This window comes from Paenibacillus oenotherae (assembly GCF_019443105.1).
GTDB lineage: Bacteria > Bacillota > Bacilli > Paenibacillales > Paenibacillaceae > Paenibacillus_Z > Paenibacillus_Z oenotherae.
This window is the reverse complement of record NZ_JAHZIJ010000003.1, coordinates 288,358-346,028: the sequence shown is the minus strand read 5'-3', so window position 1 is coordinate 346,028 and position 57,671 is coordinate 288,358. Positions and strand designations below refer to the sequence as shown.

Annotated in this window: 53 protein-coding genes, 1 pseudogene and 2 riboswitches (2 of these 56 only partly in view); of the genes and pseudogenes, 19 read left to right on the top strand and 35 right to left on the bottom strand. The window is 50.1% G+C overall.

Annotation, left to right across the window (positions count from 1 at the left end; translation table 11 throughout):
- The 7 genes from K0T92_RS07705 to liaF all read right to left on the bottom strand — a co-directional run.
- Positions 1 to 552: the 5' end (the start) of a sensor histidine kinase gene (locus K0T92_RS07705; RefSeq protein ID WP_219871846.1), read on the bottom strand. Its footprint begins 960 nt before the window's first position; 552 of the gene's 1,512 nt are visible here — the first part of the coding sequence; it begins with the start codon at positions 550 to 552; its stop codon lies off the left edge, out of view.
- A gap of 5 nt (positions 553 to 557) precedes the next feature.
- Positions 558 to 1,250 carry a response regulator transcription factor gene (locus tag K0T92_RS07700; RefSeq protein WP_219871845.1) on the bottom strand — a complete coding sequence of 231 codons (693 nt, stop codon included), beginning with the start codon at positions 1,248 to 1,250 and terminating at the stop codon, positions 558 to 560.
- A 132-nt stretch (positions 1,251 to 1,382) separates the two neighbouring features.
- A complete protein-coding gene (locus K0T92_RS07695) occupies positions 1,383 to 2,948 on the bottom strand; it encodes a S1C family serine protease (RefSeq protein WP_219871844.1) in 1,566 nt (521 codons plus the stop codon).
- 151 nt (positions 2,949 to 3,099) lie between these two features.
- Entirely contained in the window at positions 3,100 to 3,519 is a 420-nt protein-coding gene (locus K0T92_RS07690; protein ID WP_219871843.1) for a YugN family protein, read from the bottom strand.
- Between the two features lie 64 nt (positions 3,520 to 3,583).
- Positions 3,584 to 4,249, bottom strand: a complete 666-nt coding sequence (locus K0T92_RS07685; RefSeq protein ID WP_219871842.1) for a response regulator transcription factor — start codon at positions 4,247 to 4,249, stop codon at positions 3,584 to 3,586.
- Entirely contained in the window at positions 4,233 to 5,285 is a 1,053-nt protein-coding gene (locus tag K0T92_RS07680; protein WP_219871841.1) for a sensor histidine kinase, read from the bottom strand. Before K0T92_RS07680 ends, K0T92_RS07685 begins: the two co-directional genes overlap by 17 nt.
- 8 nt (positions 5,286 to 5,293) lie before the next feature.
- Entirely contained in the window at positions 5,294 to 6,382 is a 1,089-nt protein-coding gene (gene liaF, locus K0T92_RS07675) for a cell wall-active antibiotics response protein LiaF (protein ID WP_246627955.1), read from the bottom strand.
- A 256-nt stretch (positions 6,383 to 6,638) separates the two neighbouring features.
- Between liaF and K0T92_RS07670 the strand changes: the two genes are divergently transcribed.
- Positions 6,639 to 7,937: an ammonium transporter gene (locus tag K0T92_RS07670; RefSeq protein ID WP_219871840.1), complete on the top strand. Its 1,299-nt coding sequence runs from the start codon at positions 6,639 to 6,641 to the stop codon at positions 7,935 to 7,937.
- Between the two features lie 72 nt (positions 7,938 to 8,009).
- On the opposite strand, the gene K0T92_RS07665 is transcribed toward K0T92_RS07670, so the two are convergent.
- From K0T92_RS07665 to K0T92_RS07640, 7 genes are all read right to left on the bottom strand, one after another.
- Positions 8,010 to 8,414: a hypothetical protein gene (locus K0T92_RS07665; protein ID WP_246627954.1), complete on the bottom strand. Its 405-nt coding sequence runs from the start codon at positions 8,412 to 8,414 to the stop codon at positions 8,010 to 8,012.
- A 72-nt stretch (positions 8,415 to 8,486) separates the two neighbouring features.
- Positions 8,487 to 9,887, bottom strand: coding sequence for a methyl-accepting chemotaxis protein (locus tag K0T92_RS07660; RefSeq protein WP_246627953.1), 1,401 nt, complete (start codon positions 9,885 to 9,887; stop codon positions 8,487 to 8,489).
- Positions 9,888 to 10,027: 140 nt separating this feature from the next.
- Positions 10,028 to 10,162: a hypothetical protein gene (locus K0T92_RS25280; RefSeq protein ID WP_281423120.1), complete on the bottom strand. Its 135-nt coding sequence runs from the start codon at positions 10,160 to 10,162 to the stop codon at positions 10,028 to 10,030.
- 62 nt (positions 10,163 to 10,224) lie between these two features.
- On the bottom strand, positions 10,225 to 10,677 hold the full coding sequence (locus K0T92_RS07655; protein ID WP_246627952.1) for an RNA polymerase sigma factor: 453 nt from the start codon (positions 10,675 to 10,677) through the stop codon (positions 10,225 to 10,227).
- 212 nt (positions 10,678 to 10,889) lie between these two features.
- Positions 10,890 to 11,411, bottom strand: coding sequence for a 3D domain-containing protein (locus tag K0T92_RS07650; protein ID WP_219871838.1), 522 nt, complete (start codon positions 11,409 to 11,411; stop codon positions 10,890 to 10,892).
- 76 nt (positions 11,412 to 11,487) lie between these two features.
- Positions 11,488 to 13,425, bottom strand: coding sequence for a threonine--tRNA ligase (gene thrS / locus K0T92_RS07645; protein ID WP_219871837.1), 1,938 nt, complete (start codon positions 13,423 to 13,425; stop codon positions 11,488 to 11,490).
- Positions 13,426 to 13,834: 409 nt separating this feature from the next.
- On the bottom strand, positions 13,835 to 14,830 hold the full coding sequence (locus K0T92_RS07640; RefSeq protein ID WP_219871836.1) for a putative sporulation protein YtxC: 996 nt from the start codon (positions 14,828 to 14,830) through the stop codon (positions 13,835 to 13,837).
- Positions 14,831 to 15,019: 189 nt separating this feature from the next.
- On the opposite strand from K0T92_RS07640, the gene K0T92_RS07635 reads away from it, so the two are divergent.
- The gene (locus K0T92_RS07635; protein WP_219871835.1) at positions 15,020 to 16,132 is read left to right on the top strand and encodes a GGDEF domain-containing protein; all 1,113 of its coding nucleotides are present in this window, start codon (positions 15,020 to 15,022) and stop codon (positions 16,130 to 16,132) included.
- Positions 16,133 to 16,510: 378 nt separating this feature from the next.
- Here K0T92_RS07635 and K0T92_RS24925 read toward each other — a convergent pair whose 3' ends face one another.
- The 4 genes from K0T92_RS24925 to metA form a co-directional block, all read right to left on the bottom strand.
- Positions 16,511 to 18,214, bottom strand: a complete 1,704-nt coding sequence (locus tag K0T92_RS24925) for a flagellin N-terminal helical domain-containing protein (protein ID WP_246627951.1) — start codon at positions 18,212 to 18,214, stop codon at positions 16,511 to 16,513.
- A 154-nt stretch (positions 18,215 to 18,368) separates the two neighbouring features.
- Positions 18,369 to 19,505: a cyclic dehypoxanthinyl futalosine synthase gene (gene mqnC / locus K0T92_RS07620; protein ID WP_219871834.1), complete on the bottom strand. Its 1,137-nt coding sequence runs from the start codon at positions 19,503 to 19,505 to the stop codon at positions 18,369 to 18,371.
- A 195-nt stretch (positions 19,506 to 19,700) separates the two neighbouring features.
- Positions 19,701 to 20,861, bottom strand: a complete 1,161-nt coding sequence (locus K0T92_RS07615; RefSeq protein WP_219871833.1) for a PLP-dependent transferase — start codon at positions 20,859 to 20,861, stop codon at positions 19,701 to 19,703.
- A gap of 38 nt (positions 20,862 to 20,899) precedes the next feature.
- Positions 20,900 to 21,817 (bottom strand): homoserine O-acetyltransferase MetA, encoded by a 918-nt coding sequence (gene metA, locus K0T92_RS07610; protein ID WP_219871832.1) that lies wholly within the window; start codon positions 21,815 to 21,817, stop codon positions 20,900 to 20,902.
- 118 nt (positions 21,818 to 21,935) lie between these two features.
- A riboswitch (SAM riboswitch) is annotated at positions 21,936 to 22,042 on the bottom strand.
- A 244-nt stretch (positions 22,043 to 22,286) separates the two neighbouring features.
- Here metA and K0T92_RS25275 point away from each other — a divergent pair.
- The 3 genes from K0T92_RS25275 (at position 22,287) to K0T92_RS07600 (ending at position 25,053) form a co-directional block, all read left to right on the top strand.
- Positions 22,287 to 22,409: a hypothetical protein gene (locus K0T92_RS25275; protein WP_281423119.1), complete on the top strand. Its 123-nt coding sequence runs from the start codon at positions 22,287 to 22,289 to the stop codon at positions 22,407 to 22,409.
- A gap of 96 nt (positions 22,410 to 22,505) precedes the next feature.
- Positions 22,506 to 23,441: a magnesium/cobalt transporter CorA gene (gene corA / locus K0T92_RS07605; RefSeq protein ID WP_219871831.1), complete on the top strand. Its 936-nt coding sequence runs from the start codon at positions 22,506 to 22,508 to the stop codon at positions 23,439 to 23,441.
- A gap of 544 nt (positions 23,442 to 23,985) precedes the next feature.
- Positions 23,986 to 25,053: a glycogen-binding domain-containing protein gene (locus K0T92_RS07600; protein ID WP_219871830.1), complete on the top strand. Its 1,068-nt coding sequence runs from the start codon at positions 23,986 to 23,988 to the stop codon at positions 25,051 to 25,053.
- A 121-nt stretch (positions 25,054 to 25,174) separates the two neighbouring features.
- On the opposite strand, the gene K0T92_RS07595 is transcribed toward K0T92_RS07600, so the two are convergent.
- Positions 25,175 to 25,954 carry a class I SAM-dependent methyltransferase gene (locus K0T92_RS07595; protein WP_219871829.1) on the bottom strand — a complete coding sequence of 260 codons (780 nt, stop codon included), beginning with the start codon at positions 25,952 to 25,954 and terminating at the stop codon, positions 25,175 to 25,177.
- 144 nt (positions 25,955 to 26,098) lie between these two features.
- On the opposite strand from K0T92_RS07595, the gene K0T92_RS07590 reads away from it, so the two are divergent.
- Positions 26,099 to 26,587 carry a GNAT family N-acetyltransferase gene (locus K0T92_RS07590; protein ID WP_219871828.1) on the top strand — a complete coding sequence of 163 codons (489 nt, stop codon included), beginning with the start codon at positions 26,099 to 26,101 and terminating at the stop codon, positions 26,585 to 26,587.
- A gap of 84 nt (positions 26,588 to 26,671) precedes the next feature.
- Here the strand turns inward: K0T92_RS07590 and K0T92_RS07585 are convergent, their stop codons facing one another.
- Complete coding sequence (locus K0T92_RS07585; protein WP_219871827.1) at positions 26,672 to 27,949, bottom strand: MFS transporter; 1,278 nt, start codon at positions 27,947 to 27,949, stop codon at positions 26,672 to 26,674.
- A gap of 224 nt (positions 27,950 to 28,173) precedes the next feature.
- On the opposite strand from K0T92_RS07585, the gene K0T92_RS07580 reads away from it, so the two are divergent.
- Positions 28,174 to 29,076, top strand: coding sequence for a LysR family transcriptional regulator (locus K0T92_RS07580; protein ID WP_219871826.1), 903 nt, complete (start codon positions 28,174 to 28,176; stop codon positions 29,074 to 29,076).
- 14 nt (positions 29,077 to 29,090) lie between these two features.
- Positions 29,091 to 29,900, top strand: a complete 810-nt coding sequence (locus K0T92_RS07575; RefSeq protein WP_219871825.1) for a histidinol-phosphatase — start codon at positions 29,091 to 29,093, stop codon at positions 29,898 to 29,900.
- 172 nt (positions 29,901 to 30,072) lie between these two features.
- Here K0T92_RS07575 and K0T92_RS07570 read toward each other — a convergent pair whose 3' ends face one another.
- Positions 30,073 to 30,906 carry a DUF695 domain-containing protein gene (locus K0T92_RS07570; RefSeq protein WP_219871824.1) on the bottom strand — a complete coding sequence of 278 codons (834 nt, stop codon included), beginning with the start codon at positions 30,904 to 30,906 and terminating at the stop codon, positions 30,073 to 30,075.
- 246 nt (positions 30,907 to 31,152) lie between these two features.
- On the opposite strand from K0T92_RS07570, the gene K0T92_RS07565 reads away from it, so the two are divergent.
- On the top strand, positions 31,153 to 31,461 hold the full coding sequence (locus K0T92_RS07565) for a winged helix-turn-helix transcriptional regulator (protein WP_219871823.1): 309 nt from the start codon (positions 31,153 to 31,155) through the stop codon (positions 31,459 to 31,461).
- Between the two features lie 764 nt (positions 31,462 to 32,225).
- On the opposite strand, the gene sdhB is transcribed toward K0T92_RS07565, so the two are convergent.
- The 3 genes from sdhB to K0T92_RS07550 are packed head-to-tail and all read right to left on the bottom strand — an operon-like array spanning position 32,226 to position 35,456.
- On the bottom strand, positions 32,226 to 32,990 hold the full coding sequence (sdhB, locus tag K0T92_RS07560; RefSeq protein WP_219871822.1) for a succinate dehydrogenase iron-sulfur subunit: 765 nt from the start codon (positions 32,988 to 32,990) through the stop codon (positions 32,226 to 32,228).
- A 21-nt stretch (positions 32,991 to 33,011) separates the two neighbouring features.
- Positions 33,012 to 34,760, bottom strand: a complete 1,749-nt coding sequence (sdhA, locus tag K0T92_RS07555) for a succinate dehydrogenase flavoprotein subunit (protein ID WP_219871821.1) — start codon at positions 34,758 to 34,760, stop codon at positions 33,012 to 33,014.
- A 24-nt stretch (positions 34,761 to 34,784) separates the two neighbouring features.
- A complete protein-coding gene (locus K0T92_RS07550; RefSeq protein WP_219871820.1) occupies positions 34,785 to 35,456 on the bottom strand; it encodes a succinate dehydrogenase cytochrome b558 subunit in 672 nt (223 codons plus the stop codon).
- A gap of 215 nt (positions 35,457 to 35,671) precedes the next feature.
- Between K0T92_RS07550 and K0T92_RS07545 the strand changes: the two genes are divergently transcribed.
- On the top strand, positions 35,672 to 36,565 hold the full coding sequence (locus tag K0T92_RS07545) for a LysR family transcriptional regulator (RefSeq protein ID WP_219871819.1): 894 nt from the start codon (positions 35,672 to 35,674) through the stop codon (positions 36,563 to 36,565).
- 209 nt (positions 36,566 to 36,774) lie between these two features.
- Here the strand turns inward: K0T92_RS07545 and K0T92_RS07540 are convergent, their stop codons facing one another.
- On the bottom strand, positions 36,775 to 37,437 hold the full coding sequence (locus K0T92_RS07540; RefSeq protein ID WP_219871818.1) for a potassium channel family protein: 663 nt from the start codon (positions 37,435 to 37,437) through the stop codon (positions 36,775 to 36,777).
- 16 nt (positions 37,438 to 37,453) lie between these two features.
- Positions 37,454 to 38,758: a TrkH family potassium uptake protein gene (locus K0T92_RS07535; protein ID WP_246627982.1), complete on the bottom strand. Its 1,305-nt coding sequence runs from the start codon at positions 38,756 to 38,758 to the stop codon at positions 37,454 to 37,456.
- Between the two features lie 138 nt (positions 38,759 to 38,896).
- Positions 38,897 to 39,073: riboswitch (cyclic di-AMP (ydaO/yuaA leader) on the bottom strand.
- A gap of 243 nt (positions 39,074 to 39,316) precedes the next feature.
- Here K0T92_RS07535 and K0T92_RS07530 point away from each other — a divergent pair.
- Positions 39,317 to 40,969 carry a CPBP family intramembrane glutamic endopeptidase gene (locus K0T92_RS07530; RefSeq protein ID WP_219871817.1) on the top strand — a complete coding sequence of 551 codons (1,653 nt, stop codon included), beginning with the start codon at positions 39,317 to 39,319 and terminating at the stop codon, positions 40,967 to 40,969.
- 21 nt (positions 40,970 to 40,990) lie between these two features.
- On the opposite strand, the gene uvrC is transcribed toward K0T92_RS07530, so the two are convergent.
- The gene (uvrC, locus tag K0T92_RS07525) at positions 40,991 to 42,970 is read right to left on the bottom strand and encodes an excinuclease ABC subunit UvrC (RefSeq protein WP_219871816.1); all 1,980 of its coding nucleotides are present in this window, start codon (positions 42,968 to 42,970) and stop codon (positions 40,991 to 40,993) included.
- A gap of 194 nt (positions 42,971 to 43,164) precedes the next feature.
- On the opposite strand from uvrC, the gene K0T92_RS07520 reads away from it, so the two are divergent.
- The gene (locus K0T92_RS07520) at positions 43,165 to 43,311 is read left to right on the top strand and encodes a YqzM family protein (protein WP_219871815.1); all 147 of its coding nucleotides are present in this window, start codon (positions 43,165 to 43,167) and stop codon (positions 43,309 to 43,311) included.
- Positions 43,312 to 43,935: 624 nt separating this feature from the next.
- Positions 43,936 to 44,619: an endonuclease domain-containing protein gene (locus K0T92_RS07515; protein ID WP_219871814.1), complete on the top strand. Its 684-nt coding sequence runs from the start codon at positions 43,936 to 43,938 to the stop codon at positions 44,617 to 44,619.
- 63 nt (positions 44,620 to 44,682) lie between these two features.
- On the opposite strand, the gene K0T92_RS25470 is transcribed toward K0T92_RS07515, so the two are convergent.
- The 4 genes and pseudogenes from K0T92_RS25470 to K0T92_RS07500 all read right to left on the bottom strand — a co-directional run bounded on the left by K0T92_RS25470 (position 44,683) and on the right by K0T92_RS07500 (position 48,390).
- Entirely contained in the window at positions 44,683 to 44,967 is a 285-nt protein-coding gene (locus K0T92_RS25470; protein WP_343223664.1) for an STAS domain-containing protein, read from the bottom strand.
- A gap of 57 nt (positions 44,968 to 45,024) precedes the next feature.
- Positions 45,025 to 46,110, bottom strand: a pseudogene (locus tag K0T92_RS07510) (SulP family inorganic anion transporter); the annotation flags it as partial.
- 175 nt (positions 46,111 to 46,285) lie between these two features.
- Complete coding sequence (locus K0T92_RS07505) at positions 46,286 to 47,281, bottom strand: aldose 1-epimerase (RefSeq protein ID WP_246627950.1); 996 nt, start codon at positions 47,279 to 47,281, stop codon at positions 46,286 to 46,288.
- A gap of 119 nt (positions 47,282 to 47,400) precedes the next feature.
- Positions 47,401 to 48,390 carry a Gfo/Idh/MocA family protein gene (locus K0T92_RS07500; protein ID WP_246627981.1) on the bottom strand — a complete coding sequence of 330 codons (990 nt, stop codon included), beginning with the start codon at positions 48,388 to 48,390 and terminating at the stop codon, positions 47,401 to 47,403.
- Positions 48,391 to 48,644: 254 nt separating this feature from the next.
- Here K0T92_RS07500 and K0T92_RS07495 point away from each other — a divergent pair, with 254 nt between their 5' ends.
- Positions 48,645 to 49,553, top strand: coding sequence for a J domain-containing protein (locus tag K0T92_RS07495; protein ID WP_219871813.1), 909 nt, complete (start codon positions 48,645 to 48,647; stop codon positions 49,551 to 49,553).
- Positions 49,554 to 50,072: 519 nt separating this feature from the next.
- On the opposite strand, the gene rbsK is transcribed toward K0T92_RS07495, so the two are convergent.
- Both rbsK and K0T92_RS07485 read right to left on the bottom strand, forming a co-directional pair.
- Complete coding sequence (rbsK, locus tag K0T92_RS07490) at positions 50,073 to 50,987, bottom strand: ribokinase (protein ID WP_219871812.1); 915 nt, start codon at positions 50,985 to 50,987, stop codon at positions 50,073 to 50,075.
- A gap of 44 nt (positions 50,988 to 51,031) precedes the next feature.
- Positions 51,032 to 51,637, bottom strand: coding sequence for a pentapeptide repeat-containing protein (locus K0T92_RS07485; protein ID WP_219871811.1), 606 nt, complete (start codon positions 51,635 to 51,637; stop codon positions 51,032 to 51,034).
- A gap of 223 nt (positions 51,638 to 51,860) precedes the next feature.
- Here K0T92_RS07485 and K0T92_RS25270 point away from each other — a divergent pair, with 223 nt between their 5' ends.
- The 5 genes from K0T92_RS25270 to K0T92_RS07470 all read left to right on the top strand — a co-directional run bounded on the left by K0T92_RS25270 (position 51,861) and on the right by K0T92_RS07470 (position 54,834).
- Entirely contained in the window at positions 51,861 to 51,983 is a 123-nt protein-coding gene (locus tag K0T92_RS25270) for a hypothetical protein (protein ID WP_281423118.1), read from the top strand.
- 52 nt (positions 51,984 to 52,035) lie between these two features.
- On the top strand, positions 52,036 to 53,391 hold the full coding sequence (locus tag K0T92_RS07480) for a cytochrome ubiquinol oxidase subunit I (RefSeq protein ID WP_219871810.1): 1,356 nt from the start codon (positions 52,036 to 52,038) through the stop codon (positions 53,389 to 53,391).
- Positions 53,388 to 54,410 carry a cytochrome d ubiquinol oxidase subunit II gene (locus tag K0T92_RS07475; protein WP_219871809.1) on the top strand — a complete coding sequence of 341 codons (1,023 nt, stop codon included), beginning with the start codon at positions 53,388 to 53,390 and terminating at the stop codon, positions 54,408 to 54,410. Before K0T92_RS07480 ends, K0T92_RS07475 begins: the two co-directional genes overlap by 4 nt.
- A gap of 29 nt (positions 54,411 to 54,439) precedes the next feature.
- Complete coding sequence (gene cydS, locus K0T92_RS25605; protein ID WP_425517630.1) at positions 54,440 to 54,544, top strand: cytochrome bd oxidase small subunit CydS family protein; 105 nt, start codon at positions 54,440 to 54,442, stop codon at positions 54,542 to 54,544.
- A 140-nt stretch (positions 54,545 to 54,684) separates the two neighbouring features.
- Positions 54,685 to 54,834, top strand: coding sequence for a DUF6254 family protein (locus K0T92_RS07470; RefSeq protein ID WP_219871808.1), 150 nt, complete (start codon positions 54,685 to 54,687; stop codon positions 54,832 to 54,834).
- A 756-nt stretch (positions 54,835 to 55,590) separates the two neighbouring features.
- Here the strand turns inward: K0T92_RS07470 and K0T92_RS07465 are convergent.
- Entirely contained in the window at positions 55,591 to 57,189 is a 1,599-nt protein-coding gene (locus tag K0T92_RS07465; RefSeq protein ID WP_219871807.1) for a family 10 glycosylhydrolase, read from the bottom strand.
- 213 nt (positions 57,190 to 57,402) lie between these two features.
- On the bottom strand, positions 57,403 to 57,671 hold the 3' portion of the coding sequence (locus K0T92_RS07460) for a Gfo/Idh/MocA family protein (RefSeq protein ID WP_219871806.1). Its footprint extends 811 nt past the window's final position; only the last 269 of its 1,080 coding nucleotides appear in the window; its start codon lies beyond the right edge, outside the window — the gene reads right to left on this strand; its stop codon occupies positions 57,403 to 57,405.

The window sequence follows — 57,671 nt, the reverse complement described above, 5'->3', positions numbered from 1 at the left end:
CCGAGCAAGGAACAGCCCGATCGTGAAGGCAATGAGAACAACAGCAATCGATGCAAAAATCAATGTCGTTCGCAGCTCATCCAGAAACTTGACCTGACTTCCGGCATAAGCAGCAACCTGCAGCATACCTACTGTTTCATGCGTATTCGGATTCGCTATTGGGATCATGTAGACGACAAAAGGATATTTGCTGACGGTAATATGCTCGTAACCCGCCTCTCTGCTTGCCCGTTCTTTAAGCTGCGGATAAGGCAGCACCAGCTTCAGAGCAAGCAGATTGTCCGTTCGTCTGATGACACCCTCCTTGTAATTGACCAGTTGGATAAACATCTCCTGATCCTGGATCGAATACGGATTGATCTTCAGATCAAGGCGATCCCAGAAATCAAGCGTTGGCGTAATTTGAATTTGCATCGCCTGTTCTTTGACACGCGCCTTGATCTCGCTGAACGTGTTGTAATTGACGAACAAATAGATAGCCACACCGAATGCGACCAGCGTAACAGCAAGAACAGCCGAGTACCACAAAGTCAGCCTAAGCCGAATCGACATAGCAATCAGCTCCCTTCCGATCTCAGGACGTATCCTGTTCCCCGAACGGTCTGAATCAGCCTTTTCCCTGCGCCATCCTCCGTCTTCTGTCTCAGCATAGCAATATAAACTTCCAGCACATTGGATTCACCGCTATAATCATAGCCCCATATTTTGTCCATAATAGCATCTCTGGTCAGCACTCTCCGGGGATTCTGCATGAACAGGAGCAGCAGATCAAATTCCTTGGCGGTCAAATCGACCCTCCGTCCTGCACGGATCGCTTCCCGCGAATCCAGATCCAGCGTCAAATCCTCGAACTGCAGCCTGCTGCTCGTCTCCTCCAGCTTGTCTGACTTGCGCCTAAGCAGGGCGCGGACGCGGGCCAGCAGCTCTTCAAGCGCGAAGGGCTTGACCAAATAATCGTCAGCACCCAGATCAAGACCCTTGACCCGATCCTGGATATCATCCTTGGCCGTCAGCATCAGAATCGGAACCACGCTTCCTCCCTCACGCACCCGCCTGCATACTTCCCAGCCGTCAACCTGCGGCATCATCACATCCAATATTAGCAGGTCAGGATCGCTCATCAGCATCAGCTTAAGCCCTTCCAGGCCGTTGTTCGCAATGGCTACTTCATAGCCTTCAAATGCCAAGCTGCGCCTAAGCAGCGAAGTAATTTTCTCATCGTCGTCTACGACTATAATATGTTGTCTCATCGTCCCCGGCTTCCCCCGTCTATTCTATAAAATATGAAATCATCATATAGAGATGTTTTTATTATAGCTCAAAATAGATAAAACAGGCGCAATGCAGTTCAACAACTGCCTGCGCCTGTTACTACTCCTGCATTACTCAAAATCGTTCCGGTTGCCGATTTCGACGGGCAGATCCATCGCCTTTCCATTGCGATAGATGTTCAATACGACCTTGTCGCCGACCTTCTTCGTCTGAATCTGTGCCGTCAGCTTCGCGCTATCGGCATACTTGGTGCCGTCTATGCCGACAATGACATCGAATTGACGGAGATCAGCCAGATACGCCGGCGATTTGAGAACAACCCCTTGCACAATTGCTCCGCCCTTGGCTGGCAATCCGAGCTGCTTCACCATCTCGTCCGTTACGTCCTGCAGCTGCGCCCCGATGAATGGAGCCGGCTCTTTCGGAATTTCTTTGTTCGCTTTCAGGTTGTCGAGGTTTTTCAGAATCGTACTTGTTGGAATAGCAAAGCCGATGCCCTGTGCCTGGGAGCTTACAGCCGTGTTTATTCCAATGACTTCGCCTTTCAAGTTAAGCAGCGGACCGCCGGAATTGCCGGGATTGATGGATGCATCGGTCTGCAGCAAATGCTCGTACTTGCGCTCGCCCTGCTCATCCGGAATGCTGATTGGACGCTCCTTGGAACTGAGTACTCCGACAGTTACCGTATGATCAAACCCATATGGATTGCCAATCGCTACAACCCAGTCGCCGATATCAATCTGGTCGGAGCTTCCAAGTGACAAGGTAGGGAAATTATCTCCTTCCACCTTCAGGACTGCAAGATCGAGATTATAATTCGCACCAAGCTTCTTCGCCTTCAGCGGCTTGTCATAGCCTTGCACCGTTACTTGAATGTCCGTCGCATCGCCAAGCACGTGCTGATTCGTCAAGATATAACCGCTTGAGTCGAAGAAGAAGCCGGTTCCCATGCCGCTCGGCACGAGCTCGTTGCTTCCAGAGCTGCCGCTGCTCCGATCATCTGGAAGATCATCGCCGAAGAACTGGCGGAAGAAAGGATCATCCAGCAAGCCTCTGTTATTGTTAACGCTTCGCTGCTGCACCAACGTCTCGATTTTGACTACTGCCGGGCTAGCTTGCTCGAATATTTGAGCAATATTGTTAGGACGCACGACATCTGCCGCAGTCGAGACTTTACCATCGTCGCCAACCTTGGCTCCCGTGTTGGTTCCCTGATTCATGACTGATTGAACGAGCGACTGCTCACCCGTGAACCAATTCTGATAATCGGCAGCGAACATGAGCGATCCGACCGTCAGCACACCAACCAGAAACGAGGCAAAGACTGTCTTGAAGGAGGTTCTCCGCCGCGGCTCCTTCACCTGCCATCCGCCCTTCGCTGATTGTGTCGGCGCGAAAGGACGAATCTGCGCTGGCGGCGTCACCACAACAGATTCATTGGCCGGAGCTCCTGAAGCTCCATCAATTACCCTGCTCGATTCCCCCTGTTGTTGCGTCGGCTTAAACGGACCATAGGAATAATAGTATGATGTCTTCGACCCTTCCCCTTCCTGATCCTCCTCCATCTTGTGCCCGTTCTGAGCATCCCGTTTCTCTGCACCGTCTTCATTCTCTTGCCCATTCTTGTTATTGTGAAAGAAATCGTCATAAGGATTATTATTGTTCCGGTCATCCATGCTGCTTCCTCCCTCATCCACATTTCATTATTATTTATAGTTCTATCTTGCACAATCTACATTAAAACAAACTTAAATTCTCTTTAAACAGAAATAAAAAAACCGGACATCTATTTGATGCTCATAGACGCTCCGGAGAGATCAGCATGATTCATCCATGCTGCGGGAATAATGATTCGACCTGGTGAAGCACTTCCTTCGCTTTGTTGACCCACCTGGGCTCAACCTCCCCATCCGGGTCAAGCGGAGGCTGGAACTGATTCATTAGACCGCCTACTGTGCTTGGATCAGCTGTCGGATCTAACCCATCATTGTAGACATGCTTGAGCACGAACGGCTGCCCGAACCGGATCTTGGCATCGTTGTCCGTCGTCTCACTGTCCACATTGCCGTTAATGACATCAAACGGCAGTCGCAGCCATACCTTATGTGCTTCATCCAGGCTCCGGTCGAAGGAGCCATGATCATAATCCCAGCTTCCGCCCAGCGCAAACTGATGCTCTTCCAGCATATTTTTGACCTCGACATACTCTTGCTCTCGTGACTCCAGATTGGATGACAGTGGGATCATAACTTCGCATTCTCCTTGTTCGCGGATTAGATTATGCCTTTAGAATGCGCCAATAACGTCCCAATTATCCCGTCTTCACCCAGCCCTTGCGATGAGCGAATACAGCAAGCTGTGTGCGATCCTCAAGCTCGCACTTCATAAGCAGATTACTGACATGGGTTTTCACCGTCTTAATGCTTATATGAAGCTCTTCGGCAATTTCCTTGTTGGATTGGCCTTCCGCAATCAGAAGCAGCACTTCCCGCTCCCGTTCCGTCAAGCCTTCATCAGCTCCTTGAGCCGTTCGTTGACGCAGCCCCCGTGTCAACGCCTGCGACACATCTGCCGTCATAACCGGCATGCCTTTGACCGCACCGTTCAGCGCATAGATAAGCTCTTCAGCGGATACGGTCTTCAATACATAGCTGACCGCTCCCGCTTCCACAGCAGCTACAACCTTCTCATCCTCCAGAAAGCTGGTCAGCATGACGATCTTAAGCTCGGGAAACAGCTTCATAATCGCACTTGTCGCTTCTACGCCATCCATCTCGGGCATCATCAAATCCATCAGTATGACATCCGGCTGTCCCGCCGGCAGCCCCTCTTGCAGCAAGGCGACAGCTTCACGCCCGTTGCTTGCTTCTGCTATAACATCGAATTTAGGCTCCAGCATTAAATAAGTTCGTAGTCCCGCACGCACCATATCATGATCATCAACAATCATAATTTTATATTTATCCATTCCGCTCATCGTCAGCTTCGGCTCCTTTATTGATATAATTCGGCAGCGTCACCCGCACCCGCGTGCCACTTCCAGGCTTGCTAATAATAGAAGCATCCCCGCCAAGCTTGTTGGCCCTCTCCCGCATCGTGGACAGGCCGTATGAACCACGTTTTACTTGATCAGCCCTGAATCCGGCTCCATCATCCTGCAATGTCATTACAATTTGCCGCTCTGTCTCCGCGACGGTAAGCAATGCGGTCTCTGCTCCTGCATGCTTGACCACGTTCGCCATCGCCTCTTGTATAATGAGGAAAAGCTGATGCTCCTTCGCCTCCGACAGCTTCTCCTTAATACGCCATTCAAGCACGCCCTGCAAGCCGTTCTGCCTGCAATAGTCCGGAAACCACTTGTCCAGCGCTTCCTGCAGAGACCTTCCTTCAAGCTCAAGCGGCCGCAGTTGGGCGATAAATCCGCGCATCTGCTTCTGAGCGAGCGAAGACATCGATATAAGCTGATTCATGACAGCCGTTGAACGCTCCTGATCCATTTCCAGCAGCTTGGGCAGCGAAGAGGCCGACATATGGATGGCGAACAGCTGCTGGCTTACCGTATCATGCAGATCGCGTGCGAGCCGCTTCCGTTCCTCCAATACCGCCGCTTCGTTGGATGCCGCTTCGCGCATGACCTGCTCTTCGCCTGTCCGCTGAATCCACTGCATCCGCTGATCCAGCGATTGCACCATTTCATTGAATTCAAGAAAGACCGCTGTGAATGAACGCGCGCCATTCTGCGGCAGTCTTACCTCGTAGTTGCCATGCGCCGCTTGCTTGATCCCCAGATACAGCATATCGATACGCCGTTGAATCCGCTGTGCGCTCCAATATCCGAAGCCGCCGCTTACAAGCACAATAACGGCAGCAACGCCGATCCACAGATCGGTTTCCCAGATCTGCGGATCAACGTATATGCTGCCTACATGCCAGATAACAACGGATAGGAGCGAGGATGCGACAACCATCAGAATCATGTCCCACTTGCTGTTACGAAGCAATCTGACCATCATTTGCCGGATCACCCTACCTTCGTAACGCGCACGTCGCCGATAAATGTACTGACATGCAGCTTGATTCTTTTTTCCGTCTCCGGGAAGTAAGGCGTTTCGATATTCATATGCTTGAAGATGCCGCCTTCCTTCTGTTCCAGCACGGAGACATCCCCGATGAATGCACTGGATACTACCCGTACACCCGTTTCCATATCATTAGGAAGAAACACCTTCACATCTCCGATAAAGGAGGAGATATTAATCGTCGTCTCACCCGGCGGAATTTGAGCCTTGGTCAAATCAAGCACCGTATCTCCAATAAAGTGCGAGATATTCAGCGGTTTAAGCTCCCAATAATCACTGCCCATATAGATATCGCCGATAAAACCGGAGCGCGTCTGAGCGTTGGGATTATAGTTCCACCATTCCTCGCGGCTCTTATGGCCGCAGCGATGCGCCTTATGCTCTATGCGTGCCCGAATCTTCTCTGCCCGCTGCGCAAGACGCTCCGCTTTGGAGTACTCCTTATAATCATAGGAGCCGTAAGATTGCCCGCTCTTGCCCAGATTAATGCCCGCCGAACGGGAATTGGACTGGGCGGAACGATCATCACGCTGAGGATCAGGATTCTGCGGTTGATCAGCCGATTCTGCCTCCTGAGGCTTGGTCGGATCCGGGTGAAGCGGTGGAGCTGGCGGTACATATTCATCCGACCGAGGATCCGAATAATTGTATTCCTTCCATTCATCAGCCGGCGAAGATTGCTCCTTCTTCTTGGGCTTCATAATCATCTTCAATCCGAAGAATATGATGATAACCGGCCATATGAATTGCATCAAATCGCCGATCGACCAGTCGAACCAACCCAAATTCCGGCCAAGGAATACAAATCCGACAAGCAATAAAATGCCTGCTCCCCAGAAGGAGCCTTTGCCGCTCACAATCTCCTTCAATAATTCCTGAAATCCGAGAAACAGAAGCAGCACTGGCCAAAATAACGAAATGACAGAGCCAAGATCAAAATCGAATACGCCGCCTTGCCGAAGCATCAACCCAACGCCGATTACGATTATGAATAGTCCCCACATTAACCGGCTCACAAAATGTCCATTCATACGCTCTCACCAACTCCCAATCAGTCTTGCAACGTTTGTATCCACAGTATAACTGAAGGCTTGCCCAGCATAAAGGGTCTGACGATTGAAACGGCTCTACGTCTAGAGACCGAGGCCCATTCTGGATTGCACAATTAGTATGTTATAGGAGTTGACTTCACTCGTTGACATATTTAACATCCCGCTTATATAATGATGGACGGACTAGGAATATAGAAGAAACCTTACATGAACGATTAAGATAGGGGATGAAAAGATGGATTTGGCCACACTTTCCCAGGGCCTTGACACAATCTGGGTCGTTCTTACAGCGGCCATGATTCTGCTCATGGAAGGCGGATTTGCCTTATTGGAAGCAGGTTTTGTCAGACAAAAAAATGCGGTCAGCATCATCATGAAAGTATTCGTTGATATCGCATTCGGCGCTTTAGTATTCTACTTCATCGGTTTTGGACTCATGTACGGCAAGGATGCCTTCGGAATTATTGGCACCAATGGATTTTTGATGACTGGCGATCTTTCACACATTAGCCTCAATATCTCGCATGACACCTATTGGCTGTTCCAATGCGCATTTGTTATCGCAGTAATCTCTATTGTCTCGGGAGCAGTAGCCGAGCGTATTCATTTCCGCGCTTATATTCTATATGCGATAGCGATGACTGCATTGATCTATCCGATGGCCGGGCATTGGGTATGGGCTGTCGGCGGCTGGCTCGGCAAGCTTGGCATGATTGATTTTGCCGGTTCGGCGGTTATCCATGCACTTGGCGGTTTCTCCGCATTGGCGGCCGCTATCTTCATCGGGCCCCGCATCGGCAAGTTCTCAGCGGACGGCAAAAGCAATATCGTACCTCCTTCCAACCTGCCTCTCGCATCTGTAGGAGCGTTCATACTGTGGTTCGGCTGGTTCGGCTTCAACTCCGGCAGCACATTAAGCGCAACGAACGGATCCATCGGACATATTGCCGTAACAACAATGCTTGCTGCTTCGGCAGGCGGCGCGACCTGCATTCTGTTCACGATGTTCCGCTACAAAAAAGCAGATCCTCCTATGGTTATTAATGGCTCGCTCGCCGGATTGGTCGGAATTACAGCAGGCTGCTCCTTCGTCTCCGATGGTGTAGCGATCATTATCGGCGCTGTATGCGGCATCGCAATGGTTCTGGCCACAGAATTTCTCGAGAGCAAACGAATCGACGACCCCGTCGGCGCCTTCGCCGTTCACGGCGTCAGCGGCAGCCTGGGGGCAATCGCGGTTGGCTTGTTCGCAGAGCCGCAGCTGACCCAAGGAATCGGCCAAGGATATTACGGCTTGTTCTATGGCGGCGGTTGGAACCTGCTTGGCGTTCAAGTATTGGGACTTGTTGTAATCAGCATTTGGGGATTCGCTTTAACTTGGGGAGCACTATGGCTCATCAAGCGGGTTATGCCGGTTCGCGTCTCCAAGGATGAAGAGCTCGTCGGACTCGATGTCGGTATTCATGGCGTGCCTGCTTATAACCAGGAGCATGACTTCCTCGATCTTGAGAAGCTGAAGATCAATCAGAAGTAACACAAATAGAACCTTCAAGACCACAATAAATGCGGTTTTGAAGGTTCTTTCATTTATGCATATAAGATTGAATTAGATCATTGCATCTGCGATATCGCTTGAAACTGCAATGGTGTCCGATGAGGTCGGGGCATTCAAGATGCTTCTTGCATGCTCTACTTCCTGCCGCAGCATACGCGCTTTCTCCATCGGCTTCTTCACATAGTGGATATATTCAACGGCCAAATGATGATCTGGCTTCTTGCCGGAAATTAGACGGCGGAGCGTCGACATCGATTGATAAGCCCTCTCTTCCATTAGCCGGCGCTTCTCATATCGTTCCACCATCGCTTCAATCTCAATAATCTCTTGCTCTTTCTTCGCGATATATGCTTTCAGAAACGGGATAACCTCTGCAGCCTTACGATGCTTCAAACGTGATGGCGCGACATAATCAATCGGATCTGTCATGACAACCCACCTATCCTTACGTGTCATAAATTGTTACACCAATTATATTACACGAACCAGCAGCATTTGAAAACATCTTTTTTCTAGTCGAACGCGGTATTATTTGACTCTTATGTCAGCTCCGATAACGCCAATGAGCTCTCCGCCTGCTGAAATGATCGGAACAGCTAAGGTTAAGCAAGGTTTTTTCGTTATTGCTGATATGTATACCTCGGATGTGAAGGAACGGCCTTCCATCGCCCGCTTCCACCATTCGCGGCCCTTGGCATTCAGAAGACCGGCTTCCGGAAGCGAGAAGATAAAGGATCCATCGTCACGATTGGACCAGATCGCTTCAATCTCCGGCGCACTCTCCAGCAAACGGGACAGCTTCGATTGGTGGGCGGATTCCAATAAGGATATGATCATATCGTCGGATGCGATTGCAAGCAGCCTCTCCATCGTACTGCCGGCATTGATCTCGATATCCTGAACCTCATGCTTCACGCCGACTCTCTGTATCGCTTGGGACAGCTCGCTGGAAGACTTGTGCAGATTCGCACTGATCCGATCCAGCTTGCCGATCTGACGCCGCTGCTTATGCGTTAACTCTAACGTCTCATCAACGCTCTCCAGCGTTTCATTGACCGTATCGACAACTTCCTTCAGCATCGAAGTAGTAGCTGCCATGTGCAGGGACTGTCTCTTGCTCGCCGAGCTGCTCTCGCCGACCAGCTTATCTACTTCCTGAATACGTGTAAAAATCGAATCCATCCGTTCCTTCGTCTGTCCCATCTCTGCAATGCCTCGATCTACAGCAGCTTTCTCCAGATCGACTGAGGCAACGACCTGTCTAACGCCTTTCTCAATCTCTTGCACAAGCCCGCTGGAGCGTTGGACTGCTTCATAGCTCTGCTCTGCGAGCTTCTTGATCTGCTGCGCAACGACAGAAAACCCGCGGCCATACTCGCCTGCATGAGCTGCTTCAATCGAAGCATTCAGGGCAAGAAGCGATGTCTGCGAGACAATCTCCTGGATGAAATCATTGATTTCATTAATCCGCGACGTTTGCTGGATCAGCTCGCGAATATGCTTGTCCATGGATCGATTATGGGTGTTAAGATCGTTCATGACTTGATCCGTATTCGTAAGGGAACGACACACTTCCAGAACAACTTCCTTCGTGCTCTTGCTCTCTTCATCCAACTGGTCGGCCGTGGCGCTTATTTGCTCCGCAGAAGCCGAGACCTCCTGCAAATTCGAGAACGCTTCCTCAATCCGTTCCATCGCGCGCTTGCTGCTGACGCGGAGCTCTCCTTCGGTAATCGCCGATTGGTCAGCAATTTCAGTGAGCTGGCTTGTCGATTGATTAACTTCCTCAACTGCTGCTGTCAATTGGTCAGATATAACCAGTGATTCATTGATCAGCATTCGCAGCACATCATCATTTTCCGGCTCGTTGAGATCGTTGGAACGTCCCTCGGGTGAGACTCTAGCCAATAGTCGTTGTAGTGGATTCATCCGAATCTTACCACCTTTATGTCGGCATCATGCCGGAATAAACCACATTATAATCCAGCATTAAACAAAAAGAAAGAGGAACCTCAGGGTTCCTCTTGTTCGTAAACATGCCTCAGTTGTCACAGCTGCTGCCGTGAGAACTACTTCTCTGCTTTGTTAGAAGCGGCATTATTCGCTGCATTGTTTGCAGCATTAGCTGTATTCACTTCTTCTGCAAATTCAGCATTGTATTGATTTTGGGATGCATTCAATTTGTTGTTTTTGTTTTTTGCCATTGTGCTCACCTCCCATACAACAATAGTATGGCAAAGGCGAGCAGACTTTATGTAGCCGTCATTCAATTCATTCCAGGCTGCGGTCCAGCCATCCATCTCTTCAACTGCAGCTTGCTCCGATGGATGCGGGCTTTGACGGTTCCCACAGGCATCTGCATTGCATCGGCAATTTCTTGATCCTTGAATCCGTAATAGAACTTGTACAGCATCATTGTCCGTGATCTCGGGTCAAGCTTCGCAAGCATCTCGGAAATTTCCATCATCAATTCCGGCTCTTCGTCATGCTGATGCATCGACTTGTCCTCATCGGATTCGTTCCAGCTCTGTGATTGTGCGCGCCTGCTCTGCTTGTTCAAATTCAGTGCAATATTGGCCGTAATTGTCTTGGCCCAGGAATGAAGCTTGCTCTGCTCACGAAGCGTGCCGTACTTCGTCAGTATCCGTATCCAAGCCTCTTGCACCGCATCCTGCGCATCCCATTTGTTGATGACTTTCGAGTGTGCTACATGAATCATCTGCATATATAATTCCCTAAGCTTAGCCTCATACGCCTCTGGTGTCGAATCTATGTTGTCAAAAATTGAATATTTCACGACCATTATAATTCGCCTCACAATTAAATGATAGCGCTTACAACACATCCCTGCCTTATTATATATAATCGCCCAAAAAAAGAAGAATGTCCAGTAAAATTTATAACTGTCGAACATTCTTAAAACGTCTTTTATTAGGATTCGAACAGCCCGTCAGGTATCGTTCTGTTCGCCATTATCGCATCATTCAACGTGTTAAGCCACGCCTCCGTCAGCTTGCCGCCGCCCAGCCTTATAACCTGCACTTCAACGGTCCGCTTGCCCCATTGCTTGAACACCTGCTTCTTTGTTTCAAAGTAGAGATCAATCTTTTTTCCCTTGATTGCAGAGCCCGTGTCAGCCACTACCCCATACCCGTAACCCGGAATATAGAGCAGCGTTCCAATAGGAAATACTTTCGGGTCTGCTGCGATGGTGGACACTCTGCCGCGTCTCACCTTTACCCCCGAATAAGTGATGCCATACTGCGGATGTCCCGGCTTCTTGCCGGTTGATTCTATGCCTGCGGTATAGCCTGTGGCTACAACCTGCATATGCTTCGTTTCCGGTCTCTTTTCGTGGCCAGCACAATTCTCGGGAGCCTCTATGAAGACCATAGTTGCGGCGATTGCAATTATTATCAGGACACGATTAAACGACATAAAGCTTGTCATCATTTGGTTGTTGTCCTCCTCATTTGAAGGATGCCCCTATGCGACAAGCTTTATGTATGCATCTAGAAAAAAAGTTCAATTACACGCTTTTCGAGCTGATTTCCTCATTCAGCAATGCAATCAGGTCTGCAATGGACTTCGCGCCAATATCGCCCTCGCCCCGTTTGCGGACAGATACTGTGCCGGACTGCGCTTCATTCTCACCGACGACAAGCATGTAAGGAGCTTTTTCCAGCTGCGCTTCACGAATTTTGTAGCCCAGCTTTTCATTGCGAAGATCGGATTCGACACGAAGGCCTGCAAGCTGCAGCCGTTCTTCCACCTCACGCGCATAAGCCTCGTAAGCGGTTGATACCGGAATAATCTTCGCTTGTACAGGCGACAGCCAGAGCGGCAGCGCACCGGCAAAGTTCTCCAGCAGGAATGCGGTCATCCGTTCCATCGTGCTGATTATCCCCCGGTGAATAACGACCGGACGGTGCTTCTTGCCATCATCCCCGACATATTCCAGCTCGAAGCGCTCAGGAAGAAGGAAGTCGAGCTGAGCGGTGGACAGCGTCTCTTCTTTGCCAAGCGCAGTCTTGATCTGGACATCCAGCTTAGGACCGTAGAAGGCCGCCTCGCCCTCTGCCTCGAAGAATGGCAGATCCAGCTCCTCTACAACCTCGCGCAGCATCCGCTGCGACATTTCCCACATCTCATCGTTCTGGAAATATTTCTCCGTATCCTGAGGGTCGCGATAAGAAAGGCGGAAGCGGTATTCCTTGATGCCAAAATCCTCATACACTTGACGAATCAAATTGACAACACGGGCAAACTCATCCTTGATCTGGTCAGGACGGCAGAAGATATGCGCATCGTTAAGCGTCATGGCCCGAACACGGTGCAGGCCGGTAAGTGCGCCCGACATCTCATAGCGGTGCATCGTTCCAAGCTCTGCAATACGCACCGGCAGATCGCGATAAGAGCGCATATCGCTCTTGAACACCATCATATGATGCGGACAGTTCATCGGGCGAAGCACGAGCTCCTCGTTATCCATGATCATCTTGGGGAACATATCTTCACTGTAGTGCTCCCAGTGTCCGCTTGTCTTGTATAGTTCTACATTCGCAAGCACAGGTGTGTAGACATGCTGGTAGCCGAGACGTTCTTCGAGATCAACGATATAACGTTCCATTGTCCGGCGCACCTTGGAGCCGTTCGGCAGCCAGAGCGGCAAGCCTTGGCCGACTTCACGGGAAAAAGTAAACATTTTCAGTTCACGGCCCAGCTTCCGGTGGTCACGCTTCTTCGCTTCTTCCAGGAAATGCAGATGCTCGTCCAGTTGAGCCTTCTTGGGAAAAGCAGTGCCATAAATCCGCTGAAGCATCTTGTTCTTGGAATCTCCGCGCCAGTAAGCGCCTGCCACGCTCAGCAGCTTGAAGGCTTTGATCCGGCCAGTGGATGGAAGATGCGGCCCGCGGCACAGATCAAAAAATTCGCCTTGATCATAGATCGTAAGCTCCGCTTCAACCGGAAGATCGCGAATAAGCTCCAGCTTCAGCGGATCACCAAGCTCAGTGAAGGTAGATATCGCTTCATCTCTGCTTACAACACGACGGCGAATAGCGATATCCTCCTTGACGATTCGCTCCATTTCCTTCTCAATCTTCAACAAGTCTTCAGGGGTAATCGATTGCTCCATATCAATATCGTAATAGAAGCCATCCTCAATAACCGGCCCGATACCCAGCTTCACCGCTGTATTGCCATACAAGCGTTTAATAGCTTGGGCCATAAGGTGCGCGGTACTGTGACGATATACTTCAAGACCATCAGCGGTATCCACAGTAACGATTTCGAGCGCGACATCACTCTCGAGCGGGGTATACAAATCGACCACTTTGCCATCCACTTTACCTGCGATAGCAACCTTTCTCAGACCCGGACTAATCGACCCGGCTACTTCCTCGATCGTCGTTCCCTGCTCATATTCCCGAACGGCGCCGTCCGGCAGCTTAACTTGAATTGCCATGTCATTTCCTCCAAAAATGTTATTTGCCTCAGGAATAAGGGATACGAGACAACAAAAAAAGCACACATCCCTAGAAGGGACGAGTGCTTGTATGACCCGTGGTTCCACCCTGATTCGACCGATATCCACCATACTGATGAAAGGGGATCGATCCTTAGGTATTCTGTAACGGGAACAGCCCGGCGCAGCTTACAACCGGCATGCTGCATTCCGGCTTCAACAGCGCAGCTACAAAGGGGTATATCGGCCAACGCCTGCGTAAGGAAATTGCAGCCTGAGTTTCCTCTCTCTGGGACGAGCGTATAGGGCTGATACATGTCTTTGTCATTGCTTTTTACTGTACATAATTATAATCCGATGCCGCAAAGCGGTCAAGTCCATATTCACCTATGCCTGTTCTCTTCATCCATTAAATTCGCCTGATGATGGTCGTCTTCGATGAGAGCAGCTTCACTGGCTCTTGCGCATCTTCAAAGTAAGCGCCGAAATGCCCGCAATCCGTGCAAAGCTTGACGCGATGCTCGAATATCGTCTCTAATGTCCGCATAATCGGCTGATCAGGATAGCGGGTATGGATGACGATTTGCTCCGGGGACACCGTGATGAGCGTACTGACGATCATGTCCTCCATATTCATCTCCGACTCCATCATCTCGGCAACGATGACGTCAACCGGCGCTGCATCGAGCAGTTGGTACCGCTCATCATATAGCGCAAATTCATTGTCTCCTTTATGCAGAACATGAACAATAGGCAGCTTGACCTCCTGAATGCGGACGAAATATTTCAACAGCGAGATAAATTCCTGGTATTGCCGATCCATCACATATTCGTCAACCGCATACGCCACAATCTCCCGAAGCTCCTCCCAATAAGCTGACAGACGGAAGGTGACGAAGCCGTCCAGATGGAGGCGGGTGCTGGTGCTCAAGTACAATTCAAGCTCCTCTGCCACTTTGCTCTTGCGCCGTTCCCGATCCGTATGATGAATATCCGTATACACAATATCCTTCTCCGATGGCGAGGCAGTACCATGAAGGACATGCTGACAGTATCGCTCCACCGTCTCCACTTCGTTTGGCTCGTCGTAATGAAACTGCTTGCGGATGATCGCTTTCAGCAGCAGCGGCTCAAGCTCGATGATAACATATTGCGCAATCGCACTGGCAGCCTTGGCGTACACGGGCGGGCCATGCTCCACAAGCATGAAATCCGGCAGTGCTGCCGTGCAGCTGATTTCATTGCTCTGGAAAGCAGGGACTAGTGCGACAATATCAGCGGCAGGGGCATTAGGAGTATCTCCAAGTACGCTATGTAAATCGGCAAATTCCTCTGATAAATATCCGTGAAGACGGGTAATCGCTTCGGCCGTATCCGATGCGACTGATATGGTAAACAGTTCCATGGGCTCACTCCTACGCGTTTTTATTAACCGGCAATGAACTCCGTAAGCATATGCACTTCCTTATCAGTATATGGCCCGACATAATCATATATACGATGCATGCAATGGGATCTTGGATAGGGATTGGAATGAAAGTCTTTTCGTGGTATATTGGAACTTGATAAAGCTGGCAGTTGGAGTGAACCCTTTATGGATTATGAAACACTGGATTACAATCGTCACCGATGGAATCGCATGCTGTTGAACGCCTTTTGGTTTATCCTTCTCATTTCAATTTTATTGGAAAGCCTGTATTTGACGATATCTGCAGTTCCCACAGATGAGTTTATTATCCGATACATCATTCGACCTACACTACTGCAACTCGGGATTCTACTTCTCACTGAGACCGGCCTTCGATTCCTGAAGCCTAGATATCAAGACTATGTCATCATCTTTGCTTCTTCCCTGCTGGCGAGTATAATCGCCTATGTCCACATCACCATCAACTTCCTGCTGATCGCGCTGTTTTTACCGGTAGTTGTTTCGATTTTCTATTTCCACACGAGAAAACTTGTTTTCGCACTAAGCAATACCCTGCTTACTGTATACTTCTTGTATTTCTTCAATGATGAGCTGAATTCGACCGTTACATTGGTTGGATTAACGACAATCACGGTCATGTTCTTAAGCTTCTCTCTTATCGCCTGGGGAGTAATGCTTCGCGGCCGAGAGCTTATGGCACATCTCAAAACCTACTTCGAATCCAATCAGCAGCTGCTGGTGAAGACAATCTGGATGGACAAGCTGGCCAAAATGGATGCGCTTACCGAGCTTTACAATCATATGACCTTCCATGAATACTTCGAGAAGCTGATTGAACAGAATGAGAGCAATGGCCTGCCCTTGCAGCTTGCTATTCTGGACATCGATAATTTCAAGCTCGTTAATGATACTTACGGCCACCGGGCTGGAGATGCTGTGCTTCAACGGGTGTCGGAGCTTATCCGCAACAAAACATGCGCGAATGATTTTGTCGCCCGTTACGGCGGCGAAGAATTCGCCATTCTCTTCACGGACAAATCAGAAGCCGATTCACTTGTTGTGGTGGAGGAGTTGCGTCAGGAAATCGCCTCTGCTCCCCATGACTCCCTTCACGGCAAGCCCGTTACTGTCAGCATTGGCTATGCCGCATATGAATCCGGCGAAGGCAAGGAGATTTTCTTCCATCGCGTCGATGAAGCGCTCTATGCTGCCAAGAGCTCCGGCAAGAACAAGACCATCATCGCTGCCGGACGGCCGATTGAAATTCAGCTTGCGTGAACGAAGATGATCCTGATTGTTCATATGAAAAGGAGCTGTCCGAAAGTCTGCGATCATGAGACTGTTGACGTACTTCCCGCCAGAGGACGATCCGTAATTCAACGCCGGGACATGCAAGATGCGAGCTAGGCTAGGCAAAACATGCGAAATGGCATTTATTTTCTTATATCTGACCCCATGAAGGAGAAATGCCTGCCAGCGTGCAGGTATTTCTCCTTCGTTTCCTCTTTACGGCTGATTTCCCCTCAAATTCATGCACATTCGCAGGAATGTTGCCATTTTGGCGTCTTGTAACCGAAATTCATGCACATTCGCAGGCTTCTTACTCCTTCACTCTGCCTTCAAACTACATTTGGCTCTAGACAGCTTTCATTTTCATTAAGTGAGCAGCTTCAACAAATTTTGCGGATTTATGTTTGCTTGGGCCAGCATAGCTTGTCCGGCCTCCGCTAAAATTTGGGCAGTTGTTAATCCCATCATTTCTTTTGCTGCATCTGTATCTCTAATTCTGGATTCAGAAGCAGACAAATTTGTTGCATAATTTCGCACATTATTGTCAGTATGCTCCAAGCGATTCTGATAGGCTCCCATCCGAGAACGTTCAATAGAAACACTATTAATCGCATTTCTTAATGATTCTATTGCATTCCTTGCACCTGAAATAGTTGAAATATTTAGACTTGAAATTCCGATTGTGGAAGCTCTGACATCTGGCAGATCCAAATCTACATGATCACGAGCAGCCGCACCTGTCTGAATTCTAATTGCCTGCATATCTGCAGGAGGGGTTATCTCATCTGCCAGGATTGATCCTTTTAATATTTTTCCATCTGCTCCAAATGCTAAATAATTATCTCCACCGATATTAATTGTACTGGATACAGATCTGATATCTGAAATATTCAAAGCGTTCCAGTGCAAACCGTCATCCGAATAAATCATACCGGAATTATTCGTTGTGTGATTCCTTATAGATGCAACAAATCGGGCACCGTCCCAATTTACATCTGTAAGATGTTTATCTGTTCCAGATTCATGCTCATCCCATGTCACCAAATCAGAAGAAGAGTAAACTCTGCCTCCTTCTGCTACTGCAACAAACAGATCACTTCCATTCCATGCAATATCAGCAGCAGTCAAATTAGAGAGCGTATTCCAACTAACACCGTCGCTTGATATTTTTAATTCCGAGGCCTGCAGCCAGACGAACCCTGCAGGTGTTGTAATAATGTCGCCGCTCGCTTGGTTTAAATTCGGATTCCAGTAAGTCCAGTTCTCACCATCCGTTGAATAAGCTCTCCCTGCATTGCCTGATGCCATGTAGAGGGAACCATGCTTGGCAATATTAAAAAAATAGTGGCTTCCTCCTGTTATCCCCACATTCCAATTCTCGCCATCATCAGAATAGAGCACTGACTGGGAGCCACCAACTGCATAGAATCTGCTTCCATCCCAAAAAACTTTTTCCACTGACCCCAGATTAGGTTTATTAGCGAGACTCCAATTCTCGCCATCTGTTGATGTCAATATTTCACCTGAAGAAGTTGCAGCAACGTATTTACTTCCGTTGTATATAGCGTGCTTAAAGTTTCCTGATGCAGGATTAGGCACTTCATCCCATTGTACTAATTTTTCAGTAGTACTTCCGCCGCCACTATCATTGGAGCTCCCCTCCAATAAGTTTATTCCATTAAAATTCGTAGTTTCTACAATATTGTTTATCTCTGTTTGCAGTTGGGCAAATTCACGGTGCATGCTTGCTCTATCGCTTTCACTATATATACCATTGGCTGCTTGTACCGCCAGTACATTCATCCGCTGAAGCATGGCGTGCACTTCCTGCATAGCACCCTCTGCAGTCTGGATTAACGATATTCCATCCTGAATATTTCGTGAAGCTTGATTCAGTCCTCCGACCTGGTTTCTCATCTTCTCCGATATTGCAAGCCCAGCGGCATCATCCGCCGCTCTGTTGATTCTGAAACCGGAGGATAGTTTTTCCAGTGACTTGGCTCTCTTGTCATGATTTATCCTCAGGTTGTTGTTTGTATTAACAGACAACATATTAGTATTAATATACATTCGCATTACCTCTTTAGTCCTATAATCTGCTTGTATTGTTATCGACTTTTTCCAGAAAATTCTTTATAGGAATCCCAAATTTGTTAGATACAACCAACAAAAAAAACACTTTCCCATTCAGCTGAATGAGAAAGCGTTGTTATTGTAATTATAATTAGTTCTGCATCACAAAATCATTCTGAACACTGTCGGTCTCGTTATATACCTTCAGAATCTCATATCGCGTATTGCGCTGTGCCGGGATTTTGCCTGCTTCGCGAATCAGCTTCAAGATCAGCTCAATGTTCACCTTATGTGTGGTGCCCGCAGCAGATACGACGTTCTCTTCGATCATCGTGCTGCCAAAGTCATTGCAGCCGTAGGACAGAGACAGCTTGCCGACCTCCGGTCCCATCGTAACCCATGACGATTGGAAGTTGTCAATATTGTCAAGCGTAATACGGCCAATCGCCAGCGTCTTAAGGTATTCCTCCGGCGTTGCCTTCTCCCGCTTCATGTTCGTGTTGTCCGGCTGGAACGTCCACGGAATGAACGCAAGGAAGCCCTTGGAATCATAGCCGTTCGCGATACATTCATCCTGAGCGTCACGCACACGAAGCATATGAAGCGCACGCTCCTCCATCTCCTCGCCGAACCCGATGACCATGGTGGCCGTTGTATTCATCCCGATACGATGCGCGATCTTCATCACATCCATCCAGTCGGTCCATGAGCCCTTCAGCCTGCTGATCTTGCGGCGAGTACGATCATCCAGAATCTCCGCGCCGCCGCCGGGCAGCGAATCCAGTCCAGCTTCGTGAATTTGGCGGATGACCTCTTCAAGTGAAAGGCCTTCCGAAACTTCGCGCATCTTATGAATTTCAGCAGGGGAAAACGAGTGCATCGTAATATTCGGGAAGTGCTGCTTGATCTTGCGCAGTATATCCACATAATACGTAAAAGGAAGGTTCGGGTTGGTGCCGCCCTGCATGAGAATTTCCGTTCCGTTGACATCGATCGTCTCTTGAATTTTACTCAATATGGTCTCATCTGGGAGAACATACCCTTCATTCGATCCAGGCGCTCTATAGAAAGCGCAGAATCGGCAGTACACGTCGCACACATTCGTATAGTTAATATTCCGGCCTACGACGAATGTTGTAATAGGCTCAGGATGCTTCCGCAGCATAATCTGATTGGCAACATGCCCCATCTTCTCGATTTCATCGGACTCGAACAGCGTAATACATTCCTCCAGCCCAATTCTTGAGCCTTGAAGCGCTTTATCTAATATGCGATCAACATTATTCATGGTCAGCGTGACCTCCTATATGTGCAGCTTCTCCGTACCTTTATAAGGCTTCCTTCTCATACTACCACAAATAATACGGCATCGTCATCCGACGATTAACGAAGATAATAAAGCCCCACATGCTGAAAACGCGGCTTGTCCGTCCGGACAGCCGCATTATCGCTCTATATCGCCTTATATGATTATCCTAATAAACTAAGCTTCGTTAATCTCCCGCTTCGCAGCTTCCAGCGCCTGCTGCAAATCAGCGATAATATCATCCGCATGCTCAATACCAACAGAGAACCGGAGCAGACGATCATCAACACCGATCTGGCGGCGGATATCCTCAGGAATATCAGCATGGGTCTGAACCGCTGGATAAGTCATCAGTGATTCAACTCCGCCCAGACTCTCCGCGAACGCAATCAGCTTGATATGGCGAAGAATCGGCTCCACATAACGGGCATCCTTCACCCGGAAGGAGAAGATGCCCGTATTGCCGGATGATTGCCGGCTCTGAACATCGTGACCTGGATGATCAACGAGCGCAGGATAGTACACGGCCTCGACAGCTTCATGTGACAGAAGCCAGTTCGCTACAGCGGTCGCATTGTGCTGATGACGCTCCATCCGCAGCGCCAGCGTCTTCATTCCGCGCATAAGCAGCCATGAATCCTGAGCGCCCAGCACCGCGCCAAGCGAATTGTGATAGAAGGCCATTTCTTCGGACAGCTCCTTGCCTTTCGTTACGATCAATCCGGCAAGCACATCGTTATGTCCACCCAAATATTTGGTCGCGCTATGAATGACAATATCCGCTCCCAGCTCGATTGGGCGCTGGAAATATGGCGTCAGCAGCGTGTTGTCCACAATAGTCAGTAGCCCCTTGGCTTTCGCCCAGGCGCATACACGCTCGATATCGGTTATCATCATAAGCGGGTTCGTCGGCGTCTCGATCAGAACCGCCCGCGTAGACGGCGTACACAGCTGGGACATCGCATCGATATCGTTCGTGTCCACATAGGAGGCGGTGATGCCGAATTTGCTCAGTATCCGCTCAATAAGACGGTACGTGCCACCGTAAAGATCCAACGATACGATCAAATGATCACCAGATTTGAACATGGCGAAGATCGTCTGAAGCGCGGCCATTCCCGTGCTGCATGCGAAGCCGGCATCGCCGGACTCCAGCTCAGCGGCAGCATCCTCCAGCACCTTGCGGGTCGGACTCTTCGTGCGCGCATAGTCAAATCCAGTACTCTCGCCCAGCTTGGGATGACGGAATGCTGTAGCTTGATAGATCGGGAAGCTGACTGCGCCCGTAACCGGCTCGTTCTGTGATCCAATTTGGGCTAAACGGCTTTCAATTTTCATGAGTGAATAGCTCCTTTGATTCATTATTGATGGAAGATTTATATATGCGCCCCAAGATCAAACGGGGTTTGCTGGTACACATAATAGTTCAGCCAGTTCGAGAACAGCAGGTTCGCATGGGCCCGCCAGCTCGCAAGCGGGAGCAGCGAAGGATCATCATTCGGAAAGTAGTTGCGCGGCACATTAATGCCGAGCCCTTTGGCCTTGTCCCGGTCATACTCGAATTTCAGCGTCAGCGGATCATACTCCGAGTGGCCGGTAACGAAGATCTGCTTGCCATTCTTCGAGGCCGCAATGTAGACGCCCGCTTCCTGCGACATCGACAGTACCTCCAGCTCAGGCACGCTTTCAATATCGGCACGGCGCACTTCCGTATGGCGCGATTGCGGCACGAAGAACATTTCGTCAAACCCGCGCAGCAGCGGCACATTCCGCTTCTCAACTGTATGCGGATATACACCGAACATTTTCTCCGGCAGATCGAACTTCTGAATCCCGTAATGGTGATAGAGGCCAGCCTGTGCGCCCCAACAGATATGGAATGTCGACGTTACGCGGCGGGCGCTCCAGTCCATAATATCCTTCAGCTCTTCCCAATACGTCACATCTTCAAAGGGAATGTGCTCAACAGGAGCACCGGTAATGATCATGCCGTCATAGTACTCATGCGCAATATCATCGAACGTCTTGTAGAACGATTCCAGATGCTCCGCTGATGTATTCTTGGATGTATGCGTCTTGGGATGGAGCAGCACAGCCTCCAATTGCAGCGGCGTATTCCCGATGAGCCTCAGCAGTTGAGTCTCCGTCGTCTCCTTCGTAGGCATCAGATTCAGAATCGCGATACGGAGCGGACGAATATCCTGATGGTACGCCACGCTTTCATCCATCACAAAAATGTTCTCATTGTTCAATATTTCCTTGGCAGGCAAATGGTCCGGCACTTTGATCGGCATCTTTGTCTCACTCCTTTATGTTAGTAAGCAAGCTCTCCAGCACTATAAAGACGAATATGCGCAAATGAAAAGCCCCTCTCTGAAAACGAGAAGGGGCATTAGGAACTTATTCATGCGCCTCTCATCTCTCAGAAACATTGCTGTTTCCGCAAGAATTAGCACCGTGCTGTTACGCCGGTTGCCGGGCTTCATCGGGCTGGTCCCTCCGCCTGCTCTTGATAAGAAAGCTAAAACTATTCAGTTGATTCGTTAGACTTAGTATTACTTTAATTCATTCCCATATTCCAGTCAAGATACTCATTGGTGAAAAAAGAACCGTTTCATGAATTCGCACCGCATCCGCCCATGCGCATATTATAGATGTATGTAAAGGCGCGAGTTTTTTCTTGTATGGGAAGTCACCAAGGGAGTATACTAGTGCAAGGATTACCAAGCTTGTCAATTCAATTGCAAAGGGGTGTCGACGAATATGGAAGGCGACCCGAGGCCTGCGGGAAACCGCATTGATAACCGGTACGAACCGGAGATTGGCGTGTCCGCTTTGTTTCATACAAACCTGTTCGTCTACGACCGCCTTCACTTATTCGGCTAGACAGTTTTGGTTTGCATATGAAGTGCAGCGTTCACCTCTCTTCCGGCATGCCGGCATCCGGGAACACTTACATCAAGGATGAGAGGAGAGAGCGAAATGAAGATCCGTCTGGTTAACAACGGCTTGTTCACACCTGTTGACGACATTCATGCCCTGCAGAAGCCGCCCGCTGAAGGCTTCTATTGGATCGATGCGGATGTTGACGATTTGACTGTGCTGCAGCCGCTATTCACGCTTCACGAGCTCGCGGTAGAGGACTGCTTGAGCGAAGAGGAGCAGCGGCCAAAGATCGAAATTCATGACGGCCATTATTTTATTGTTATTAACAGCATCCGCTTCGATGATGAGGAGATCTTTCTTCGAGCCCTGAATATTTTTCTGGGACGCCATTATATAATTACCGTTACCAAGCAAAAGATTAATGAACTGCGCTCCCTGAAGCCGATCCTGCTGGAAGAGCAGGTGGACCGCCCCGACCGTTTCCTATACCACCTGGTCGATATCGTTGTCGACAATTATTTTCAGGTTGGGGATCGGATCGAGGCCCGGATCGAGAGTCTGGAGGAGGACATTCTCGTCCATACGAAGAAATCGCATCTCAACGAAATCATCGGCTTGCGAAGCGAGATTCTATGGCTCAAGAAGGTGCTGGGTCCGCAGAAGGAAGTAATAGCTACTCTGAATAAGAAGGATCTGAAGCTCATTGATGACCAGCTGCAGAAGTATTTCAGCGATATCTATGAGAATGCGGTCAAGATTGCGGAGACATTCGAGACTTACCGCGATCTGATGGCGAACTTGCGTGAGGCTTATCAATCCAGCCTAGCCAACAGAGCGAATGAAATTATGCGCGTCTTCACCGCGCTGACGACGATTTTCATGCCCTTGACCTTCATTACCGGCATCTATGGAATGAACTTCGACTATATTCCAGGCCTCCACACCACGGGAGGATCCTATATACTGCTCGGCATTATGTTTTTCCTTGCCGCAGGCATGCTGTATATTTTCCGCAAGAAGGATTGGCTGTAGCAATCCCATGCTCGGAGGAGCCACCGTTTCGTCTACGGTGTGCTTTGGGAGCCATGCTGAAAACATTCCTGCGAAAATGCAGTTTTTTCTCTCGTTCCGTCCTGTAGAAAGCAAATGCCTGCCAAAGTGCAGGCATTTGTCGCATTTTCATCCCGATCAGCCGATTCCACCTTATATGCCTGCGCTATCGCAGGCTTTCTCTCATCAACAGCTCCTTTAGGCCGAAATTCCTGCACTTTTGCATCTTTACACTTTAGCACTCTTAAACTTTACCCTTTCCCTCCCTCTTCCCTTCCGTATGCCTTCCCCTTCCCCTTCCCCTTGCCCTGCCTCCCTTCCTGCCCCTCCTGCCAAGCTGAGAAACCGTTGTCCTAGTTAAATCCCCTTGCACATTGACATCAAACATATGGAGAGCTGCCCAACTATGGACGGCTCTCCGCATGTTTGGGATGCTTGCCGGATCGCGCAAAAATAATATCTATATTTTTACATGATATGGTATAATCTTCGAGTGGAAATGATCTTGAGGAGGCTTATTATTCACATGCGTTTTATGAAACTGGTACTTCTCAGCTTTATAGCAGCTTTGCTCTGTTTGACTGTAGCACCAGCCAGTACGCTCATCACAGCAGCAGCAGCGCCTGCCAAGCTCGCAGCGGGCAAGAAACAGCTCGTAGCCTTTAAGTATTACAGCACAACAGCCAAAAATGTTTATCTGGCGGGAACCTTCAACAAATGGTCTCCCACTGCCATCAAGATGAAGAAAGCTAAGGACAGCCCTTGGTTCACTGCCTCGGTCACACTGGATCGCCAAGCGGAGTATAAATTCGTCGTTGACGGCGTCTGGTCGGGTGATCCGTTCAATCTGGCGACCGTCGGCCCTGACGAGAATGCGCTGTACAATCCTGCAGTGAATGGGACAACAAATGTAAATCCGAAGATCAAAGTTTTCTCCAGCAAGCATTTTGATTTTTTCACGATGGATGGCAAGGACAAGACGAAGGAATTGGAAGAGAGCTACTCCAAGCTGACCGCTCTTATTCCCTCATGGAAGCTGGCAACTGTCATGCCCAAAATCCGTTATTATGCGGCAGATTACACGAACAACTTGCAGGACTCTATCCTGAACTATCCGGTACCGTTTGCCCGTTACAGCACAAGCGAGATTTACGATCTGTGGAATGTGTCCTCTACGCACGAGCTAGTCCATCTGCTTGTCAGTGTCCCTAATACGTTCTTCAATGAGGGTGCAGCGCAGGCGCTGCAGCTTGAAGGAAACAAAACTTATCGGGAGCAGAATGTGAACCTCGTCGCCAAGGCCTTATTCGCAGCGTCAGACGAATACGATGTCAATACGTTGATGACGCAGTTCATCACAACAAGCGAGGAATACTCGCTTGCAGGCTCTTTTATTTATTATCATCTCTATGTCATGAAGAAGCCTGATCAGCTTCGCGCGTTTCTGATGAGCTTGAAGGGCGGCGAGCAGCAGAGCCAGCTTGCCATAAAGTACAAGAAGCATGTAGGCAAAGAACTGCAAGCTACAATTACAGCTTGGAAGAGCTGGCTAGAGCAGATTACAGAGCAGGACGATATATATGTAAAATGGTAAACGGAGCTTTGACTGGATAGCCCCTCAAAAAACAACAAGAAAGCATCCAACCCTATCTATTAAAATAGGGCAGGATGCTTCTTTCGTTTCAACAGAACAACCGGGAGCGCGATGCAGCATTTTACTTGCTGCCAATCAGAATATAGCTGAGCGGCAATGGCGCAGATTCCGATTCCAGATGGCCGGCTACATTCGAGATATCATGAGGATATTCTTGAAAATACCGGATTTGGGCTCCGTAATTGATCATGGATTGAATAATGCCCGACATTGTATGCGGAAACCAGTATTGCGTCTGTCCTTCATATTGCACACCGCCAACGTAGTCGAGGCCTCCGTTATCAATGAAAGGAGTAGCCTTGAAATACGAATTGACGATGGTTTTGTCCTTCTCATCAAACATATCAATAATAGGATGCATTTCATACATAAAGATGCTGCCACCCTCTGCCAGCAGGTCAGTAACCTTAAGGAAGAATCGATCCAAATCCGGCATCCAGCCTAAAGTCCCTACCGATATGTAGACAATATCGAATTGACCGTAATAGCTATCGGGAATTTCATAAATATCCGTTCTCACGAATGCGGCAGGTATGCCGAGATGCTCCGACAAGCTGACCGCCTCTTCAATCGCGGCATCAGAGATATCGAATCCGACACATTGGGCTGCCCCCAGCTTCTTCAGCGAAAGCGTCTCAATTCCCGTATTGCAGCATAATTGCGCGACCCTCTTGTCCTTTATACCGAATTCGAGCAGCTTGTTGACCACAATATCATCCAAAGCGATATCATCCCTGGCGGAGAACTTCTCCCTCTGAATCTCCCCCCGGGCCTCCAAATGTTTAGGGGTTACTTCATTCCACGCTGCCCTGTTCTGCTCTGTATAATCCTTCAGCTTCATGACGCGCTAACTTCCCCCTTCTTCGCACTCTCTAATAATAATGGTTGAATTAGATATTAATGTATGCACATGAAATAATATAGTATAATGAAACCAATTATTCAAACATCTACTAGCTCACGGTATTAGGAGGAGGAACTTTTCTTGGAGCTTTCCATCCATTATGCGGCAGCCAACGAGCTGCAGCTCGTCCATGGCATCATGCAGCAGGCGTTTGCAGAATATGCTGGTTTGCTTGTTCCTCCCTCTGGAGCGCTGCTCGAGAAGGAGGAGAATCTCCCTCTCCTGCTTGCTGATGGGAAGGGTACAGCACTGCTCGGGAAGATTAATGATATACCGGTCGCTTCCGCACGTTATTTTGTTAAACCGGACTTCATCTATGTCGGGCGCATATCTGTGCTTCCAGACTATAGAGGGAGAGGCATTGCTGCGGCAATTCTCAGTTTCGTAGAGCAGGAGGCAGCCAGATTGAACAAACGCGAGATCCAGTTGGAAGTCCGCATGTCGATTCCGGCGAATATTGTAATGTATGAGAAGCTGGGCTACACGATTATCGAGCATATTCCGTATGCCACAGGGACGGATGTCTCTGTCACGATGTCGAAGCCGGCCCCGCCGCTTGCGACGATATGAACAAAGCGCCCGCAGCATAAGATGTTTCCATCGCGCTGCGGGCGCTTGTTAATTGTGCCCGAATGGATAAGTAAGCAGTCCCGTCTAGCTTTCCGATTCTCCTGCCAGCGCTTGCACGCGCCCCTTCTCCAGATTGACGAACATAAGCATAATGATGCCGATAATAAAAAATGCGATCAGGGACAATATTCCAAGCCGGATAGATCCCGTTAGCGCTCCTGTCAGGGAGAAAATAAGCGGCCCCGCAACAGAAGAGAATTTGCTGGACAAGCTGAGGAATCCGAAAAATTCCGCCGTCCGTGATGGCGGCACCAGATTGGCGTAGATGGAACGTGATATCGCCTGACTGCCGCCTTGCACGAGGCCTACCATAACGGCCAGCGCATAGAAGTGGGACGCATCTGCCATGAAATAACCAAGTATAACGATCACAACATACAGTGAGAGCGATCCGTACAATGATTTCTTGACCCCGAGGCGTGAGGCCAGACGGACAAACAATAGCGTGCTTGGATAGGCAATAAACTGTGTAATTAGAAGGGCGATAATCAGATCCTTCGTGCCGATCCCGATTCCTTTGCCATAGACAGTTGCCATTACGATGACCGTATTAATGCCATCATTATAAAACCAGAACGAAACCATATATTTGAGCAGCTCGGGATAGCGCTTTAATGTCTTGATCGTGTGTCCGATTCTGCTGAAGCCATTCTTAATCGTATCACCAAGCCCTGTGCCAGAGCGTGGGACAGTTCTCTCCTTGACATGCCGCATAATCGGGATTGAGAATACGAGCCACCAGATGCCGACTGTAAGGAACGCTGCCTGGGTAGCTATTGTTTTGTCCGGGAACCCGAACATCTTCCATCCCTCAATCATCGCTACATTAAGAGCGAGAAGCAGCCCGCCTCCCAAGTAACCAAAAGCAAAGCCCCGCATGCTAAGCGCGTCACGCTTCTCCGGCGGTGCAAGATCGACTAATAAGCCGTCATAGAAGGTGTTCCCTGTCGAGAAGCCGATTGTTCCCACGATGACAAGAATAGAAGCAAGCAGCCAATCCCCTTCGCCGGTAAAGGCCATCCCAGCGCTAGCCAGCGCTCCAAGAACGGCAAAGAAGGTTAGAAACTTCAGCTTCGAGCTCGTATAGTCCGCAATCGCCCCCATGATGGGAGACAGAATGGCGACCGAGAACGTCGCGATGGATTGTGTAAACCCCCAATAGTACGCTGCGGTTTCTTCGGATAGATGGATACCGGCAACGGATACATAATAGATGGGCATTACCACTGCCAGAATGGTGGTGACATAAGCCGAGTTGGCCCAATCATACATCAACCAGCCACGAATTGCTTTGTGATTCAACTGAACTGCTCCTCTCGATTGACAAAAAAATGGTTTTTATTCTTTTTCATTCGACAGTGCTGCACGCAATCCCTTTAACTTCCATGTAAAGAATAGCTAAAGCTATTTCATTGCCAGTGCCATAGTATACGATTCGAATTGACTTTCCCTTTTGCTGTCCGTACAGTTTTCATTTATAATATATGGATAGGTGATAAAAATCTTTGATCGAATTGGAGGATTCAATGAACATTAGTCAGCTTGAAACGTTATTGACGATCTCCAAGACGATGAGCTTCCGCAAAGCAGGAGAGCTGCTCAATCTGACACAGCCAGCCGTATCCGCCCAGATCAAGAGCTTGGAGGATGAATTCAAGACCGTGCTGATCGATCGCAACCAGCCCGTCACATTAACCGACCGCGGTCAGGTGTTCTTGGAGCATGGTGAACAAATACTCGCAATTGTTGAGGAGCTCAAGCAGAAGCTGTCGGACTTGAGCCAAATTCCGCAAGGTCACATTGTACTGGGCACAACAGCATCGATCGCCATTCAAATTTTACCCCGGGTGCTGTCATATTTTAAGGATCAATTCCCCATGATAAAGACAAGGATTCATTCCATGCCCTCATCCCAGGTTATGACCAGTGTTGAGAATGGTACCGTTGATATCGGTATTACTTATTTGTCAGAACGCAATCCTAATGTCGAAACCTCCATTCTATACTACGACACTTATGAGCTTGTCGTCTCCCCAGAGCACCCGATGAGCCGCCTCAAGCATACGACGGTAGAGTCGCTAAAGGACATCCCGATGATTATGCTCTCACCCGATACACTCGGCAGACGCTTCCTCGACCAGATTTTCAAACGCTACAACCTGCAGCCGAATATTGTGATGGAGCTGTCCAGCAGTGAGGAAGTAAAGCGGATGGTGGAGATCAATCTCGGCGCCGCAGTTGTCTCCAAACTGTCCATCGTCAATGAAGTAAGGCTCGGCACATTGAACAAGATCAAGGTTAATGAACTGGATTTGAGCCATCCCGTCGGTGTTGTCTACAAATCCGGCCGTTATCTGAATTCTGCCATGCAGCAATTTTTGAGTGATTTGAAAGGAATGCCGGAGGATCATTTCATTAGCAGTGAATAGGAGGATATGCCACTATGAAGTTCGATTTACATACCCATCATTTCCGCTGCGGTCATGCAGACGCTAATATCGAAGACTATATCCAAGCTGCCATCAGGGCAGAGCTGGACGTAATCGGCATCTCCGACCACTCTCCCTATTTTGCGAACGAGCTCGATCATCCCCAGCCGGGCATTGCGATGGCCAAGAGCGAGTTTGCCAACTATGTGGAAGAGGTGCTCAGGCTAAAGGCCAAATACGAAGGTACAATCGATGTGTTGTTAGGGGTGGAGTCTGATTTCTATCCGGAGCATATTGAGCTGTACAGAAGCGTTTATGACCAATATCCGTTTGACTACATTATCGGATCCGTCCACCAGACTAGAGGGGTCAGCATCTTCAACCGCAACCGATGGAAAAATACTCCTGCCGCCAAACATGCGGAGGAGAAGCAGCATTACTACGAGCTTATCGCGCAATCGGCGCGCAGCGGAGTGTTCCAGGTGCTGGGGCATATCGACGCCATGAAGGGCTACTATCCGGCCTTCTCCGATATTCAGGCTGATGAGGCCATTGATGCCTCGCTTGCCGCCATCGCTGAGAGCGATGTGGCCATTGAGATCAATACATCAGGCAAGACCAAGGATGTCGGCGGCTGGTATCCATCTGACGCTATACTGGAGCGGGCGCTTCATTATGGCGTGAAGGTTACATTCGGCTCTGATTCGCATCTTCCTAGCCGTGTTGGGGATGACTGGGAGCTTGTTCGCCAGCGGCTCAAAGAGATCGGATTCAAGCAGTGGGTGTATTATAAGCAGAAAAAAGCGGTTGTTGTACCGCTCTAGACAAAAAAAAGCGGACCTGCACGCTACAGGTCCAATAGTATATTGTTAAAAGGGGGTCTTGTTAATTATAATAGCCCACCAATATGATAATAAGGTAACAGCAGCATTTCATTTGTGTAACAAATATGATATCGCCTCCAGTTCACTCCGCACATGAACAGAAAACAACATGCTATCTGCGATGGAAGCATAGCTTCTTAATGGAGGATTCGACCGATTCCACGAAGCGTCGCAGACTCTGCCTGGCGCGATGTCCGGCTGACTGCTTCATAATGGATCCCCAGCCATCATAACGCCCTCCATGCCCTGATATGAGCCGGTACAGCTCCCTTACCCTGTCATTAACCGTATCGAGACGCACATCCTCATATTTGCTAATGACGAGCGGATACGGGTAGCTGGTGTCCGGGTCTGCCTTCTTATCCTTCTCAATGCGATATCCAAGATTCTGCAGTGTGTATTCCATCTCTTGCCGGTCTCTGTCCTGCTGAAAAAACAGCCAGTGGTACACATTCCGGGGCTGGTTAATGTTGTCGCCCTTATGAATCAACGCATAGATCATCTGGGCATTATGCACGAACAGCTCTTCAAGCTGATCCGGCAGCATGTAGTTGTAGAACGTCCACTGCGGGTCCGGTTTGATATAATACTGCGTACGGAACTGCCAGTTATTGTTCATCCATTCCCTTATCATTCCCTCATTCACACAGCCGTTGCCCAAGTAATAATAGAACTCAAGACGTGTCATGGAATTGATTCGTCCTATATACAGCGCTGCTCCCAAGCTGCTGAGCCATTGCTCAAGCCTCGCTTCGAATCGTTCCAGAAGCTTGATAAACTCCCGCTTCGTATGTTTCTTTTCCCTTATCGGATATAAATTAACGGTAATCGACAGCAGTTCATCGTAACCGTTCAATGGGGCCTCCGACTTGTAACCAGCATTAACAAGGACGCGCAGCAGCTCCGATTCCGTTCGGCGTTCGTAGAATCCCCAATTGTCCGTCATGAAGCACACCTCGATCCTGTAACGTCTCTGGCATAATGAGCTGTTCCATTCTATTATAACGTTTCCACATGTCAGAGCGCCATTCCTTAATTCGACCTATTATGCACCATTGATTGCTGTTCTGCAACGACACTTACTTATATATGGTATATATTTATTATATAGCATTTAGGAATTGCTGTCGAAAGCTGCCCCCAATCGAAACGATTTATGCTACAATAGAGGGAGCAAAAGAGGGGTGATACCATGGATTATTCCAAAATGTGCCCAAAGTATGAATGCGCTTCAGATTTGCTGGGCAAGAAGTGGACGAGTCTGATCGTTCGTGTCCTTCTTGGCGGACCTAAGCGGTTCAAGGAAATTAAAGAGCAGATTCCTGAGATGAGCGACAAGATGCTGACGGACCGAATGAAAGAGCTTGAGCATTGCCTGATCATTAAACGACAAGTTTATCCGGAGATGCCTGTCCGGATCGAATATGAGCTCACTGATAAAGGACGCGGATTGGAGCCTGTTATTCAATCCATTCAGGATTGGAGCGAGGAATGGTGTTAAGCTGCCGTTGATGGATACGGCAGCTTTTCACTCTATTAGACGCCAATATTGAAGAAAGAACCCTTCCATCGTGAAGGGTTCTTTCTTCTTGAGAACCCCGCTTATCAACGCACGGTTCACCGAATGGACCGCTTGGCAGGCAGAGCAGGAATCCGTTTAAAGGAGCCTTAGAGGCAGAATGCCTGAGAAAGTCCGGTGGATTCCGGTTAACCAAGGTGGTTGACACCCGTACCGCTCCCACCGCACTGGTAGCTGCGCGTGCTTCAGACCTGTACCAAGTGACTGACTACAACACATCCGGTTGGTGGGGCGAGGAAAGCCTGCGGAAGCGCAGGATTTTCGGCTAAAAGAAGCCTTGGAGGGCAGAATGCCTGCAGAAGCGCAGGAATATATGACGGAATGGGCCGATATTGGGCGAACACGACGAAATGCCTGCACTTTGGCAGGCATTTCGTCTACGGACAGGGCGTTATGAGTAAAAACCTGCTTGCCAGCAGGAATTTTATCCGACAGTGGAGCCACTTCCCTCGGCTGAGGTTATTTCGACAGCTTTCATCTGCCAGCAGTCCTTCCCGAGTAAAAACCTGCAGACGTGCAGATCTGGAGTGTCCAGGTGTGCAGGTTCGAAGGCTTGCAGGTTCGACGTTTATGCAAATCGCCCGCCTCGTCATGATCTCTCGGAGCGGTAACAACTCCAGTAAAAAAAGGCTGTCCCGGTCATCATCCCTGATGAGCTGTGGACAGCCTTTCTGCGTGCTAACTGCTTACATGCCAAGCCATTGCTTGAACAATTGCTTCGTCGTATCCTTGTTCATTGCTGCGATCGATGTAGTGAGCGGAATGCCCTTCGGACAGGAGCGGACGCAGTTCTGCGAATTGCCGCAGCCTTCGATTCCGCCTTCCTCCATAAGCGCATCCAGGCGCTCCTCCTTGTTCATCTCACCCGTAGGATGAGCATTGAACAGACGAACCTGAGAGATTGCCGCAGGCCCGATAAAGCTGTTCCGTTCGTTCACGTTCGGACAAGATTCCAGACAAACGCCGCAAGTCATGCATTTGGACAATTCATACGCCCATTGACGCTTCGTCTCCGCCATTCGCGGACCAGGACCGAGATCATAAGTGCCGTCAATCGGAATCCATGCTTTAACGCGCTTGAGCGCGTTGAACATCCGTTCGCGATTGATAACAAGGTCACGGACAACCGGGAAGGTGCGCATCGGCTCCAGCCGGATCGGCTGCTCCAGCTTGTCTACCAATGCTGTACATGCCTGACGAGGCTTGCCGTTAATGACCATCGAGCAAGCGCCGCATACTTCCTCCAGACAGTTGGATTCCCAGCACACCGGCGATGTGCCCGCGCCATCAGCTTTCTTAGGGTTGCGCTGAATCTCCATCAGCGCGCTGATGACGTTCATATTCTGGCGGTAAGGAATCTCGAACTGCTCCGTATAAGAAGGCGCATCGGGTTTGTCCTGACGCGTAATAATAAACTTGATTGTTTTGTTCGCTACCGTCGTGTCAGCCATCGTTATTCTCCTTTCTTCTTATCAGTTCTTATCCGTCGTATAATCGCGTTTACGCGGTGGAATAAGCGATACATCGATATCTTGATACGAAATTTCCGGACCATCCGCCGTCCATTTCGCAATCGTTGTCTTCATGAATTTCTCATCGTTGCGCTCAAGGAAATCCGGCTTGTAATGCGCTCCGCGGCTCTCGTCACGAAGCAGGGCGCCCTTGGTCATCGCTTCGGACAGCTCGAGCATATTCCACAGCTGGCGGGTAAAGGCTACACCGGCATTGTTCCAGCGTGCTGTATCATTGATGTTAATGCTGCCGTAACGCTGCTTGAGCTCCTTGATCTTCGCAATCGTCTCTTCCAGCTTCTTGTTGTAACGGACAACCGTCATATTGTTGGTCATCCATTCGCCAAGCTCCTTGTGCAGCACATAAGCGTTCTCGGAGCCGTCCATCTTGAGGATCCGTTCATACTTATCGGTCTGTACCTTCTTCTCGCGGTCGTAGACGGAGGAGGAGATATCTTCAGCGGATTTCTTCAAGCCGCGAATATATTCAACCGCCTTGGGCCCTGTAATCATACCGCCATAGATGGCCGACAAGAGCGAGTTCGCTCCGAGACGGTTCGCACCGTGGTATTGATATTCACATTCACCCGCTGCGAACAGACCGGGAATATTCGTCATTTGATTGTAATCGACCCACATGCCGCCCATAGAGTAGTGAACAGCAGGGAAAATTTTCATCGGTATTTTGCGCGGATCATCACCCATGAACTTCTCATAGATTTCAATAATACCGCCGAGCTTAACGTCCAGCTCCTTGGGATCCTTATGCGACAGATCAAGATAAACCATGTTCTCGCCGTTCACGCCAAGTTTCATATCGACGCAGACATGGAAAATTTCACGGGTCGCGATATCACGCGGAACAAGGTTGCCGTAGCCGGGATATTTATCTTCAAGGAAATACCAAGGCTTGCCGTCCTTGTACGTCCAGATCCGGCCGCCTTCGCCGCGCGCGGATTCCGACATCAGACGCAGCTTGTCATCCCCGGGAATAGCGGTTGGGTGAATTTGAATAAATTCCCCGTTCGCATAATGAACGCCCTGCTGATAAACAGCGCTTGCTGCCGTGCCTGTATTAATAACCGAGTTCGTTGTTTTGCCAAAAATAATACCGGGGCCGCCTGTTGCCAAAATAACGGCATCTCCAGGAATCGTGTGCACTTCCATCGTGCGCAGGTCCTGACAGGACACGCCGCGGCATACGCCATCGTCGTCAAGCACCGCACCGAGGAATTCCCAGTGCTCGTACTTGGTTACAAGACCCGCTGTCTCCCAGCGGCGTACTTGCTCATCCAGCGCGTACAGCAGCTGCTGGCCTGTCGTCGCGCCTGCGAATGCTGTCCGGTGGTACTTGGTACCTCCGAACCGGCGGAAGTCAAGCAAGCCCTCCGGCGTCCGGTTGAACATAACGCCCATCCGGTCCATCAAGTGGATAATGCCCGGAGCCGCGTCGCACATCGCTTTAACTGGCGGCTGATTCGCCAGGAAGTCGCCGCCGTAGATCGTATCATCGAAGTGCTCCCATGTGGAGTCGCCTTCGCCCTTCGTATTTACTGCACCGTTAATACCGCCTTGCGCGCACACGGAATGTGAACGCTTCACGGGCACGACAGAGAACAGGTCTACGTGCACGCCTGCTTCCGCCGCTTTTATAGTAGCCATCAGACCGGCAAGGCCGCCTCCGACGACAATTACTTTATTCTTAGCCATCTCGATTCGCTCCTTGTCTAAGTCCTATACGATATTCGTCCATGCGATAGCAGCAGATGCCGCTTCTTTAAATTCTTCTCCGCGGAATGCAAACAGCGACATCAGGAACATAGCCGCAACAATGACGAACACGACCATCCAGATGTAGGACGAGATGCGCTGTGCGCGAGGGCCAACCGTAATGCCCCAGCTAACGAGGAAGGACCACATGCCGTTGCTGAAGTGGAACACTGCCGCGATAACCCCGATGATGTAGAGTGCAAGAAATAATCCATTCGTCGAAATATCATGCATAACGCCGCCCAGCTCTTCATGCCCTACATTGCCAATGGCTACCTGAACGCGCGTCTGGAATAGATGCCAGACAATGAAGATAAACGTGATGACGCCCGATATCCGTTGAAATGTAAATGCCCAGTTGCGGCCATAATGATACTGTCCCATGTTGACATTGGACTGGTAAGCGATATACAGCCCGTAGACCCCGTGGAACAGCAGCGGCAGCCAAATTCCGACCGTCTCCAGAACAGGAACAAGCGGAAGGCTGTTCAAGAAATTAACCGCATCCTTAAAGCCCTGCGGGCCACCCTCAACTGCAGCGAAATTCGTCAGCATATGTTCAATGAAGAACAGGCCGAGCGGAATCACCCCAAGAAGTGAGTGAATCTTGCGCGATAAGTACGTATTACCTTTCATAACATTAACGTTCTCCTTTCAAGACTGTGGGTAGCATTCGCCAATCTTCGCCAAAACCATGTATCATTGTAACTCTGGCTATTGGAGGCGTCAATAATCCTCGCGACACAAATTAGCCACACTTCACATCATACTCTTTTTACGCTTATAATGGAATTGCATATTTTTCATTAAAAGTTATAACAAATTCGCATATAGAGCCGGAGGTTCCCGCTATGCTGGACGAGCTGCACGTGTTTGCCATTGTAGTTGAGCAATCGAGCATGAATAAAGCTTCAGCCAAACTTAACCTGTCCCAGCCTGCCCTCTCCCGCAAAATAGCCAAGCTTGAGGAGGAGCTCGGTGTTGTCCTGTTCCGGCGTATCGGCAAACGGCTGGAGCTGACCCGAATCGGACAGCTTACCTATGATTATGCAGTCGAGATCCGCCAGAGCCATCTGCGTTATTTGCAGATGCTTGCCGACTATAACTCCGCTGGCCGGTCGGCGCTTACGATAGGCGCGAGCCTTACAACACTGCAGACGACGCTGCCTGATCTTATTCAGGTGCTAACCGAGCGCAGCCCGGAGCTTGATATTAAGGCCATAACAGGCAAGACGCATGAGATCGTTACGCTCGTCCGTGACCGGAAGGCGGATATCGGCATTGTCGCTTCCCGGATCGATGATCCCGCGCTGCACTGCATCCCGCTGTTCGATGATCATCTCATGCTGGTCATGCCGCGCAACCAGTTCGTGATGGACAAGGGCCAGCCCGTAATCGGCGATCTGAACGGCTTGCCGATGATTCTGTTCTCCAAGGGAACCTGGTACCGCATCCTGACCGATGAGCTGTTCGAGCGGTTCCGGCTGCGGCCTGATGTGCGGATGGAAATCGATTCTTTCGAAGCCATCCTTCGCCTTCTCCATACGTGCCGGGCGGGCACGCTGCTGCCCAAGTCTTATTTGCGCCCCCAGTTGCTCAGCGATAACGATCTCATGATTGTACCGATCCGCGAGCTTGAAGAATCGAAACGGACGACTTCACTTATCCATGCCGAGGAAGAAAGCCTCAGCCCCGCCGTCAGGCTGTGGATCGATCAGATCGCAACGCATTTCAAACGCCCGTAATAAGGTGTGCTGTGAACAGTCCGCCTGTGAGACAAATGCTCGCTCTAATAACAAAAGGACAGTAACCGTGTTATGCGGTCCTGTCCTTTATTGTTGCCAATTATCTCATCTAAATCCATCCCTGCTCGATCCGTGATCCGCAGGAGCTTGAAGATGCCGTCTCGTGCAGATCCCGGCGCGCGGCGGGCGTGTTGGCAGTCGGACTCTGCCTAGCGTGTGACGGACTCTTCGAATTCCTCGATTTGCTCATTGGTGCCGATGACGACCATAATGTCACGCTCCTGCAGTACATCTGTAGCAGCAGGCGCAATGATAATGCCGCTTGACTTGTTAATCGCTACAATGCTGCAGCCGAATCTTGCGCGGGGATTAAGCTCCTGCAGCGATTTGCCGGAGAGGCACTTCGGAACGGAGAGCTCCGCGATTGTATATTCCTTGGAAAGCTCGATATAGTCCAGCAGATTCGGGGACACCAGCTGATGGGCTACGCGAATGCCCATGTCGCGCTCCGGATAGACGACGCGGTGCACGCCGATTTTCTCCAGCACCCTGCCGTGCAGCTCAGTCATCGCTTTGGCCACCACTTGCTTGACTCCAAGATCGGTAAGCAATATCGTCGTGAGAATACTCGCTTGTATATCATCCCCGATCGCGACAACGCCGGTGTCGAAGTTGCGCACGCCCAGCGAACGCAGCACCTCCTCGTCTGTCGATTCGGCTACAACGGCATGGGTCAGCACATTGCTCATTTCCTGAACAACCTCTTCGTCCTTATCGACGCCTAATACCTCATATCCAAGCTCTATTAATTCTCTGGCCAAGCTCGAGCCGAAACGGCCGAGTCCGATAATGACAAACTGCTTATTCTTCATTGTGCTTCTTTTTCCCCTATCCAATAATAATTTTCCCTTCCGGATACCTGTACAGCTCTTTCTCTGTACGCGGTCCAAGCGCATAAGCAAGCGTCAGCGGCCCGAGCCTTCCGGCAAACATCGTGAGCGCTATAATAATCTTGCCGACCGTAGACAGCTCCGGGGTTACGCCAAGCGATAAACCAACCGTGCCGAAGGCGGAAGTGGTTTCGAATAATATTTTGATAAAAGCTTTATCCTCTGTCGTGGACAACACCATCGTGACGAATACAACAAGAGCGAGCGACAGCACAGTAATGGTCAAAGCTTTGAAAATGCGCTCCCGCGCCAGCCGATAGTTGAAGAGGACGATATCCTCCTTGCCGCGGATCATCGCAATAACCGCACCGATCAGCGTCGTGAATGTTGTCGTCTTGATGCCTCCGCCTGTTGAGCCCGGTGAAGCGCCGATAAACATCAGGATAATGATGAAAAACTGGGTCGCCTGCCTCAGTTGAACCAGATCGACCGTATTCGGCCCAGCCGTTCTCGGGGAGACGGATTGATAGAAGGACGCTAATATTTTGCCGCCCCAATCCAATGATCCAAGCGTTCCCTTATTCGTAAATTCGAATATAAAGATCACAATCGTCCCGACCCCGATTAACGCGCCAGTTGCGGTTAGTACGACCTTGGAGTGAAGCGAAAGCCGTCTCTTGGAGCGTAATTCAAGCAAGTCCGACATGACAATAAATCCGAGTCCGCCCAGTATAATAAGAAGCATCGTTACGATGTTAACGAGTGGATCGTTTACATATGAGGTAAAACTGACGTATGGAGCACCAAATTGTCCGAACAGATCAAAGCCTGCATTGTTAAACATCGATACGCCATGGAAAATGCCGAAGTAGATCGCTTGTCCAAGCGGCATATCGAATGACCAGCGGATCGCGAACAGCGCTGCACCGACGAATTCGATGACGAAGGCATAGAGAACCACCTTCCTGATCAGCCGCACAATCCCCTCCATGCTGCTCTGATTCATCGCTTCCTGCAGGATCAGCCGCTCCTTGAGCGAAATCCGCTTGCGGAGAACGAGGGCAAACAAGGTCGCCATCGTCATGAAGCCAAGACCGCCGATCTGGATCAGGATCAGAATAATGATCTGGCCAGCCACTGAATAGTGGCTCCCGGTATCTACCGTTACCAGCCCCGTCACGCAAGTCGCCGAGGTAGCTGTGAACAGCGCATCGATAAAGGCCGTTGACGTGCCGTCCCGTGAAGCGAATGGCAGGGACAGGAGCAGTCCGCCCAGCAGGATGATCAGCGCGAAGCCTGTCATCAATACCCGGGGAGGTGACCATTTGGTAAGTTTTAAGAACGAAAAAATGTTGATATATCCCACTCCCTTTGAACACATCACCATCGCAGTTTCAGCGCACAAAAAAAAGCACTGGATTCCCAATGCAATCATGCGGTGAGTCCTGTTCCAAGCAGCCTACGAGGTTAGCTGACGGATTCGGGCCCGGACAGGCGGCCCTATTCGCTAAAGCGAAATTCACCCCATGCCGCCCGGCGCCTCACTAAGCAGTGCTGAGAATGCTGGCAGCAGTATGGTTCCCCCGATTTCGCAAACGAAATTCGGCTGTTCTATGCAATTGATACAAATTATAAAACCAAAGCAAATAAAAGAACAACCGACAATTAGGGAGAAAAAGAACCAAATTAGGTCAAAATAAAGCTGTCTGCCGCTTAAATCGGCACATGGCTTGTATTATTGATGCCCTATCTCACTCAATGTATGAAAATGAATGCAATTGGATGGATAAATACGGAAGTTGTATGATATGGTAGTTGTAAATGGTTATTTTGCTTATATTACAGAGATAGAGGTGTATGAATGAATCAACTTAAGCAGCAACCTAACTGGACCCTGTATTCGATCTTCGCAGCAATCGGTATCGTCATTTATCTCGTCGTTCAGGTGCTGCCTTCAACGGCACAGTCATTCTTCGATGCCGGCACAAGCGGAATCATTGCGAAGAGCGCGGCTGAAGAAGCAGCAGACGAGTTCGTCCAGGCTCATTTCGGCCAGAAGCCTGCAAGCACACATGCCATTCATCAATCCAATCAGCTGCTCTATGGTTATTTGTCCAAGGAAAAGCTGTTTGATCAATATGGTGAGAAATATGATGACAGGTTCCCGACAGATACGTTTCAGGTCAACACTGAAATGCCGGATGACAGCAAGCTTTTTATCTATGTACATATGGAAACGGGGAAAGTCGTCAGTTGGAACCGCTATAGAGCTGTCGATACAGATCTCTTGGGATCCAAAGAGCAGTTCGATGCAGCGATGGACTTCGCAGAGGAGCAAGGGTTTCAAAGAGATGCGCTGAAGACGTCAAAGCTCAACACATTGACGGGAGCGGTATGGCTGGAGGTCAAAGGGGCCAAGGCCGGCGAAGCGCCGCTTATTCTGAAGATCCGCAGCGAAAAAGTGAAAGGCGATCAGTCGATTGTCATCTCGGAGTACAAACCGACCTTTAAAGTGCCTGAAGCCTATGAAAGCTACGTTGACAAGCAAACCAGCATCGGCTTGTGGCTATCCATCGGCGGCAGCATGTTCTTGTCCTTCGTATTATTCGTACTGGCTATTATTTATGCGGCCATATACCGGAAGCACACCTCCTTCAAAAGAGGCATTCTGCTCACCGTCATTTTCCTGGGCTTCTATATGGCGAATAACTTCAATATGATGGATGGCATTCTCGCTGAGCTTGGGGAACAATTAGATGTTGGTGCCATGATGATCTTCAATATGGCGTTTACAGCCGTCGTCACCGTTCTCCTGGCAGCAGCCGTCTATTTCTCCGTCATTGGCGGTGATGGCTTGTGGCGGTCTATGGGACGCAGACTATGGCCGAGATCCGGCGAGGCTGGTTATGGCGACCATGTATGGCGCAGCATGTGGCTCGGCTATCTGGCTGCCTTCTCCCTGCTTGGCCTGCAAACGGTCATTTTTATCGTATGGAACGGGATCACGGGAGCCTGGTCAACCTCAGATGTGACGCAATCTCCGTATAATCTGGCGGCGCCTTGGCTGTTCCCTGTTCTCGCCTGGTGTGCTGCCATATCCGAGGAAGCTGTGTTCCGCCTCTTCGGAATCGGCTTGATGAAGCGATGGTTCAAGAATACCTTTGTCGCGGCGCTCATCCCTACAATTATATGGGCGCTTGGACATGTTACGTATCCCATCTTCCCTGCGACTACGCGTTTGGTTGAGCTGACGATTCTTGGGCTCCTCTTCAGCTTCTTATTTCTGAGATACGGATTTATTATGACGGTCTTCACCCATGCGATCTTCAACAGCGTCATGATGGCGATCTCCCTTATGTTCATGGGCTCGTTTGGCAATATCCTGTGGGGAATCTTCTACATCGTCCTGCCGATTCCGATTGCCTGGCTGATTCGCATGTGGGACCGCAGAATACCCGATGACAAGAGAAAACAGCCTGTTCCCGTCTTGGAACCGGATCAGGCTGCTACGTAGGAAGAGAGTCGGAACCGTTCATCACGGCTCCTCTCTCAGCGCTTCAATAATTTGGGCGGCGAGCTTCTCGCCGATAGACAGGGGCCGGAAATCTTCAATTCCGGCTTCTTTTATTTTCTTGATAGAGCCAAAATGCTTGAGCAGCAGCTTCCGCCGCTTCTCGCCAATGCCCGGTATCGCATCAAGGCGCGAGGCGACCATCGACTTGCCCCGCTGCTCACGGTGGAACGTAATGGCAAACCGGTGCACCTCATCCTGAATGCGCTGCAGAAGGTAGAACTCCTGGCTGTCCCGCGCCAGCGGCACAATCTCGGGAGGATCGCCGATCATAAGCTGGGCGGTTTTATGCTTCGCATCCTTGACCAGCCCGCATACAGGTATCGCAAGTCCGAGCTCATTCTCCAGAATGTCCAGTGCAGCAGAAATTTGTCCGCGTCCTCCATCCACTACAATAAGATCAGGCGGCTGAAGATCATCCTTGAGCACGCGCTCATAGCGGCGGCGGATGACCTCGCGCATCGTCTCGTAGTCGTCCGGCCCTTGAACGGTGCGCACCTTGTATTTGCGGTACTCCTTGCGGTCCGGCTTGCCATCGGTGAATACGACCATAGCGGACACCGGATTCGTTCCCTGAATATTAGAGTTATCGAACGCCTCAATCCGGCTGGCCGTTGGCAGTCCCAGCACTTCGGCAAGTCCCTCCGAGGCCTTGAGCGTTCGCTCCTCATCCCGTTCTAGGAGGCGGAATTTCTCATCTAGCGATACTTTGGCATTATCTACAGCCATCGCTACGACCTCCCGCTTGCGGCCGCGGCGCGGAATGAACACTTTCACCTTGAGCCACTCCTGCAGTGTAGAGCCGACCTCCGCCGCCTCTGAGCCCGATGCGGGCGATTCCTCATCCTCTTGCTGGGCGTCTGCGGACAGGGGCTGCTCCGGCGCGGCAGACGCTGCCGTTTCGGGTGCCGCATCGACGGCCGCTAATGCTGCAACAGTGCCGGAATTTGCGTCTTCTTCCCTCTCTGCAGATTCCGTCCCCTCGGGCGGCGCTGGCAGCAGAATCTCCTTGGGCAGAGCCGGGTTGTCACTGTAATACTGCGTGACGAACGTCATGAAATCATCATAAGGCTCGCCATAATACGGAAAAGTCGTTGCGCGGCGCTCAATCATTTTGCCATGGCGCATATAAATGATCTGGACGCACATCCAGCCCTTATCCGTGTAGTAGCCGAAGACGTCGCGGTCCATTGCGTCCGTCATATTAATTTTTTGCTTCTCCATAACAGCATCGATGGCAATCAGCTGATCGCGGAATTCTTTGGCCCGCTCGAATTCGAGCGCCTCGGCAGCTGCCGCCATTTTTTGCTGAAGCGTCTTCTTGACTTCATCATGCCCGCCATTCAGGAAGCGTGTAATTTCCTGCACCATGGACTCGTACGTCCCCGGCTCAACCTCAAACTCACAGGGCGCGATGCATTGGCCGATATGATAATACAGACATACCTTGTCGGGCAATGTGTTGCATTTGCGCAGCGGGTAGAGGCGATCCAGCAGCTTTTTGGTCTCCTGGGCGGCGTAAGCGTTCGGGTATGGGCCAAAATATTTGCCTTTGTCCTTAACGATCCGGCGGGTTACCTCAAGCTTGGGATGCTTCTCGTTCGTTATTTTGATATATGGAAAAGTTTTGTCATCCTTCAACAATACATTGTAACGAGGAAAATATTGCTTGATCAAATTGCATTCCAGTATGAGTGCTTCCATGTTGCTTGAGGTGACAATATATTCGAAATCGCGAATTTCCGATACGAGCCGCTGCGTTTTGCCGTTGTGGCTTCCGTTGAAATAGGAACGAACGCGATTTTTCAGAATTTTGGCTTTGCCCACATAAATTACGGTGCCGTCCGCATTTTTCATTAAATAACAGCCCGGCTTATCCGGCAGCAATGCAAGCTTGCCGCGAATAAGCTCCGCTGCCAAACGAGCTGTCAACTGTTCCTCCATCCCGTTTCTCCTCTCGCCGTGTTATCCTTCTATTGTAGCATAGCATCGGGATGAATGCGGGGAACGCATTTTCCGTTTCCGGCAGGACAGATTGCAATTCGCCTCATAATTGTCACGAACGGCGGCTTTACAATGATTCGTGAAGTTGGGTATACTAAGGGGAGCATTTGTTGACTCGAGGAGGAAATATAGCTATGGAAAACGTTAGAGATCCGCGCGAGCATTTGAACGAAGAACCGCGCGACGACCTATTTGATGTTGCATTCGGATTCGCTGGCTTCTTCGGCGTTATGTTCATCCTGTTCGCCGTTGCAGTGATCATTAAATTTATTATTTCGTAACGACCCGTTACAAGTGAGCTTCGCTCCGGACTGCTGTCCGGGCGGAGCTTTTTTCATCTATATCCCATTTGATAATTGTAAATCATCCAGGATATTTTCTCGCGGCCTGGCATATGCTACGAGAAGAAGACCAAGCACCAGCCGTGAGAGACCGTACCGGTTTCTTGCGGCTTTTATTACGTGAGCAGGCTAGCGATTGGTCGATTGGCCCCTCGCATGTCCACCAGCTTGCCGATGTTTGTAACACGATAATTCCTGCTTACAGCAGATGCTCCCCCTGTTACTCGCGCTGAGAGCCGATTTTATCCGCTTACAGCAGTGCCATTGATGCAGGATACGATGTTCATTTGGTTGTAAACGGGTTTTTCCCGCTTACAGATTAGGAGAGCTTGCTTGGAAAATTACAATAAGACGGAAATATCCTTTTACATCATGTATCAACCTTTAGCACCACGCTTGTATAGGATTCTTCTGCCAAAATAGACTTGATTCGGAACCATTTGCATAGTACAATTGCTACATATTAGTTGGTTGTGAAGCACACACCGCTCATTTGGAGACGCATTCCGTTTCCGAATAAGCGGTTTTTTATTTGGGTACATAAAGGGCAGGGGGATAGATAGGATGGGGTTTCAGTATGCTTTTGATCATTGGATAGAGAAGCATATCGGGCTGAGGAAGGGTGAGAATAAGCGTCGATTGGCTCAAGGTCTGGGCCATGCAGAGAAGCTTTTTCTCAAACAAGTCTGGTATCCGGCTTTCAGGCAATTTGATGGCCTGCATCCCGAGTATGAGGTGGCAGATTTTCGGGATGGTTCGAGGTTTTTGGATTTTGCCTATTTCCGTTTCCCCCTCAAGCTCGCCATCGAGATTGACGGATATGGTCCGCATGCAACCCATTCAAGCAGATGGCATTTCGCGGACTCCCTTATGCGCCAGAATCATCTCGTTATCGACGGCTGGCGCGTATTAAGGTTTGCATACGATGATGTATCGGACAAACCGCGCATGTGTGAACAAGTGATCCAACAATTTGTCGGCTCCTGGATCGGCAGCAATAGTCCTGCCAAGCCTGCTGGCGCGGCTGATATTATTGAGACTGAAGTACTCAGGTTGGCTATTCGGTTAGAAAGATATCTGCGCCCGAGCGATGTCTGCCAGCTGCTCCAAATTAGACATGATAAAGCTCGCAGCATCCTGCACAGCATGGTCAAAAAGCAAACCCTGCTTCCTGCTGGAAAAGGGACTCAGCGAATTCGCTGCTTCAAAGTCAATCGTGAACATATGAATGACAGAACTTGGTGTTGATGCTTTTGGTGTTGATGCTTTTGATGCTGATGTTCTTGGTGTCGATTCCATCAATCGTTATTCTCAGCTAGCATTGCTATACCGAATTTGCACCTGCTTGCCTTCGCTTTCGAACCGTTCCTTAATATTGTTCAGTGCCAGACGGGCGGAGTGATCCCACACATGCGCCTTGGTCAGATCAATGATGATATGATCCCCGTCATCGTCAAAGACCATGCTTTGATTAAGCTCCTCAGCTGAGCCGAAGAACAGCTGTCCTTGCACCTCATAAGTTCTTTTGGAGCCATTTTGCCGATGATGAATTTGAATTTTGGTAGCGGCATGGTAGACGAATACGAAGAAGCTCATTGCAACACCGACCAGAACTCCCTTGGCCAGATCATGTGTAATAACGGATACAACCGCTGTCACCAGCATGATAACGGCCTCACTGCGCGGAATCCGATGCAGCCTGGAAACATATTTCCAATCGAGAATTTCAACTACGATATAAAGCATGACACCCACTAGCGCAGCAATGGGAATAATCGATACGAGCTTGCCGAACAGCAGCACGAGCAAGAGCAGGAAGACCCCTGCGGTCAAATTGGACAGCCGTCCGCGTCCACCCAGCTTCACGTTAATGACTGATTCAGCGATAAGCGCGCAGCCTGCCATGCCTCCGAACAAACCGGTAACAAAGTTGGCTGCTCCTTGCCCTCTCATTTCCTTGTTCTTATCCGTCTTGCTGCGTGTCATATCATCTATAATATCTTGTGTCAGCAATGTTTCTGTATAACCCACGAAGGCTAGCGAGAGCGCAACCGGGAATATAATCATGAACGTGTTCCAGTTGAGATCAACAAGTGGTATGTGAAATTCCGGCAAGGCTGACGTAATAACCGCAATGTCGCCAACTGTCCGGACATCCCATCCGGTAGCGAAGCAAACAATCGTAACGGCTGCCACTGCCACCAGCGGCGAAGGAATCGCCTTAGTCAACCGGGGAAGCAGATAGATCACCGCTAATGTGACCGCGATCATCGCGTACATCCCCCATGACGCGCCTTCGAAATGCTTGAACTGCGAGATCAGGATTAGAATCGCGAGCGCATTGATGAATCCGATCACAACTGCATGAGGAACGAACCTCATCCAACGTCCCATTTTGAACACGCCCATCAGAAATTGCAGAATACCTGTTAATATCGTTGCGGCGAACAAATACTCTATGCCCTGCTGCGCGACCTATGCCGTCATCAAGACGGCCATTGAGCCGGCTGCCGAGGATAGCATCGCCGGACGGGCGCCGAAGAAGGCGAGCAGAATCAGAATACAGATGGACGAGTAAATGCCGACCATAGGGCTAACGCCCGCTATGAAAGAAAAGGCAATGGCATCCGGAATCAAGGCCAATGTCGCGGTAATGCCAGCCAATACGTCAAGTCTTATATTGGAGAACCATGCTTCTCTTAGCTTTTGAATCAAAACAGTAACGCTCCCTTCCCTCATTGCAAAGCCTGTACAATAACTATTGCACACCACTGCCAAGCTATAGAGAGGCCAGCAGCATGCTTCATCGCATTAATCAACTTTGCTATTATAATCGGAATCCAACCTTTTGAACACCCATACAAGCAAGAACCCCTGACCGCTCATTCGGCCAGAGGTTCTAATGCAGTTGCTCTTATTTGACGTACAATCGTCCTGATTCTTCCCATATTTCACCCGGCTTCAGGCTGAACAGTCCAATCTGATCCGCTGGCAGGTCCACCTGAGGCGCGTTAACAAGATTAATCTGCGGCTCAGGACAGAGGAAGCCTTCTTTCCCGAAGTTGTTCCAGATCATCCAATGCTTAAAAGAAACGCCAACATCATAAATTAAAGTAACAGCCTGCTTCGTATCGGTAAGCTCCATCCGGTTGCGTCCATTCTGAGGCGCTGCCCGATAATGGTTGTCCATCTCTCCCCCGAACGGGTAGATGCCCGTATCCCGCAGCTGCTCCTCCTCCGCTGTCAGCTGCTGATATTTGCCCGTTGGCAGCATCCGCTCGTCCAGCTCCCAGCGCTCGCCAATCGTCACCTTCACACGGCAATCCTTTGCGGTGCTGCCCGGTGCGAACGGGGCGTTAATTGCGGTATGGAACGCCAGCAGACACGGCATCTCATCATCACCTTCATTGCGGATCATGACCTGCTGCTGCAAGCCATCCTCACTAATCGAGTAACGGAGCTTAATTGTAAATTTATGCGGGAAATATCGGTAAACCTCATGCTTTTCATCTATTCGATTCGCAATGGTTACGAAGCTCTCGCTATTCGTATGGCCAAACTCCACAACTGTCCAAGGTATGTCAGTAAAAAATCCATGCAAATGATTGCCCGTCTCCGCTTCGTTCACCGGAAAATGATAGGTTCGGCCGTTCCATGGAAACTCCCCGTCCTTGTAGCGGTTTGGCGGGAACAGCACAGGAATGCCGTACACAAAGGGACGCGCCTTGAATTTGTTCATGCCATCCTCATCTTCAGGCTCGCGGAGGAAACGATATCCGCTCTCGGTGTCACGAAATGCTATGAGGTTGCCACCATTATCCGGCAGAAGCGCCGCTTCATAGCGACCGCCTTCCAGCCAAATGGCTTTCTCGCCCAGATACATGTCTTCATAAGCTCTATGTTGTCTCAAATTCCCCACCCCTTCAGTCAGTATCGATTAATAGCTGCAATCATTGTAAACCGAGAATTCTTCATTCGTTTCCAGTCGATACATGACCGAATACCTCTGGTTCCAGCTGCAATAAATGGCTACAGCAGCACTCTCTTTCTTGAATACGCTGACTCCAGACAAGCATCTATCGCTTTCATGTTCGCGACAGCATCTAGCGGGCCGAACCGCGCTCGCTTCTCTCCCCACACAGAAAGCGCAAATTCATCCGCTTGCAGCGCATATTGGTTCAGCATCTCCTGCGGCTCCTTGCGCACGCCCTCTCCTGTATGGATTAAGATACTGGCCTTCTCAAAGACAAAAGCAGAAGGAACTTCAATGCGGCCCTTAGTTCCCAGAACCTCAAGCGTATTGCGAAACGCAGCCCACATGCCGCAATCGAACGTCAGCGCCACTTTGCCTGGAAACTCCAGAATACCGGACGCCATCATATCGACGTGATCATGCTCCGGCGATAGGAATGCGTGCACCGTTGCCGCCTCCGGCTCTGCTCCAAGAATCATTCGCGCTGCGCTGATCGGATAACAGCCAACGTCATATAGCGATCCTCCGCCCCATTCTTTGCGGTAACGGACATTCGTCTTATCCTCGGCATTATTGAATGTAAAAACACCATGAATGCCTCTCACCTCGCCGATTTCTCCGGAGAGAATGATCTCTTGAATCCGGCTGTAACGCGGATGATGGCGGTACATGAATGCTTCCGACAGTTGAACACCCGATAATCGGCTTGTCTCCGCCATCCGCTGCGCTTCCTCCGCATTCAGCGCTATTGGCTTCTCGCAAAGCACATGCTTGCCAGCTTCCATAGCCCGAATGCTCCATTCCATGTGCAGATGATTCGGCAGCGGTATGTAGATCGCATCAATTTCCTCATCCTCAAGCAGTTCCTCATAGCTGCCATATGCCCGAGGAATATTGAGCTTAGCCGCCGTTTCCAGCGCCTTGTCGATTCCGCGGCTCGCAATAGCAGCAACTTTGCCCGAATTGGATTGATGAATGCCGGGAATAACTGAATTTACGGCAATACCTGCACAGCCCATAACTCCCCATCGAAGCTCTCGTGTCAATACGAACACCTATCCTCTCTGATTGTCCACTTATGATGTCTTTGTTCGTCCTTTCCTATCACTGCGAGTTTCTGCGGCGACGGCGAATTGCTGCCCTTGCAACACGACGCAAAGGCTGCTTATTCACCTTCGCTAGCCAGGGAAACCACAAGGCTGATTTCCGCGCCTGCCTATATTCTTCTCCTCCGTGTAACGAAGCTCCTTCTATGGTAAGATGATTAAATCGACACAAGTGACACATAGAGGTGAATCATATGGACAAGTTGAAGCAGGCCTATGAGCGAATGGGTCTACCCGAGAATGCCAGCAAAGAAGAAGTGGAGCAACGATTCTCCATTCTGGCCCGCCAGGCTCGATCCCGAAAGCAGCGCCAGAGCAGCTCTGACCCTGAGAGCGCTGAGGATTCTTTTGCAGAGATCAGCAGCGCGTACCGGCTCATCCTTGGGCTCGATGATCAGAGAACGGTAGATCAATTTACTGAAAAAGAATACGGCAAATACAAGAAGTTCGCAGGCGCAGCCGAGAAAACCGATCACTTTTTCCATTATTATAAGTTTCATCTGCTGGGCGGTATTCTCGTTATCGCTCTTCTGATCTACGGCATCCAGATTTACCTGAATTATCAGGCTGAACAGGAAAGGCTGGCCAACCTGCCTCCAATCGATTTATCCGTCATGTTTATCGGTGATTTTGGCAATCAAGAAAGTGATGAGCTGGAAATTGCCGAGAACGCATTGCTCGCACAGTTCCCGGAATGGAAGCGAACCGCAGTCATGATCACTTATTTGCCCACTTTACCTGAGGGACAGACGGATTTCGTGCTGCAGCAGAAAGCTGTCATAACTTTGATGACCGAGAAGCCCGATGCGTTCATCATGGATCGTTCCGCCTTCGCATGGCTGAGCAGCCAGGGCGTGCTCAGAAACCTCGATGCTGAAGCAGCCGGCTTGTTCCAGCCCCATTTGCCGCCTGATTCGGCAATGAAGGCTAAAGCAGCAGAGGATACTGCCGAGCATATTTACGGCATTGATCTTAGCTCCAGTCCGCTGGCTCAGAAGCTGCCGCTGAAGTCGAACAACGAATTTATATATGGCTTGCGTACCGGAGGCAACAATGATGCCAAGGCACTGCATTTCATTACCAACTATATAAAGCCAGAATGATAATAATAAACCTCCACTCTCACTTAACTGCCCCTATTGTTAGATTGTGCTGACAATAGGGGGGCACATTGCAACCAGTTAGGTGAGTCGGTGGAGGTTTTTAACAGCGGGAGCTCCTGGGGATGCGTAAAGGAAGCCTGCGATCGTGCAGCAATTTCGGTAAAAAAAGCGGTGGGAGGTAGAATGCCTGCGATAGCGCAGGCATATATGGTGGAAAAAGCAAATAAGAGCATAAACGATGAAATTTCCTGCTTATTTGCAGGTATTCGCACTTCAGTAGCCCGGAACCGAGTAAAAGCCTGCTATTTCGCAGGAATGTTCGCTGTTGATGGAGCTCCCCCCGGCAGCAGTAATTTGATCGACCACGATCATACAAGGCCATGCGATTCGCCGGGAGCTCCAATCCAATGTCGCTTAAAGCTCCACTGGGCGGACCCGAAGGGGCTTTAAGCGATGCGGTGGCAATATTCAGAGCCGCTCCCTTCATACGGAGCAGACGAGAAGCTGGCTCAGGCCGGGCTATAGCGCTGCTTCAACTTCCTGCAGTGACGGCATGCCGTCCTGTGCTCCGAACCTCTGTACAGAGAGGGAGGCAGAGGTGACAGCCAGCGCGGCAGCCTCTGCCAATGGTTTGTGCTGCGCCAGACCGTACGCGAGGGCCGCATTGAAGGCATCCCCCGCTCCTGTCGTATCCACAACTTGAACGCGGGGGGCCGGACATGTATGCAGCTGCCCATCCTCCACATAGGAGCATCCCTTATCCCCCCGCGTCATGATCACCTTGCTGCTGTACTGCTTCTCCCATTCGATAATTGTGCTGCTCAGCAGGCTCTCGTCACTCTGACCGGACACGCCGCTAATTAGCTCCCATTCCGTCTCATTGGGCGTAACGTAATCCGTCAACAGCAGCAGTTCCTCGGGCAAAGCTCTCGCCGGTGCAGGATTAAGTATCGTTACTCTTCCCGCCTTCTTCGCGATAGTGAAGGCCTCGATGACCGCGTCAAGCGGAATTTCCAGCTGTGCCATGACTACATGGGCCGATGCGACCACTGTTTCATGCTGGCGGACATAGGCTGCCGAACATAGCGCATTGGCTCCGGCTACGACAATAATGCAATTATCCTCCGGCGTATGCGATATATGAGCCGTTCCCGTCATTATTTCTTCCATAACGCCTACCGCTTCAAGACCCACTCCGCTGGCAGCCAATCCATGGAGTACCGTTGCCCCGAATGGATCGGAGCCGATGCACCCTACCATAACCGTCTCGGCTGTCAAACGGCTGCAGCCCAGCGCTTGATTGGCCCCTTTGCCACCGGGTATATAATGAACGGCTTCACCCGTAATCGTTTCCCCAATTCTCGGGAGCCGCTCCACAGATACAACGACATCCATATTCAAGCTTCCAACGACCGCAATTCGAGGCTTGTTCACTATAGCATCCACACCCTTTTTGTCAATTGAACTAATAGGCTCTCTTAGTCTACTTTAGCTCCTAACGCGCGCAGAAAAGCCGCCCCATGGCTCATGTCCATACGTGCGCCCTTCAAATCCAGCGCTTTGAAGTCAACACCGTCCAATATCGCTCCTCTGAAATCCGTCCCCTGCAGATTCGTCTTGACCAGATGGGCGCCGGTCAGATCAGCCCCCCGCAGATCCGCTTTCTGAAGATTGCAGCTGTAGAGATCCGCTTCAATGAAGCGAATGTCGCGCAAGTCCTGCTTGGAGAGATTGTGATTGCGCAGATTCGTGTAAGACCAATCCCCTTTGCTCAAGGTAACACCGTCGAGCTGGGCTGCCGCGAAGTCCGAACCCGTCATTTTACAATTAATAAATTTGGCCACGAAAAGATTAGCACCGCTAAACTGACAATTCATAAAGGCCGAATCATTATGTATGGAGGCATTCAATCCCGCATCTCTAAAGTCGCATTCAATAAAGCTGCAGCCTATCGTATTGATCTCTTCCAATGATGTCCCGCGAAAACTGCACTTCTTAAACGTACAATGCTGGAGCTCTCCATCCCGCTTGTCGGAATAGCTGAAATCCACTCCTTCATATGTCTCGTCTATATATTGATACATGAGCGTTCATCCTCTCACCTTACTGATACTTTACATGATGTCTGTTCTTTTTTTATTCTAGCACGAACTGCCCGCCCTGCGGTATGGCATCAACGTCCGGGTTCAACAGTTCGACATCATTTATTCAGACATAAGACACAATTGTATGTGAAAAATATCACATATCTGTTTATAATACTAGTAAGATTATCACATACTTAGACTTTGGAGGGATGGGATCAGGATGGAGAATAACCGCAGTTCGAAGGACAATCGCGTTGCCAAGCAAGAGAAAAGGCTCATTATCCTCTGTATTGTGGTCGCAGCCGTTATGCTGCTGGCCTTATCCCGAAGAATATTCAGTTGATGCCTGAACAGGTAATAGTAAACATAGCACAACAAGCTGGAGGGGATTCTAGATGTTATTAAGCGCATACGATCCGGTCATGTACAGCCGGATTTTGACGTCATTTACACTTTTCTTTCACATTATCTTCGCAACGCTTGGAGTTGGCGTCCCGCTGATGATTGCGCTTGCCGAATGGATCGGCATTAAGCGGAATGATCCGCATTACCTGCTTATGGCCCGCCGCTGGGCGCGCGGCTTCGTCATTACAGTCGCCGTCGGTGTTGTGACAGGTACGGCGATCGGCTTGCAGCTCAGCTTGCTGTGGCCTAGCTTTATGCGTGTTGCGGGACAGTCCATCGCACTGCCGCTGTTCATGGAGACGTTCGCTTTCTTCTTCGAAGCGATCTTTCTCGGCATTTATCTGTATACGTGGGACCGGTTCAAGAATCGAATGGTTCACTTCTGGCTGCTTGTGCCTGTCGTGCTCGGCTCGTCCGCATCGGCGTTCTTCATTACCATCGTGAACGCGTTTATGAATGCGCCTGCCGGCGTAACTGTGGAGAACGGCAAAATCACCGATATCGAGCCATTCGGAGCTATGCTCAGTCCGGCGATGCCGACCAAGGTGTCGCATGTGCTGATTACCGCCTACTTAACCTGCGCTCTTGTGCTTGCAGCAATTGCAGCTTGGTCGCTGCTCAAGGGCCGCAATCATGTCTATTACAAGAAAGCGCTCCGTCTGACGATGGTTTCCGCCTTCGTCTTCATTATCGGCAGCGCCATTATCGGCGACCTGTCCGGCAAATATTTGGCCAACTACCAGCCCGAGAAGCTGGCTGCCATGGAATGGCATTTCGAGACATCCGAGAAAGCTCCGCTCGTGCTCGGCGGTATACTGACCGAGGACAATGAGATCAAGTACGGACTCGAAATTCCTTATGCGCTCAGCATTCTTGCTCACGGCCTGCCGAATGCGGAGGTCACCGGACTGAATGATATCCCTGAGGATGAGCATCCGCCGCTCATAATTCACTACCTGTTCGATATGAAAATGGGGCTTGTCGCGCTTATGACGCTTGTCGCAGCCGCCTTCATGTTCCTGCTCTGGCGCAAAAGACATCTCGCCTTCTCGAACAAATGGATGCTGCGCGCCATCATCGTTGCCGCGCCTGTCGCGATGCTGACGATAGAGCATGGCTGGATCTTCTCCGAGATCGGGCGTCAGCCCTGGATACTCCGCGGCATTATGAAGACATCGGAGGGTGCGACCGTATCCGATCATGTCGATACAATGCTGCTGCTCTTCTCCTTGCTGTATATCGTTCTCGGCGTAACATCTGTTCGCGTGCTTACACGAATGTTCCGCAGCAACCCGGCGGAAGAGGAGATGAAGTCACGAGGCATTGAAGGGGGCGACAACGCATGAGCTATGAAGTGCTTGGAATTACCGTACTGTGGATCTTTCTATTCGGCTACCTGATTGTAGCCTCTATTGACTTCGGCGCCGGATTCTTCAGCTACTACAGTGCGATAACAGGCAAGCGCCATCTCATCAACAATATTATTGAGCGCTACCTCTCGCCCGTATGGGAAGTTACGAATGTGTTTCTCGTCTTCTTCTTCGTTGGTATCGTCGGCTTCTTCCCGGATACCGCCTATTACTTTGGCACCGCGCTGCTCGTGCCGGGCAGTGTCGCCGTCATTCTGCTGGCCATTCGCGGCTCCTACTATGCCTTTAACACGTACGGTACACGGAGCAAGACGCCTTACGTATTTCTGTACGGCGCAAGCGGGCTCTTAATTCCGGCCTCGCTCTCCACCGTAATGACTATATCGGAGGGCGGATATATTGAGGTGGACGCGAGCGGCAAGCTGACCTTTCTGTACGGCAAGCTGTTCACCAGCACCTATTCATGGGCAGTCGTCCTGCTGGCGATTGTAAGCGTGCTGTACATCTCGGCGATGTTCCTCAGCTACTATGCGAACCGTGCCAATGACCGCATTGCCTTCGAGATCGTCCGCAAATATGCGCTGGCGTGGAGCGGGCCGACCATTCTGAGCAGTCTGCTTGTCTTCTTCGCTATTCGCGGCCATAATGCGGAGCACTTTGACCGGATGACATCCCTCGCCTGGATGTTCGTTGTTTCCTTTGGCTGTTTCCTAGTAGCTGTCTATCTGCTGTGGACACGGAAGCGGCTCGGGCTCGCTTTTATATTCGTCATGCTGCAGTTCGGGTTCGCCTTCTTCGGCTATGGCGCCGCGCATCTGCCGTATATTCTGTATCCGTACTTAACGATTCACGATAATTTCACCAGTGAACCGATGGCGCTTGCGCTGATCTCAGTCTTCATTCTCGGCTTGCTGCTGCTTGTCCCGTCGCTTTACCTGCTTATGCGGCTGTTTCTCTTCGATGCCAAATATGTGCAGGGCAAGCGCGGCAAATAATTATTATCGTTCATGGGAGGTAGGTAACAATGAATGAATTTCTGATCTTCGTAGCCCCTTTTCTCGTCGTGGCAATCGCCGTTGTCCTGCTGTTCTGGTGGGGAGCAAGAAAGCCAAGGCGTGAGCTTGAATAATGCAGCCGATTGACAAAAAAGCTCTTCGGGCGCGGCAATGCCAAGGACTGCATATGCGGCAGGCGCTGAAGAATACAGCTGCGCTGGAACGCGCACGCTAAGAGGGTCCGTTCATCTCTCCCACGAAAGGAGCAATGTGCATGACCTCTTCGCAAAGACGCCGGGAAAGCGCCTGGAAAAGCCGCAAGCAAAATCAGAAGCCGCATGGCGAGATCAAATCGCTCGCAGAGTTGTCAGATGAGAGCTCGTCCGGTGTAGCCGGCTATGAGAACAGCAAGCGCCATGAATAAGCAGTTGGCGTAAGGTTGGAGCAGCATTAGCTTGTGGCTGATATTCAGCTCCCACTTTGTATGTAATAAAGGGTTGTAAAGAACCTTCAACTCCACTTTTATAGTGGTTTTGAAGGTTCTTTTGTTTTTTTATGGGTTTGACTCACTCGGTGTTTCCCATTTGAGATATCCCCCTCGAACTGCTGTGAAAGCCAGACAATATGGCAGGGCTCAGTAATGGAAGCCGGTGTAAGTGGTATGTACAGAATTTCTGATTAAAAGAAGCGGTGCAATGTGGAATGCCTGCGATCATGTGACTGCCCACGTACTCCTTGCCAGAGGGCGATCGATCCGTAATTTCGAACGCCGAGACATACGAGATGTGAATTACGAGATGCGAGCCAGGTGAAACATGCGAAACGGCAGCTTTTTTCGCATTTCTGGCCTGACAAAGGTGAAAGGCCTGCCAGAGGGCAGGTTTCTCACCTTAGTTTCCCCTTATCGGCCGATTTTTCCCTAAATTCATGCATAATCGCAGGAATGTCCCCATTATGGCGTCTAATAACCGAAATTCATGCACATTCGCAGGCTTCTTACTCTGTCACGCTGCCTTCAGACCACACTTGGAGAAGGTGAAAGGCGCGCTGGGGAACCTTCTATGAACGGTTATTGCCGAAGCAGTTATGGCGCCGCAGTCGAGTATGAACCAAGAAGCGCGAGTGACAGGGGCGAAATCCCCTATCACTCGCGCTCTTTTACTCATCCCGATGTATGAAATTATTGCCCCGCTTGCGCGCCGTAATAGGCTTGCAGCGCATCTTTGATTCCAAGCGGATTTCTCCGCAGATCCTTGGCACTGAAGAAGGCATCGCCCTTTACAGCCTCAGGATAGTTGAGATTATACTTGAGCTGGTCAATAATCTCCTGCGCTGATTGCCAGCCGCTCTCCCCTGTTCCAAGCTTATAAGGAGAATGGCCGATGTAGAGATCGACATTCGTTCCCGCAACCTCGCCAGCCCACCAATCCACCAGCTTGTCATAACGAGCCGCATTGAAGGACAGGCTCCAGTAAATTTGGGGTACAACATAATCAATCCAGTCCTGGCGGATCCATGTTCTTACATCGGCGGACATGCTGTCATAAGCGGTAACGCCTGCGCTCGTATCGGAGCCGGTCACATCCTTCGCCTTGTTGCGCCATACGCCGAACGGACTGATGCCGAACTTAAGCTTCGGTTTGGCACTATGAATGGATTCCCCCAGCATCCGGACGAACGTATTAATATTATCGCGGCGCCAATCTTCCTTGGTGATCTGATGATTGGCATTGTATGTCCGGTACGTGGCATCGTCGTTTAATGCTCCGGAGGATGGATAGAAGTAGTCATCCAGATGAACGCCGTCAATGTCATAGCCGTTCACAACCTCCATGATCGTATCGATAATATGCTGGCGGGCGTCCGGAATGCCCGGATTGATGAGCAGTCCGTTCCCGGATTTCAGAACCCAGTCCGGCTGCGCTACTGCCACATGGTTGGGAGCCAGCTTGCTGAGATCCGAATCGGTATTCGCCCGGAACGGGTTGAACCAGGCATGAAAAGCCATGCCCCGCCGGTGAGTCTCTTCCACCATGAAGCCAAGCGGGTCGTAATCCGGTGCAGCGCCCTGCTTGCCTGTCAGCACCTTCGACCATGGCACGATGTCTGACGGATAGAGGGCATCACCAGATGGACGCACCTGCACGAACACTGTATTTATCCCCATCTCTTGCAGCTCATCCAGAAGATCACTATATTCCTGCTGCTGAAGCAGTTTGTTACCATGGGATCCCGTTGAAGGCCAGTCCAAATTATAGATAGTGGAAACCCAGACCGCCTTTAACCCCGACTTGCTTCCTCCCCCATTGCCAGCACCAGGATCAGGCATGAGCGTGCCGGAATTCAGATACACCGTCCGGGTCATCCCGTCCCATTCCACCTTTACGCCAAGCGCTTCTCCAACAAACCGCAGTGGAACCATAACTCTACCGCTCTTGAGCTCTGCAGAGGCATCAAGCGTAACGCTGCTTCCGCTTACGTCTGCCGTCTTCTGCCCCGGCCTCATAATAATCGTCGTCGTTCCTTGTCCAATCGTTACCTTCCTCGCAGCCGGAGACCAGTCCACTACAGCTCCGAAATTCTCACTAATAACACGCAGCGGAACCATCGTCACATTGGCCTTGGGAAGCACGTAAGGAGCGACATCACTGCTGATAAGCGAACCGTCCAATACGATGCGGATGTCCTTGGATGCTGCCTGCACACCTTCAGGAACCGGATTCACCGACAACAACATGCTGAACAATAATAGCAAGCTTGCGACTAGCCGAAATCTCATTTGCATTAATCCTCCGAGCCTTGAATTTGAGAATCAAGGAAAGATTCCCCTTTCATTAGACGCTTTACAGGCGGATTTGTTGCTCCTCTGCCCGATTATTGCGCCACCACGCCCCTGTCTGCTGCTGCCTGGCATGAAGAAGACCGGAGCTTAGCAGCCCCGGCCTTCACCGAATCTCGAATCCATTGCAGTCCTCAAACCGCAGATGAGTCACTATTCAAAATGGATCGCTTTGCCCGTCCGCGAGGACTCATACACCGCTTCAAGAATCTCCGAAACGACAAGCGCCTGCTCAGGCGTCACGAGCACGTCTTTATCATTAATAACGGCGTCGATCCAAGTGCGCATCTCCAGCTCTTCCGGGTTCTCGCTTGCGCCGTCATAGAATGCAACACCGCCGGCGTTCATCTCAACTTCATTGACATACAGACGGCTGTTCTTCTCACCGTTGATGCGCAGGCCTTTCTTCATATCAGCGCCTG

Excerpts from the sequence above, each read along its gene's own strand:
- K0T92_RS07700 (WP_219871845.1), bottom strand. The coding sequence starts at position 1,250 with ATGAGACAACATATTATAGTCGTAGACGACGATGAGAAAATTACTTCG.
- K0T92_RS07695 (WP_219871844.1), bottom strand. The coding sequence starts at position 2,948 with ATGGATGACCGGAACAATAATAATCCTTATGACGATTTCTTTCACAAT.
- K0T92_RS07690 (WP_219871843.1), bottom strand. The coding sequence starts at position 3,519 with ATGATCCCACTGTCATCCAATCTGGAGTCACGAGAGCAAGAGTATGTC.
- K0T92_RS07685 (WP_219871842.1), bottom strand. The coding sequence starts at position 4,249 with ATGAGCGGAATGGATAAATATAAAATTATGATTGTTGATGATCATGAT.
- K0T92_RS07680 (WP_219871841.1), bottom strand. The coding sequence starts at position 5,285 with ATGATGGTCAGATTGCTTCGTAACAGCAAGTGGGACATGATTCTGATG.
- liaF (WP_246627955.1), bottom strand. The coding sequence starts at position 6,382 with ATGAATGGACATTTTGTGAGCCGGTTAATGTGGGGACTATTCATAATC.
- K0T92_RS07670 (WP_219871840.1), top strand. The coding sequence starts at position 6,639 with ATGGATTTGGCCACACTTTCCCAGGGCCTTGACACAATCTGGGTCGTT.
- K0T92_RS07665 (WP_246627954.1), bottom strand. The coding sequence starts at position 8,414 with ATGACACGTAAGGATAGGTGGGTTGTCATGACAGATCCGATTGATTAT.
- K0T92_RS07660 (WP_246627953.1), bottom strand. The coding sequence starts at position 9,887 with ATGAATCCACTACAACGACTATTGGCTAGAGTCTCACCCGAGGGACGT.
- K0T92_RS25280 (WP_281423120.1), bottom strand. The coding sequence starts at position 10,162 with ATGGCAAAAAACAAAAACAACAAATTGAATGCATCCCAAAATCAATAC.
- K0T92_RS07655 (WP_246627952.1), bottom strand. The coding sequence starts at position 10,677 with ATGATTCATGTAGCACACTCGAAAGTCATCAACAAATGGGATGCGCAG.
- K0T92_RS07650 (WP_219871838.1), bottom strand. The coding sequence starts at position 11,411 with ATGATGACAAGCTTTATGTCGTTTAATCGTGTCCTGATAATAATTGCA.
- thrS (WP_219871837.1), bottom strand. The coding sequence starts at position 13,425 with ATGGCAATTCAAGTTAAGCTGCCGGACGGCGCCGTTCGGGAATATGAG.
- K0T92_RS07640 (WP_219871836.1), bottom strand. The coding sequence starts at position 14,830 with ATGGAACTGTTTACCATATCAGTCGCATCGGATACGGCCGAAGCGATT.
- K0T92_RS07635 (WP_219871835.1), top strand. The coding sequence starts at position 15,020 with ATGGATTATGAAACACTGGATTACAATCGTCACCGATGGAATCGCATG.
- K0T92_RS24925 (WP_246627951.1), bottom strand. The coding sequence starts at position 18,214 with ATGTATATTAATACTAATATGTTGTCTGTTAATACAAACAACAACCTG.
- mqnC (WP_219871834.1), bottom strand. The coding sequence starts at position 19,505 with ATGAATAATGTTGATCGCATATTAGATAAAGCGCTTCAAGGCTCAAGA.
- K0T92_RS07615 (WP_219871833.1), bottom strand. The coding sequence starts at position 20,861 with ATGAAAATTGAAAGCCGTTTAGCCCAAATTGGATCACAGAACGAGCCG.
- metA (WP_219871832.1), bottom strand. The coding sequence starts at position 21,817 with ATGCCGATCAAAGTGCCGGACCATTTGCCTGCCAAGGAAATATTGAAC.
- K0T92_RS25275 (WP_281423119.1), top strand. The coding sequence starts at position 22,287 with ATGGAAGGCGACCCGAGGCCTGCGGGAAACCGCATTGATAACCGGTAC.
- corA (WP_219871831.1), top strand. The coding sequence starts at position 22,506 with ATGAAGATCCGTCTGGTTAACAACGGCTTGTTCACACCTGTTGACGAC.
- K0T92_RS07600 (WP_219871830.1), top strand. The coding sequence starts at position 23,986 with ATGCGTTTTATGAAACTGGTACTTCTCAGCTTTATAGCAGCTTTGCTC.
- K0T92_RS07595 (WP_219871829.1), bottom strand. The coding sequence starts at position 25,954 with ATGAAGCTGAAGGATTATACAGAGCAGAACAGGGCAGCGTGGAATGAA.
- K0T92_RS07580 (WP_219871826.1), top strand. The coding sequence starts at position 28,174 with ATGAACATTAGTCAGCTTGAAACGTTATTGACGATCTCCAAGACGATG.
- K0T92_RS07575 (WP_219871825.1), top strand. The coding sequence starts at position 29,091 with ATGAAGTTCGATTTACATACCCATCATTTCCGCTGCGGTCATGCAGAC.
- K0T92_RS07570 (WP_219871824.1), bottom strand. The coding sequence starts at position 30,906 with ATGACGGACAATTGGGGATTCTACGAACGCCGAACGGAATCGGAGCTG.
- K0T92_RS07565 (WP_219871823.1), top strand. The coding sequence starts at position 31,153 with ATGGATTATTCCAAAATGTGCCCAAAGTATGAATGCGCTTCAGATTTG.
- sdhB (WP_219871822.1), bottom strand. The coding sequence starts at position 32,990 with ATGGCTGACACGACGGTAGCGAACAAAACAATCAAGTTTATTATTACG.
- sdhA (WP_219871821.1), bottom strand. The coding sequence starts at position 34,760 with ATGGCTAAGAATAAAGTAATTGTCGTCGGAGGCGGCCTTGCCGGTCTG.
- K0T92_RS07550 (WP_219871820.1), bottom strand. The coding sequence starts at position 35,456 with ATGAAAGGTAATACGTACTTATCGCGCAAGATTCACTCACTTCTTGGG.
- K0T92_RS07545 (WP_219871819.1), top strand. The coding sequence starts at position 35,672 with ATGCTGGACGAGCTGCACGTGTTTGCCATTGTAGTTGAGCAATCGAGC.
- K0T92_RS07540 (WP_219871818.1), bottom strand. The coding sequence starts at position 37,437 with ATGAAGAATAAGCAGTTTGTCATTATCGGACTCGGCCGTTTCGGCTCG.
- K0T92_RS07535 (WP_246627982.1), bottom strand. The coding sequence starts at position 38,758 with ATGACAGGCTTCGCGCTGATCATCCTGCTGGGCGGACTGCTCCTGTCC.
- K0T92_RS07530 (WP_219871817.1), top strand. The coding sequence starts at position 39,317 with ATGAATCAACTTAAGCAGCAACCTAACTGGACCCTGTATTCGATCTTC.
- uvrC (WP_219871816.1), bottom strand. The coding sequence starts at position 42,970 with ATGGAGGAACAGTTGACAGCTCGTTTGGCAGCGGAGCTTATTCGCGGC.
- K0T92_RS07520 (WP_219871815.1), top strand. The coding sequence starts at position 43,165 with ATGGAAAACGTTAGAGATCCGCGCGAGCATTTGAACGAAGAACCGCGC.
- K0T92_RS07515 (WP_219871814.1), top strand. The coding sequence starts at position 43,936 with ATGGGGTTTCAGTATGCTTTTGATCATTGGATAGAGAAGCATATCGGG.
- K0T92_RS25470 (WP_343223664.1), bottom strand. The coding sequence starts at position 44,967 with ATGAGCTTCTTCGTATTCGTCTACCATGCCGCTACCAAAATTCAAATT.
- K0T92_RS07495 (WP_219871813.1), top strand. The coding sequence starts at position 48,645 with ATGGACAAGTTGAAGCAGGCCTATGAGCGAATGGGTCTACCCGAGAAT.
- K0T92_RS07485 (WP_219871811.1), bottom strand. The coding sequence starts at position 51,637 with ATGTATCAATATATAGACGAGACATATGAAGGAGTGGATTTCAGCTAT.
- K0T92_RS25270 (WP_281423118.1), top strand. The coding sequence starts at position 51,861 with ATGGAGAATAACCGCAGTTCGAAGGACAATCGCGTTGCCAAGCAAGAG.
- K0T92_RS07480 (WP_219871810.1), top strand. The coding sequence starts at position 52,036 with ATGTTATTAAGCGCATACGATCCGGTCATGTACAGCCGGATTTTGACG.
- K0T92_RS07475 (WP_219871809.1), top strand. The coding sequence starts at position 53,388 with ATGAGCTATGAAGTGCTTGGAATTACCGTACTGTGGATCTTTCTATTC.
- cydS (WP_425517630.1), top strand. The coding sequence starts at position 54,440 with ATGAATGAATTTCTGATCTTCGTAGCCCCTTTTCTCGTCGTGGCAATC.
- K0T92_RS07470 (WP_219871808.1), top strand. The coding sequence starts at position 54,685 with ATGACCTCTTCGCAAAGACGCCGGGAAAGCGCCTGGAAAAGCCGCAAG.
- K0T92_RS07465 (WP_219871807.1), bottom strand. The coding sequence starts at position 57,189 with ATGAGATTTCGGCTAGTCGCAAGCTTGCTATTATTGTTCAGCATGTTG.